This is a genomic window from Nonomuraea sp. NPDC003201 (assembly GCF_053590415.1).
In genome coordinates this window covers 1-54328 of the sequence record NZ_JBSFTC010000015.1, presented here as the reverse complement: position 1 = coordinate 54328, position 54328 = coordinate 1, and the positions used below count along the sequence as shown (strand labels likewise).

General features: G+C 71.2%; 58 protein-coding genes and 2 tRNA genes (1 of these 60 cut by a window edge). 24 read left to right on the top strand and 36 right to left on the bottom strand.

The genetic code is table 11. From position 1 onward, the window contains the following. Nucleotides 1–1152, top strand: the 3' portion of a protein-coding gene (locus ACWDX9_RS09240) for a glucarate dehydratase family protein (RefSeq protein WP_449950965.1). Its footprint begins 132 nt before the window's first position; 1152 of the gene's 1284 nt are visible here — the last part of the coding sequence; its start codon lies beyond the left edge, outside the window; it ends in the stop codon at nt 1150–1152. A 164-nt stretch (nt 1153–1316) separates the two neighbouring features. Here ACWDX9_RS09240 and ACWDX9_RS09235 read toward each other — a convergent pair whose 3' ends face one another. From ACWDX9_RS09235 to ACWDX9_RS09220, 4 genes are all read right to left on the bottom strand, one after another. After that, nucleotides 1317–2033 carry a FadR/GntR family transcriptional regulator gene (locus tag ACWDX9_RS09235; protein ID WP_192792423.1) on the bottom strand — a complete coding sequence of 239 codons (717 nt, stop codon included), beginning with the start codon at nt 2031–2033 and terminating at the stop codon, nt 1317–1319. Nucleotides 2034–2043: 10 nt separating this feature from the next. Beyond that, nucleotides 2044–3252, bottom strand: a complete 1209-nt coding sequence (locus ACWDX9_RS09230; protein WP_449950963.1) for an L-talarate/galactarate dehydratase — start codon at nt 3250–3252, stop codon at nt 2044–2046. Nucleotides 3253–3257: 5 nt separating this feature from the next. After that, nucleotides 3258–4385 carry an L-talarate/galactarate dehydratase gene (locus ACWDX9_RS09225; RefSeq protein WP_364247460.1) on the bottom strand — a complete coding sequence of 376 codons (1128 nt, stop codon included), beginning with the start codon at nt 4383–4385 and terminating at the stop codon, nt 3258–3260. 73 nt (nt 4386–4458) lie between these two features. After that, nucleotides 4459–5211, bottom strand: a complete 753-nt coding sequence (locus ACWDX9_RS09220; protein ID WP_449950960.1) for an endonuclease/exonuclease/phosphatase family protein — start codon at nt 5209–5211, stop codon at nt 4459–4461. A gap of 70 nt (nt 5212–5281) precedes the next feature. On the opposite strand from ACWDX9_RS09220, the gene ACWDX9_RS09215 reads away from it, so the two are divergent. The 4 genes from ACWDX9_RS09215 (at nt 5282) to ACWDX9_RS09200 (ending at nt 8238) form a co-directional block, all read left to right on the top strand. After that, nucleotides 5282–6133, top strand: coding sequence for a DUF72 domain-containing protein (locus ACWDX9_RS09215; RefSeq protein WP_449950958.1), 852 nt, complete (start codon nt 5282–5284; stop codon nt 6131–6133). 35 nt (nt 6134–6168) lie between these two features. Beyond that, nucleotides 6169–6732: a hypothetical protein gene (locus ACWDX9_RS09210; protein WP_449950956.1), complete on the top strand. Its 564-nt coding sequence runs from the start codon at nt 6169–6171 to the stop codon at nt 6730–6732. Between the two features lie 208 nt (nt 6733–6940). Continuing rightward, a complete protein-coding gene (locus ACWDX9_RS09205) occupies nt 6941–7330 on the top strand; it encodes a hypothetical protein (RefSeq protein ID WP_449950953.1) in 390 nt (129 codons plus the stop codon). Next, nucleotides 7327–8238 carry a hypothetical protein gene (locus tag ACWDX9_RS09200; protein WP_449950951.1) on the top strand — a complete coding sequence of 304 codons (912 nt, stop codon included), beginning with the start codon at nt 7327–7329 and terminating at the stop codon, nt 8236–8238. Before ACWDX9_RS09205 ends, ACWDX9_RS09200 begins: the two co-directional genes overlap by 4 nt. A 62-nt stretch (nt 8239–8300) precedes the next feature. Here the strand turns inward: ACWDX9_RS09200 and ACWDX9_RS09195 are convergent. The 3 genes from ACWDX9_RS09195 to ACWDX9_RS09185 all read right to left on the bottom strand — a co-directional run bounded on the left by ACWDX9_RS09195 (nt 8301) and on the right by ACWDX9_RS09185 (nt 10994). Further along, nucleotides 8301–8374: transfer RNA gene (locus ACWDX9_RS09195), tRNA-Pro, on the bottom strand. 536 nt (nt 8375–8910) lie between these two features. Further along, entirely contained in the window at nt 8911–9717 is an 807-nt protein-coding gene (locus ACWDX9_RS09190; protein WP_350726540.1) for a serine/threonine-protein kinase, read from the bottom strand. 56 nt (nt 9718–9773) lie between these two features. Then, nucleotides 9774–10994, bottom strand: coding sequence for an MFS transporter (locus ACWDX9_RS09185; protein WP_449950948.1), 1221 nt, complete (start codon nt 10992–10994; stop codon nt 9774–9776). 91 nt (nt 10995–11085) lie between these two features. Here ACWDX9_RS09185 and ACWDX9_RS09180 point away from each other — a divergent pair, with 91 nt between their 5' ends. Both ACWDX9_RS09180 and ACWDX9_RS09175 read left to right on the top strand, forming a co-directional pair. Continuing rightward, nucleotides 11086–11733, top strand: a complete 648-nt coding sequence (locus ACWDX9_RS09180; protein WP_449950945.1) for an ArsR/SmtB family transcription factor — start codon at nt 11086–11088, stop codon at nt 11731–11733. Nucleotides 11734–11756: 23 nt separating this feature from the next. Continuing rightward, nucleotides 11757–11990, top strand: coding sequence for a hypothetical protein (locus ACWDX9_RS09175; protein WP_449950942.1), 234 nt, complete (start codon nt 11757–11759; stop codon nt 11988–11990). A gap of 4 nt (nt 11991–11994) precedes the next feature. On the opposite strand, the gene ACWDX9_RS09170 is transcribed toward ACWDX9_RS09175, so the two are convergent. The 4 genes from ACWDX9_RS09170 to ACWDX9_RS09155 form a co-directional block, all read right to left on the bottom strand. Continuing rightward, nucleotides 11995–12618 carry a DJ-1/PfpI family protein gene (locus tag ACWDX9_RS09170; RefSeq protein ID WP_449950939.1) on the bottom strand — a complete coding sequence of 208 codons (624 nt, stop codon included), beginning with the start codon at nt 12616–12618 and terminating at the stop codon, nt 11995–11997. 3 nt (nt 12619–12621) lie between these two features. After that, complete coding sequence (locus tag ACWDX9_RS09165; protein ID WP_449950937.1) at nt 12622–13584, bottom strand: GlxA family transcriptional regulator; 963 nt, start codon at nt 13582–13584, stop codon at nt 12622–12624. A gap of 116 nt (nt 13585–13700) precedes the next feature. Further along, entirely contained in the window at nt 13701–15326 is a 1626-nt protein-coding gene (gene pruA, locus ACWDX9_RS09160) for an L-glutamate gamma-semialdehyde dehydrogenase (RefSeq protein WP_449950934.1), read from the bottom strand. Further along, nucleotides 15326–16243 (bottom strand): proline dehydrogenase family protein, encoded by a 918-nt coding sequence (locus ACWDX9_RS09155; RefSeq protein WP_449950931.1) that lies wholly within the window; start codon nt 16241–16243, stop codon nt 15326–15328. The genes pruA and ACWDX9_RS09155 overlap by 1 nt, the downstream gene beginning before the upstream one ends. Before the next feature lie 75 nt (nt 16244–16318). Between ACWDX9_RS09155 and ACWDX9_RS09150 the strand changes: the two genes are divergently transcribed. Further along, nucleotides 16319–17371: a PucR family transcriptional regulator gene (locus tag ACWDX9_RS09150; protein ID WP_449950928.1), complete on the top strand. Its 1053-nt coding sequence runs from the start codon at nt 16319–16321 to the stop codon at nt 17369–17371. Between the two features lie 66 nt (nt 17372–17437). Here ACWDX9_RS09150 and ACWDX9_RS09145 read toward each other — a convergent pair whose 3' ends face one another. Next, entirely contained in the window at nt 17438–18541 is a 1104-nt protein-coding gene (locus ACWDX9_RS09145; protein WP_449950925.1) for a glycosyltransferase, read from the bottom strand. A gap of 126 nt (nt 18542–18667) precedes the next feature. Further along, nucleotides 18668–20494 carry a SpoIIE family protein phosphatase gene (locus ACWDX9_RS09140; RefSeq protein WP_449951040.1) on the bottom strand — a complete coding sequence of 609 codons (1827 nt, stop codon included), beginning with the start codon at nt 20492–20494 and terminating at the stop codon, nt 18668–18670. A 79-nt stretch (nt 20495–20573) separates the two neighbouring features. Between ACWDX9_RS09140 and ACWDX9_RS09135 the strand changes: the two genes are divergently transcribed. Then, on the top strand, nt 20574–21275 hold the full coding sequence (locus tag ACWDX9_RS09135) for a GAF and ANTAR domain-containing protein (RefSeq protein ID WP_350726521.1): 702 nt from the start codon (nt 20574–20576) through the stop codon (nt 21273–21275). Nucleotides 21276–21342: 67 nt separating this feature from the next. Here the strand turns inward: ACWDX9_RS09135 and ACWDX9_RS09130 are convergent, their stop codons facing one another. Then, a complete protein-coding gene (locus ACWDX9_RS09130) occupies nt 21343–21699 on the bottom strand; it encodes an STAS domain-containing protein (RefSeq protein WP_449951037.1) in 357 nt (118 codons plus the stop codon). Between the two features lie 174 nt (nt 21700–21873). On the opposite strand from ACWDX9_RS09130, the gene ACWDX9_RS09125 reads away from it, so the two are divergent. Both ACWDX9_RS09125 and ACWDX9_RS09120 read left to right on the top strand, forming a co-directional pair. Continuing rightward, nucleotides 21874–22644, top strand: coding sequence for a SigB/SigF/SigG family RNA polymerase sigma factor (locus ACWDX9_RS09125; protein ID WP_350726519.1), 771 nt, complete (start codon nt 21874–21876; stop codon nt 22642–22644). A 15-nt stretch (nt 22645–22659) separates the two neighbouring features. Continuing rightward, a complete protein-coding gene (locus tag ACWDX9_RS09120; protein WP_449950921.1) occupies nt 22660–23073 on the top strand; it encodes an ATP-binding protein in 414 nt (137 codons plus the stop codon). A gap of 84 nt (nt 23074–23157) precedes the next feature. Here ACWDX9_RS09120 and ACWDX9_RS09115 read toward each other — a convergent pair whose 3' ends face one another. The 4 genes from ACWDX9_RS09115 to ACWDX9_RS09100 all read right to left on the bottom strand — a co-directional run bounded on the left by ACWDX9_RS09115 (nt 23158) and on the right by ACWDX9_RS09100 (nt 25181). After that, nucleotides 23158–23355, bottom strand: a complete 198-nt coding sequence (locus tag ACWDX9_RS09115; protein ID WP_185073178.1) for a hypothetical protein — start codon at nt 23353–23355, stop codon at nt 23158–23160. 4 nt (nt 23356–23359) lie between these two features. Then, nucleotides 23360–24130: a hypothetical protein gene (locus tag ACWDX9_RS09110; RefSeq protein WP_449950918.1), complete on the bottom strand. Its 771-nt coding sequence runs from the start codon at nt 24128–24130 to the stop codon at nt 23360–23362. A 9-nt stretch (nt 24131–24139) separates the two neighbouring features. After that, nucleotides 24140–24685, bottom strand: a complete 546-nt coding sequence (locus ACWDX9_RS09105) for a hypothetical protein (protein WP_449950915.1) — start codon at nt 24683–24685, stop codon at nt 24140–24142. Nucleotides 24686–24755: 70 nt separating this feature from the next. Beyond that, nucleotides 24756–25181, bottom strand: a complete 426-nt coding sequence (locus ACWDX9_RS09100; RefSeq protein WP_449891992.1) for a hypothetical protein — start codon at nt 25179–25181, stop codon at nt 24756–24758. Between the two features lie 95 nt (nt 25182–25276). On the opposite strand from ACWDX9_RS09100, the gene ACWDX9_RS09095 reads away from it, so the two are divergent. Then, nucleotides 25277–25353, top strand: a tRNA-Pro gene (locus ACWDX9_RS09095). 48 nt (nt 25354–25401) lie between these two features. On the opposite strand, the gene ACWDX9_RS09090 is transcribed toward ACWDX9_RS09095, so the two are convergent. Continuing rightward, nucleotides 25402–26169 carry a phosphatase PAP2 family protein gene (locus ACWDX9_RS09090; RefSeq protein WP_449950912.1) on the bottom strand — a complete coding sequence of 256 codons (768 nt, stop codon included), beginning with the start codon at nt 26167–26169 and terminating at the stop codon, nt 25402–25404. A 317-nt stretch (nt 26170–26486) separates the two neighbouring features. Between ACWDX9_RS09090 and ACWDX9_RS09085 the strand changes: the two genes are divergently transcribed. Further along, nucleotides 26487–27761: an ABC transporter substrate-binding protein gene (locus ACWDX9_RS09085; RefSeq protein ID WP_449950910.1), complete on the top strand. Its 1275-nt coding sequence runs from the start codon at nt 26487–26489 to the stop codon at nt 27759–27761. On the opposite strand, the gene ACWDX9_RS09080 is transcribed toward ACWDX9_RS09085, so the two are convergent. Beyond that, on the bottom strand, nt 27758–28786 hold the full coding sequence (locus ACWDX9_RS09080; RefSeq protein ID WP_449950907.1) for a DUF418 domain-containing protein: 1029 nt from the start codon (nt 28784–28786) through the stop codon (nt 27758–27760). The two genes, ACWDX9_RS09085 and ACWDX9_RS09080, sit on opposite strands and share 4 nt — an antisense overlap. A gap of 150 nt (nt 28787–28936) precedes the next feature. Next, a complete protein-coding gene (locus ACWDX9_RS09075) occupies nt 28937–29791 on the bottom strand; it encodes an NAD-dependent epimerase/dehydratase family protein (protein ID WP_449950904.1) in 855 nt (284 codons plus the stop codon). A 90-nt stretch (nt 29792–29881) separates the two neighbouring features. Here ACWDX9_RS09075 and ACWDX9_RS09070 point away from each other — a divergent pair, with 90 nt between their 5' ends. Beyond that, nucleotides 29882–30373, top strand: a complete 492-nt coding sequence (locus tag ACWDX9_RS09070; protein WP_363963971.1) for a MarR family winged helix-turn-helix transcriptional regulator — start codon at nt 29882–29884, stop codon at nt 30371–30373. Between the two features lie 209 nt (nt 30374–30582). Here ACWDX9_RS09070 and ACWDX9_RS09065 read toward each other — a convergent pair whose 3' ends face one another. The 5 genes from ACWDX9_RS09065 to ACWDX9_RS09045 all read right to left on the bottom strand — a co-directional run bounded on the left by ACWDX9_RS09065 (nt 30583) and on the right by ACWDX9_RS09045 (nt 35572). Next, the gene (locus ACWDX9_RS09065; RefSeq protein ID WP_449950901.1) at nt 30583–31446 is read right to left on the bottom strand and encodes an RDD family protein; all 864 of its coding nucleotides are present in this window, start codon (nt 31444–31446) and stop codon (nt 30583–30585) included. A gap of 230 nt (nt 31447–31676) precedes the next feature. Beyond that, the gene (locus ACWDX9_RS09060; protein ID WP_449950898.1) at nt 31677–32474 is read right to left on the bottom strand and encodes a hypothetical protein; all 798 of its coding nucleotides are present in this window, start codon (nt 32472–32474) and stop codon (nt 31677–31679) included. A 461-nt stretch (nt 32475–32935) separates the two neighbouring features. Continuing rightward, a complete protein-coding gene (locus ACWDX9_RS09055) occupies nt 32936–33286 on the bottom strand; it encodes a hypothetical protein (RefSeq protein WP_449950895.1) in 351 nt (116 codons plus the stop codon). A 354-nt stretch (nt 33287–33640) separates the two neighbouring features. Then, on the bottom strand, nt 33641–34387 hold the full coding sequence (locus ACWDX9_RS09050; protein ID WP_449950893.1) for a lysophospholipid acyltransferase family protein: 747 nt from the start codon (nt 34385–34387) through the stop codon (nt 33641–33643). An 18-nt stretch (nt 34388–34405) separates the two neighbouring features. Further along, nucleotides 34406–35572, bottom strand: a complete 1167-nt coding sequence (locus ACWDX9_RS09045; protein ID WP_449950891.1) for a cytochrome P450 — start codon at nt 35570–35572, stop codon at nt 34406–34408. Between the two features lie 54 nt (nt 35573–35626). Between ACWDX9_RS09045 and dhaK the strand changes: the two genes are divergently transcribed. From dhaK to ACWDX9_RS09030, 3 genes are all read left to right on the top strand, one after another. Next, nucleotides 35627–36607 (top strand): dihydroxyacetone kinase subunit DhaK, encoded by a 981-nt coding sequence (gene dhaK, locus ACWDX9_RS09040; protein WP_449950888.1) that lies wholly within the window; start codon nt 35627–35629, stop codon nt 36605–36607. Continuing rightward, nucleotides 36607–37224 carry a dihydroxyacetone kinase subunit DhaL gene (dhaL, locus tag ACWDX9_RS09035; protein ID WP_364246780.1) on the top strand — a complete coding sequence of 206 codons (618 nt, stop codon included), beginning with the start codon at nt 36607–36609 and terminating at the stop codon, nt 37222–37224. Before dhaK ends, dhaL begins: the two co-directional genes overlap by 1 nt. 133 nt (nt 37225–37357) lie before the next feature. Beyond that, nucleotides 37358–37732 carry a PTS-dependent dihydroxyacetone kinase phosphotransferase subunit DhaM gene (locus tag ACWDX9_RS09030; protein ID WP_449950885.1) on the top strand — a complete coding sequence of 125 codons (375 nt, stop codon included), beginning with the start codon at nt 37358–37360 and terminating at the stop codon, nt 37730–37732. Nucleotides 37733–37734: 2 nt separating this feature from the next. On the opposite strand, the gene ACWDX9_RS09025 is transcribed toward ACWDX9_RS09030, so the two are convergent. From ACWDX9_RS09025 to ACWDX9_RS08980, 10 genes are all read right to left on the bottom strand, one after another. Then, complete coding sequence (locus ACWDX9_RS09025; protein ID WP_449950884.1) at nt 37735–39417, bottom strand: thiamine pyrophosphate-binding protein; 1683 nt, start codon at nt 39415–39417, stop codon at nt 37735–37737. Continuing rightward, nucleotides 39414–40187 carry a cyclase family protein gene (locus ACWDX9_RS09020; RefSeq protein ID WP_449950881.1) on the bottom strand — a complete coding sequence of 258 codons (774 nt, stop codon included), beginning with the start codon at nt 40185–40187 and terminating at the stop codon, nt 39414–39416. Before ACWDX9_RS09020 ends, ACWDX9_RS09025 begins: the two co-directional genes overlap by 4 nt. A 72-nt stretch (nt 40188–40259) precedes the next feature. After that, complete coding sequence (locus tag ACWDX9_RS09015) at nt 40260–41072, bottom strand: carbohydrate ABC transporter permease (protein WP_449950878.1); 813 nt, start codon at nt 41070–41072, stop codon at nt 40260–40262. Continuing rightward, nucleotides 41069–41965 (bottom strand): carbohydrate ABC transporter permease, encoded by an 897-nt coding sequence (locus tag ACWDX9_RS09010; protein ID WP_449950876.1) that lies wholly within the window; start codon nt 41963–41965, stop codon nt 41069–41071. Before ACWDX9_RS09010 ends, ACWDX9_RS09015 begins: the two co-directional genes overlap by 4 nt. Nucleotides 41966–41976: 11 nt before the next feature. Then, entirely contained in the window at nt 41977–43257 is a 1281-nt protein-coding gene (locus ACWDX9_RS09005; RefSeq protein ID WP_449950874.1) for an ABC transporter substrate-binding protein, read from the bottom strand. Further along, nucleotides 43254–44543, bottom strand: coding sequence for an alpha-glucosidase/alpha-galactosidase (gene melA, locus ACWDX9_RS09000; RefSeq protein WP_364246760.1), 1290 nt, complete (start codon nt 44541–44543; stop codon nt 43254–43256). The genes ACWDX9_RS09005 and melA overlap by 4 nt, the downstream gene beginning before the upstream one ends. Further along, nucleotides 44540–45454 carry a carbohydrate kinase family protein gene (locus ACWDX9_RS08995; protein WP_449950871.1) on the bottom strand — a complete coding sequence of 305 codons (915 nt, stop codon included), beginning with the start codon at nt 45452–45454 and terminating at the stop codon, nt 44540–44542. Before ACWDX9_RS08995 ends, melA begins: the two co-directional genes overlap by 4 nt. Continuing rightward, nucleotides 45444–46295 carry an endo alpha-1,4 polygalactosaminidase gene (locus ACWDX9_RS08990; RefSeq protein ID WP_449950868.1) on the bottom strand — a complete coding sequence of 284 codons (852 nt, stop codon included), beginning with the start codon at nt 46293–46295 and terminating at the stop codon, nt 45444–45446. The genes ACWDX9_RS08995 and ACWDX9_RS08990 overlap by 11 nt, the downstream gene beginning before the upstream one ends. Before the next feature lie 252 nt (nt 46296–46547). Further along, nucleotides 46548–47114, bottom strand: a complete 567-nt coding sequence (locus ACWDX9_RS08985) for a hypothetical protein (protein ID WP_449950865.1) — start codon at nt 47112–47114, stop codon at nt 46548–46550. Nucleotides 47115–47207: 93 nt separating this feature from the next. Then, nucleotides 47208–47636 carry a CBS domain-containing protein gene (locus ACWDX9_RS08980; RefSeq protein WP_449950862.1) on the bottom strand — a complete coding sequence of 143 codons (429 nt, stop codon included), beginning with the start codon at nt 47634–47636 and terminating at the stop codon, nt 47208–47210. A gap of 256 nt (nt 47637–47892) precedes the next feature. On the opposite strand from ACWDX9_RS08980, the gene ACWDX9_RS08975 reads away from it, so the two are divergent. The 7 genes from ACWDX9_RS08975 to ACWDX9_RS08945 all read left to right on the top strand — a co-directional run. Then, nucleotides 47893–48684 (top strand): MlaE family ABC transporter permease, encoded by a 792-nt coding sequence (locus ACWDX9_RS08975; protein ID WP_350726465.1) that lies wholly within the window; start codon nt 47893–47895, stop codon nt 48682–48684. After that, a complete protein-coding gene (locus ACWDX9_RS08970) occupies nt 48684–49541 on the top strand; it encodes an ABC transporter permease (RefSeq protein ID WP_313045386.1) in 858 nt (285 codons plus the stop codon). Before ACWDX9_RS08975 ends, ACWDX9_RS08970 begins: the two co-directional genes overlap by 1 nt. A 4-nt stretch (nt 49542–49545) precedes the next feature. Then, nucleotides 49546–50565, top strand: coding sequence for an MlaD family protein (locus ACWDX9_RS08965; protein ID WP_363963938.1), 1020 nt, complete (start codon nt 49546–49548; stop codon nt 50563–50565). Nucleotide 50566: 1 nt separating this feature from the next. Continuing rightward, a complete protein-coding gene (locus ACWDX9_RS08960; protein WP_449950859.1) occupies nt 50567–51601 on the top strand; it encodes an MCE family protein in 1035 nt (344 codons plus the stop codon). Continuing rightward, the gene (locus ACWDX9_RS08955; RefSeq protein ID WP_449950856.1) at nt 51601–52626 is read left to right on the top strand and encodes an MlaD family protein; all 1026 of its coding nucleotides are present in this window, start codon (nt 51601–51603) and stop codon (nt 52624–52626) included. Before ACWDX9_RS08960 ends, ACWDX9_RS08955 begins: the two co-directional genes overlap by 1 nt. Nucleotides 52627–52634: 8 nt before the next feature. Then, a complete protein-coding gene (locus ACWDX9_RS08950) occupies nt 52635–53666 on the top strand; it encodes an MCE family protein (RefSeq protein WP_449950853.1) in 1032 nt (343 codons plus the stop codon). After that, nucleotides 53663–54328, top strand: a 666-nt coding sequence (locus ACWDX9_RS08945) for an MCE family protein (protein ID WP_449950851.1), incomplete at its 3' end; no start/stop codon positions are given. The genes ACWDX9_RS08950 and ACWDX9_RS08945, both read left to right, overlap by 4 nt.

Here is a 54328-nt window from a genome sequence, read left to right as displayed (position 1 = left end):
GTGCACACCGACTCGGGGCTGGTGGGGCTGGGCGAGACGTACGCCGACCAGGCCCATCTCGACCGGCTCGACGCCGTGGCCGCCGCGCTGCCCGGCCTGGACGTGTTCGACGCCCACGGGCTGCGCCGCGTCGTCGAGGAGACGCTCGGCCGCTCCACCGGCGGCGCGGGCGCGAGCTTCGGCGGGATGCTGGAGGTCTCCAGCGCCGTGGACACCGTGGCCGCGCCCTTCGAGGTGGCGCTGCTCGACCTGCAGGGCAGGACGCTCGGCCGCCCGGTCAGCGACCTGCTCGGCGGCGCCGTACGCGACCGGGTGCCGTTCTCCGCGTACCTGTTCTACAAGTGGGCCGGTCACCCGGGCCAGGACGAGGACTCGTGGGGCGAGGGCGTCACGCCCGAGCAGATGGTCGCCCAGGCCGGGCGGATGGTCGACGAGTACGGCTTCACCGCCATCAAGCTCAAGGGCGGCGTCTTCGAGCCCGGCCACGAGGTCGAGACCGTCGAGGCGCTGGCCGCCGCCTTCCCCTCTCATGCTCTGCGCATCGACCCCAACGGCGCCTGGACCGTGGACACCTCGATCAAGGTGGCGCACCGGCTGGCCGGGGTCCTGGAGTACCTCGAGGACCCGACGCCCGGCATCGACGGCATGGCGCGGGTCGCCGAGCACACCGACCTGCCCCTGGCCACGAACATGTGCGTCATCGCCTTCGAGCACCTCAAGCCCGCCGTCGCCGCGGACGCCGTGCAGGTCGTCCTCTCCGACCACCACCTGTGGGGCGGCCTGCGCCGCTCGGCCCTGCTGGGGGGCATCTGCGAGACGTTCGGGATGGGGCTGTCGATGCACTCCAACTCCCACCTCGGAGTGAGCCTCGCCGCGATGACCCACCTGGCCGCCGCGACCCCGAACCTCACCTACGCCTGCGACACCCACTACCCGTGGAAGACCGAGGAGGTCATCAGGCCGGGGGCGCTGGAGTTCCGCGACGGCAGCGTGGCCGTACCGGCCGGGCCGGGGCTCGGCGTGGAGCTGGACGAGGACGCGCTGGGCGCCCTGCACGAGCAGTACGTGCGGTGCGGGCAGCGCGGGCGCGAGGACACGGCGTACATGCGCACGGTCGAGCCCGGCTTCACCCCCAACACGGCCCGCTGGTAACCCGACGACCACTGGGCCTGGAGACGAGCACGCGGGGCAGGACGCACAGCCGCATCCCGCCCCACCGCCAACCGCCCGCCACGAAGCCCGAAGACGGACGCGCGGAACGGGACACACGCAGCCGCAGCACGCCTACCGACGGTCGCCCACCCGCCCCTGACCGGCTACGGGGCCTGGAGGCGGGCGCGCGAGTTGGACAGGTGCAGCCGCATCGCGGCCCGCGCCGCCGCAGCGTCCCGGTCGGCGATGGCGCGGTAGATGTTCTCGTGCTCCAGCGTCACCCGGGTGAGGTGGGTGGCGTTGGACACCGTGTACGCGTGCTCGAGCCGGGTGCGCGGGAGCATGATCACCATGGGCCCGAAGGAGGCCAGCAGGTCGGAGTAGAACCGGTTGCCCGAGGCCAGCGCGATCTTGAGATGGAACTGGAAGTCGGCCTCGACGGCGCTGCTGGGCTGCTCGCCGGAGCGCCCGAGGTCGACCAGGGCCCGCTCGATGGCCTTCAGCTGCAGGTCGGTGCGGCGCTCGGCGGCCAGCCCCGCCGACTCCGACTCGACCCCGATCCGGAAGTCGATCATGTCGAGGACGTCGCGATGGCTGCGGATCTGCGAGGGCTCCACCGAGAAGGCCGTGGAGGCGGGCAGCGCCAGCACGAACGAGCCCCGCCCCTGGAACGTCTCGACCAGCCCGGCCGCCTGAAGCCGCGAGATGGCCTCGCGGACCACCGTACGGCTCACGCCGAACTCCTCGACGAGCGAGGACTCGGTCGGCAGCTTCTGGCCGGGCTCGATCTCGCCGGCGAGGATGCGCTCCTTGAGCCGTTCGACGAGCTCATGCGCGAGCCCGCGCCCGCTGTCGCGGTCGAGCCTCTGATCTGGCGGCACGGCTGACAACCTACCCGGCGTCCGCACGGAACTCGACCCGCCCGGACCGCCCATCCGCAACCGCACCGAACTCGCCCCGATCGGACCGCCCAGCCGCGGCCACGCCGAACTCGACCTGATCGAGCCGCCAGGCCGCCGCCGCGTCGGCGAGGCTGAGGCCGAGCCCCGGACGGTCCGGGACGCGCATGCGTCCTCCCTCGATCTCCAGCCGCTCCTCGAACAGCGGCGACAGCCACTCGATGTGCTCCACCCAGGACTCGCGCGGGTAAGCCGCGGCCAGGTGGACGTGGATCTCCATCACGAAGTGCGGCGCGACCTGCAGGTGCGCGTGATCGGCCAGCGCGGCGACCTTGAGGTAGGGCGTGATGCCACCCACCCGCGGCACGTCGGGCTGCAGGAAGCCGACGGCCCGAAGGTCGATGAGCCGCACGAGGTCGGGCACGCTGGAGAGCATCTCGCCGGTGGCGATGGGCGTGTCGAGGGCGGCGGCCAGCTGCGCGTGCCCCTCGGCGTCATAGGCGTCCAGCGGCTCCTCGATCCAGACGAGCCCGAGCTCCTCCACCGCCCGCCCGAACCGCAGCGCCGTCGGCCGGTCCCACTGCTGGTTGGCGTCCACCATCAGCGGCACGTCGTCCCCGAGGTGCTCGCGCACCGCGGCCAGCCGCCGCAGGTCCTCCCGGGTGTCGGGCTGCCCCACCTTGATCTTGATCCCGCCGATGCCGTCGCTCAGCGACTGCCGGGCCCGCTCCTTGACCTCCTCGACCGGAGCCTGCAGATAGCCGCCCGAGGTGTTGTACGTCCGGACCGAGTCACGATAGGACCCCAGCAGCTTGGCCAGCGGCAACCCCGCCCGCTTCGCCTTCAGGTCCCACAGCGCGACGTCGACGGCCGCCAGCGCCTGCGTGGCCACCCCCGAACGCCCGACCGACGCCCCCGCCCACAGCAGCACGTCGTACAACCTGCCGATGTCGGACGGATCCCGGCCGAGGAGGTTCTCCCCGACCTCCTTCGCATGGGCGAACTGCGCGCGGCAGCCCGCCCGCGTCGTGTACGAGAACCCGAGCCCCCCGAGGCCGTCGTCCGTCGTGATCTCGCAGGTCAGCACGTCGATCTTGGACAGGGGCCGCTGGCGCCCCGTCGCGACCTTGGCGTCGCTCACCGGATGCGCCAGCGGCACGGCGTAATGCCCGAACCGCACCGACGCGACACGGCCACCCATCGGTCTCAGGCCTTCCCGAACTCGACGCTGTCCACCGTCCACTTGCGGCACTGCTCGCTGAGCGTGAACCCGAGCCCCGGCCGGTCGGGGACGATCATGCGGCCGTCGCGGGTCTCGAGCCGCTCGTTGAACAGCGGGTTGAGCCACTCGAAGTGCTCGACCCAGGGCTCGCGCGGATAGGCGGCGGCCAGGTGGAGGTGGATCTCCATGGCGAAATGCGGCGCCAGCTGCAGCCCCGCGTGGTCGGCGAGGGTGGCCAGGCGCAGGAAGGGCGTGATGCCGCCGACGCGCGGGGCGTCCGGCTGGATGATGTCGGCGGCGCGGGCCTCGATGAGGCGGACGTGCTCGGCGACGCTGGAGAGCATCTCGCCGGTGGCGATGGGCGTGTCGAGGGCGGCGGCGAGCTGCGCGTGCCCCTCGGCGTCGTACGCGTCCAGGGGCTCCTCGATCCAGACGAGCCCGAGCTCCTCCACCGCCCGCCCGAACCGCAGGGCCGTCGGCCGGTCCCACTGCTGGTTGGCGTCCACCATGAGCGGCACGTCGTCGCCGATGTGCTCGCGCACCGCGGCCAGCCGCCGCAGGTCCTCCTTGGTGTCGGGCTGGCCGACCTTGATCTTGATCCCGCCGATGCCGTCCTTGAGCGACTGGGTGGCGCGGGCCTTGACCTCCTCGATCGGCGCGTGCAGGAAGCCGCCCGAGGTGTTGTACGTCCGGACCGAGTCGCGATAGGACCCCAGCAGCTTGGCCAGCGGCAGCCCCGCCCGCTTCGCCTTCAGGTCCCACAGCGCGACGTCGATCGCGGCCAGCGCCTGCGTGGCGACCCCGGACCGGCCGACCGAGGCGCCCGCCCACAGCAGGGTGTCGTACACCTTGCCGATGTCGGAGGGGTCCTGGCCGATCAGGTTGGCCCCGACCTCCTTGGCGTGGGCGTACTGCGCGGGGCCGCCCGCCCTCTTGGAGTAGCTGAACCCGGTGCCCTCGTGACCGTCCTCGGTCGTGATCTCGGCGAACAGGAAGGCGATCTCGGTCATCGGCTTCTGCCGCCCGGTGAGCACCTTGGCGTCGCTGATGGGGACGTCGAGCGGAAGGGTGACGGAGGAGAGCGAGACGTGGCGGATGCGGTCGGCGGCCATGGGTGGTCCAAGAGGGTAGGCGGCGATGTTGTCAGTCATCATACGAAGCCGTCACTCGTATGACAACCTCGCCTCAGGGCCGCGTCAGCACGACGAGCAGGGCGGGGTGGTCGGTGTAGGTCATGCGGGTCACCTCCGTCCGCACGAAGCCCAGGTTGGCCGCGAAGACGTGCTGCACGCTGCCGTCCCCCTTCCTGAAGAAGGGCGCGGCGTTGCAGTCCTGGACATCGGGCCCGATCAGCGGGGCGTACTTGAGGTTGAAGTCACCCGCCAGGAACGTCTGCCGGCCCGCGACGGCCCGGTCGCGCAGCAGGGCGATCGCCGCCTTGCACTGGGCCATGGCGACGTTCCCGGTGGTCGACAGGTGGGTGCTGCACCCGACGAGGTCCGCGAACTCGGCGCACACGTAGACGCGCTTCTCGCTGCCGCTGTCCTGGGTGGCGTACTGGCCGGAGAAGACGGTCCCGGCAGCCGTGGAGCGGAAGATCAGGCCGTTGCCGTACTCGTCCCCGTTGGTGCAGCGCACGGGCGTGCCATCGGGACGGCGGGCCGGGGCGAACGTGGAGAAACCGCTGCCCATGGCGGGGGCCAGCTGGGGCAGGTCGTTCCTGCAGATCTCGTTGAGGGAGACGACGTGGGGCTGCTTGGCGGCGATGACCGCGTTCGCCTCCTGGAGGGTGGCGGCGCCGTTGAAGCAGGAGGTGTTGACGCCGCTGTGGCACAGGTTGAGCTGCAGCACGCGGAACTCCTGCGCGGCCGCCGCGGGCGCGGCCACGGCGCTCACCGCGACGAGGACGATCACGAGAAGCAGTCGGACACGAGGCATGGATTGCCCTTCCTTTCGCCTGTCGATGACCATGACAGCGTCTCAACGGATCTCCGATACCGTCGAGAGCATGCGGCTGAACGTGGGATGCGCGATGTGGACTCATGCGCGCTGGCAAGGCCGATTCCTCCCCGGCCACCTCCCGCCCAGGGAGCGCCTGCGCGCGTACGCGACCTGGTGCGACGCGGTGGAGGGCAACACGACCTTCTACGCGACCCCCACGCGCGCCACGGTGGAGTCGTGGGCCGGCCAGACCGCCCCCGACTTCCGCATGGTCGTCAAGCTCCCCAAGCCCATCACCCACGAGCACCGCCTGATCGGCGCCGACGAGCACCTCCACGCCTTCCTGGACGCCATCGAGCCGCTGGGCTCGCGAGCCCACGCGCTCTGGATCCAGCTGCCCGGCTCCTTCTCCCCCGCCGACCTCGGCACCCTCGCGGCCTTCCTGCACCGGCTCCCCCGCTCCCACAGGTACGCCGTCGAGGTCCGCCACCGCGCCTTCTTCGAGGACGAGCGGTCCGAACGGCTCCTGGAGCGCGTCCTGGCGGCCGCGGACGCCGAGTGGGTCCCGTTCGACACCACGACGCTCTTCCAGAGCCCGCCGACCAGCGACGCCGAGCGCGACGCGTGGACCAAGAAGCCCCGCGTGCCCCGCCGCACGCGTGCCCTCACCGGCCATCCGATCGTCCGCTACCTGGGCCGGGACGCAGAGGCCCGCACCGTCGAGGGCTGGCGGCCGTGGCTGGACGTCGTCACGGGCTGGCTGCGGGAGGGCCGCTCCCCCACGTTCTTCGTGCACACGCCGGACAACGCCGACGCGCCGAAGCTGGCCCGCGACTTCCACGAGGCGGTACGCGCCCGCCTTCCCGCCCTGACCCCGCTCCCCGACCCCGAGCCCGCAGACCCGCTGACCCTCTTCTAGCTGTCCAGGCATCCAGAATGGGACGATCTCTGCTCATGGCGAAGAAGATCCTCGAGGCCCTGACGAGAGCGAGAGATTCCGGCAAGCCGGTGCGAGTCAGCCGTGACATCGACGGCGCCGACCGGCTCGACGCGTATGTGGTGGGCGTCGGCCGCAAGTGGGTGCTTCTGCACACCATCTCCGACGCGTATCGGCTGGACGGCTACTCGGCCGTACGGTTGCGCGACATCGCCCATGCCACCCGTTCCGGCTGGAAGGGCGCGATGGTGGCCCATCGAGCCCTGGTGCTGCGCGGGGAACGTCCCCGGCTGCCGGCCGGCGCCGACCTGGACTACACCAAGGGCTTGATCCAAACGCTGACCACGGCGTTCCCCCTCATGGCCGTGCACGTGGAGAGAGTCGACCCGCACGTCTGCTACGTCGGCCGCGCCCGAGGGATCGACCGGGGGAAACGGCTGCGTCTCCAGGAGATCGGCCCGGCGGCGGACTGGGCGCGTACGCGCTCCACGACCAGGACGGCGGACATCACGCGGTTCGACGTCGGCGGCGGGTACATCGACGCGCTCCACGCCGTGGGCGGACGCCCGCCGGAACGCTGACCCCAGCCGCCCCCTTCTCCCCATGGTCGCCATTTACGAAATGGTCGCCATTTACGAAAATCGTCGCCGCGACGGCCTGTCGCCCGCCGCCGCCCCGCGCGCCGCGCGACGATGGATGCGCCCGACGTTCAGCAGGGGCCTTGCACGGCAGCAGGAGACCACCCGACCGGCCCGCTGCTGCATCGGACGCTGAGGGGAGGAGGGCTCCATGGGGGACGCCGCCACGATCGAACTCGCCGACCGCCTGCTCGCCGAACTGCCCGCACTGCTGGCCCCCCGCGAAGTCGCCGCCACGGCCGAGGAGCTGTCCGCCCTGATCGAACGCGGACGCGGCGGCGAGCCGGTCGAGGAGGAGTTCCTGGGCTTCCTGCGCCGCCACCCATCCCTTCGCGAGCGCGCCGCCGAGCTGGCCGGCAGCGGGCGCGGCCTCGGCGTGCAACCGCCCCCGGGCCTCGGCCGCGCGCCGATACCGCCCAGGTACGTCTGCCCGCAGGACGGCTACGAGTGGTTCCACCTCGACCTGGCCAAACCCGTTCCCACCTGCCCCAACGACGGCGCTCCCCTGGTCCGCGACCACGAGGGCGGCACGGGCCCGTGAACCCGATCGGCCAGAGCCTCGGCACCAGCCTCGTCGAACAGCTCGCCCCCCGCGTGCTCACCCCCGCCTTCGCCTTCTGGGCCGGCGGCCTGCTCGCCCTGTGGACCTCCGGCTACGGCGGCACCTGGGCCACGGGCCTGGCCGCCCTCCCGACGGTGCTGCAGCTGCTCCTGCTCGCGGCGGTGCTCATGCTCGTCGCGGCCTCGGCGGTCCTCGCCGAACACCTGACGCTGCCCGTACTCCGCCTGCTGGAAGGCTACTGGCCCGAGCTCCTCGCGGCCCCGCTGCGGGAGCAGACCGTACGCCGCCGCGAGCGCATCGAGAAGAACCTGCGGGAGCTGACCGCCAAGGCGTTCCACGGCGAGGCGGACCCCGAGGACGAGCGCCTGCGCGCGGTCGCCGAGCAGCAGCTCTTCGACCTCCCGGCGGATCCCTCGTCCACCATGCCCACCCGCCTGGGCAACATCCTGCGCGCCGCCGAGAACCGTCCCCGCGTCCGTTACGGCCTCGACCCCGTCCTGTGCTGGCCCCACCTGTGGCTCTCGCTGGACAAGGAGACCCAGACGGAGCTCACGCTGGCGCGCAAGGGCCTCGACGACGCCGTCCGGCTGTGGCTGTGGTGCCTGCTCTTCGCCGTCTGGACACCCTGGAACCGGTGGGCCCCGCTGGTCGCCCTCATCGGCTGCCCCGCCGTCTACTACGGCGCCGTGCTCGCCAAGGCCCGCGCGTACGGGCTGCTCATGCAGTCCGTCTTCGACCTGCACCGGCGCCGCGTCTACCGCGGACTCGGCTGGCCGCCTCCCGCGGACGCGGCCGGCGAACCCGCCGCGGGCCAGGAGGTCACGACGTACCTGTGGCGCGGCATCGCCCCACCGGGCATGCGCTTCGCCACGGAGAACGAGGACTGACCCGGGCGGGCGGGAGCATGCCAAAGGCCCGCCACCTTCGGATGACGGGCCTTGCCCAACCGTCGGGACGACAGGATTTGAACCTGCGACCCCTTGACCCCCAGTCAAGTGCGCTACCAAGCTGCGCTACGTCCCGGCCGCCCCGCGGGGCGGAACATCACAACCTTAGCGCACACTCCGAGGTGCGGGATCATGGACGGCAACGCGGTAACGCCCCGCTCGCGCGCAGTGATGAACGCCGTGACGGCGTCGCGCGCGAGGAGGACCCGGCAGAATGTCCTGGCGGAGTTCGGTGGCCGGTCACCGCGTTCCTGCTGGGATCGGTCTGCGCGTGCGGCGACGCGGAGGTGGACCCGTCGGCTTCGACGACGCCGATCGCGCCGGACGTCAGGGTCGTGGGAGGGGTTCTCGCGCTCGCCGGGCTCGTCTGCGCCGTCGCCGTGCTCAACCGGGGGTGGCAGACGGGCACGTACCAGCTGCTCGCGTTGTCGGCCCTCGGCCTGCTGTCGCTGACCTGGCCGTCGCCGGGCCGGAGGCCCAGCGGGATCGCCTTCAGCGTGGCACGTGGCCATATTCTCGCTGCTCTGGGCCGCGTCCCTGTACGCCAACGGCCGGGGTACGAGGACGGCCGTGGAGATCCTGCCGGGCAGGCGACCCGGCAGGGGAATCTGATCAGATGGCGGCCTGAAACGAGCTGGCGCGCATGCCGGCCAGCAGGCCCGCCGTCTGGTCCGGCGTGTAGCGCCGTACCGGGTCGTGGTGGAGCAGGCCCTCGATGAGCGGCCGCATCACCCCGGCCCGCCGGGGCGGTGGGTACGGGCCGCTGCGGGCCATGCCGAGCACCGTGGCCGCGTCCTGGCCCGGGTAGGGTGGCTGGCCCTCGACGGCGCTGTAGAGGGTGGCGCCGAAGGACCACATGTCGGCCTCCTTGCTGGCCGGCCCCCCGTGCAGCCGCTCGGGCGCCATGAACGCCGGAGTGCCCCGCAACCGCCGTGACCTGGTCATCCGGATGTCGCCCTCGGCGGTCGCTATGCCGAAGTCGGTCAGCACCACCCGGTCGCCGGTCAGCATCACATTGGCGGGCTTCACGTCGCGATGCAGCACTCCGGCCTGGTGGGCGGTCCGTAGCGCGGCGAGCAGATGCTGCCCGATCGCGGCGACCGACTGGGCCGGTAAGGTGCCCACCTGGGAGAGCAGCTGGTGCAACGAGAGCCCGTCCAGGTATTCCATCACGATCCAGAGCTTGCCGCCCTCTTCGATCAGGTCGTGGACCGTAACGATGTTAGGGTGCGTCAGCCCGGCAGCCATCCTGGCCTCACGCAGCACCCGGCGGCGCACCATCTCGGCCTCACCGGCCAAGGTCAGCTCCTTCAGCGCCACCGTACGGTGGAGGAGCTGATCGAACGCGCGCCAGACGACACCCATACCCCCACGACCGGCCTCCTCGTTCAGGAGGTACCGTCCGCCGATCTCCCGCATACCATCCCCTCTTGCTCGGGGATAATCATGTCACTTCAGCACAGGCCGTAGGGTGCCTAACGTGATCCTGATATGTCGGAAAGTGCGGGTGCGCTGGTCAACGGCCTAGAAATTCGATCAGACAACGCGCGCCACACCAGTCCGACGCCCCCCAAACATACTCCAGTGGCGCCCACGAGGACGGTACCAAGCCCCGCAAACTCGGCCACGACGCCTCCCAGAGCCGCCCCGAGCGGCATCCCACCCATGCCGACGAGGCGGTATGCCGAATTGACCCTTCCGAGCAATTCGGCCGGGATCAGCCGCTGCCGGGCCGAGATCACCAGGACGTTGCCCGCCGCGCCCACCACGCCCCACAGCACCGCCGTCGGGTAGAGCGTCCACGGGGAGGGCACGACCACCGGCACGATGAGCAGGAGGCTGGTCGTCAGCCAGCACCCCACGAGCGCGCGGAACTCCCCGAAGCGCCCCGCGACCCACCCCGACAGCAGGGACCCCGGGAGCGCCCCGACGGCGAACGCGGTAGTCATCAGCCCGTACTCGCCCGGCTCCAGCCCGATCCGCGATCCGTCGCCGACGGCCCACAGCACGAAGACGGCGAAGTAGGCGGCGTTGGCGAGGTTGAGCAGCCCGGCCGTGATGGCCAGGCTGCGCAGGACCCGGTGGGACCACAGGTACCGCAGCGCCTCGCCGATGTCCCGCCGCAGCGGCCGCCGCCCCTGCGCGCGAGGGGCGTCCATCCGGTACGTGCCGCGCATGCCCAGCAACAGCAGGCCCGCGGCGCCGTAAAGGAGGGCCGGGGCGCCGAAGACGACGGCGGGGAGGGTCACGACGAGCAGGCCCGCCAGCGGGGCCCCGACGAAGTCGTTGCCGATCATCTGGGCGGTGGAGACACGGCCGTTCGCCCTGGTCAGGTGGCCCTGAGGCACGGTCATGGGCAGGATCGACTGCGCCGAGACGTCGGCGAAGACCTCGGCCACCCCGGCCAGGAGCACGGCCGCCAGCAGCACCCACAGGTCGAGCAGGCCGAGCAGGGCCGCGAGCCCGGCGAGGGAGAGGATCGCGGCCCGGGCGACGTTGGCCACGACCATGATGCGGCGGCGGTCGAGCCGGTCGGCGAGGGCCCCGGCGTGCAGCGCGAGGAGCAGCCACGGCACCGTCGCGGCCGCCCCCGCCAGCGACACCAGCGTGGGCGAACGGGTCATCGACACGGCCAGCAGCGGCGCCCCGACCTTCAGCACGCCGTCGGCCAGGTTCGACAGCGCGGTGGAGGACAAGAGAAATCCGAACGAACGCCCCACGGCTCACTCCGATAGTGTGTAAGGAAAAGTGTGCATAGTTTTCTTTGCAAAGATAGGCTTGCATAGCATGCAGAGCAAGAGCTTCTCCGCCCGCACGCTCGACGCGAACGCCCTGAAGTCGTTCGCCCACCCGCTGCGGCTGCGGATCTACGAGCTGCTGGACGAGCACGGCCCCTCCACGGCCACCAAGCTCGCCGCCCTGCTCGGGCAGAACACCGGCGCCACGAGCTACCACCTGAGGGAGCTGGCCGGGCACGGCATGATCGAGGTCGTGCCGGGGATGGGGCGCGGCAAGGAGAAGTACTGGCGCATCACGCCCGGCGGGTTCTCCTTCGGGGAGCCGGGCTCCGACCCCGAGACGGCCAGTGCGATGGAGTTCCTGCTGGACGACCTGGTGCGCCAGCGCGGCGCGGAGCTGGCCCGGTGGCGCGAGGAGGAGGCGCGGGCGCCCGAGGAGTGGGTGCGCGCGAGCGGCTACGGGCGGCGGTCGCTGCGGCTCACGCCGGAGGAGAGCGCGGCGCTGCGGGACGAGGTGTTCGAGGTGCTGGAGCGGTATCGCGCGCTGTCGGACCGCAGGGAGATCGCGTCGCCGGACTCCCGCGATCCGTCGACGGGACGCGTGGTCATCCACTTCGACGTGCTGCCGGTGGGAGCCGGTCAGGGGCCGGTCGAGGAGGGCACGCCTCAGGGCCGCCCACAGCCCGGGCGGCCCTGAGGGGCAGCAGTACACTGGCCGCCGTGGCGCTCTACGCTCTCATCGAGAAGGTCGGCGAGGACGCCGGCCAGGCCCGGTACCAGTACTCCGAGGGCACGGGATTCGTCCTCGGCCACGTGATCCTCGACAAGGCCGGCGACCGGCTGTGGATCGAGGACGGCGAGGAGACCTACCTCTCCCGGGCCGTGGTGCGGAAGATCGCGGTCCACTGGGCGACCCACGGCGTGGCGCCCGTGAAGCTGGCCGTGCAGTCGTAGCGGGTCAGGCGATGAGCTTGAGCGCCAGCTCGGTCAGGCCCTCCGGCGCCGTCCTGGGCGACCCGGCGTCGAACGGCGGGTGCGGGTCGTACTCGATCACGAGCTGCACCGACTGCGCGGTCGTCTCGTCGGTGGCCTGGGCCAGCAGCGTCAGCGCCATGTCGATCCCCGCCGACACCCCCGCCGCGGTCACGATCCGGCCCTGGGTGACGACGCGCTCGCTCACCGGCTCGGCCCCGTACTGCGGCAGCATGTCCAGCAGGGCCCAGTGACTGGTCGCCCTCAGCCCCTCCAGCAGCCCCGCGGCCGCCAGGACGAACGAGCCGCTGCACACCGAGGTCGTCCACCGGCTGTGCTCGTGGGCCTCCCGCAGCCAGCCCAGCAGCGCCTCGTCGGACAGGACGTCGAACGTCCCCGGGCCGCCCGGCACCACGATCACGTCGGGGTGGGGCAGGTCCTCGTAGGAGGCCGTGGCGGTGAGGGTGAGCGTGCCCTGGTCGTCGGTGACCGGCCCGGGCTCGGCCGCGACGAACGTGACCGTCCAGCCGGGCGCGAAGGACAGCACCGTGTACGGCCCGACCGCGTCGAGCGCGGTGAAACGGGGATAGAGCGGGATCGCCACATGCATCGCTTACTTCTCCTTCGATCGGAACCTGCGACGGTGGTCGCCGGGTGAGATCCGCCAGTGGCGGCGGAAGACGCGGTAGAGGGTCTCCGGCGTGCCGAGCCCCGACTCCCTGGCCACCCGGTCCAGCGGGTGGGCGGTGACCTCCAGGAGCCGCCTGGCGGCCTCGGCGCGGCTGCGTTCGACGTACCGGCCGGGTGACAGGCCGGTCTGCTCGGTGAAGACGCGGGAGAAGTGGCGCTCGCTCATCCCCACCCGGCCGGCGAGCGCGGGGACGCTCAGGTCGGCGGCGGGGTTCGCGTCGATGTAGGCCTGCAGCTCCCTGAGCGGCTCGCTGCGCGGCGTCATGGCCCGCATCGGCGTGCTGAACTGGCTCTGCCCGCCCGGCCGGTGCAGGTACACCACGAGGCCGCGGGCGACGTCGCGGGCGAGCGCGTGGCCGTGGTCCCTGGCCACCAGCGCGAGCGCGAGGTCCACGCCGGACAGCACGCCCGCCGAGGTCCAGACGTTGCCGTCCTCGATGTAGAGGGGGTCGGCGTCCACCTCGACGCACGCGTAGCGGGCGTCCAGCTCGCCGGCGGCCAGCCAGTGCGTGGTGGCCCGCCGGTGGTCCAGCAGCCCGGCCTCGGCCAGCAGGAACGCCCCGTTGCACACGGACGCGACCCGCCGCGCGCCCGCGGCCAGCCGGGCGACGGCCTCGACGAGCTCCCGGTCGCCCAGCTGCTCGGGGACCGACATCCCGCCCACGACCATCAGCGTGTCGACGGGCCCGGTGACCTCGCCGAGGGCGCGGGCCGTGACGGCGATCCCGTTCCCGGAGGGCACGGGACCGGCCCGCACGGCCGCCACCTCGACCCGGTAGCCGTCCTGGGGCGCCAGCAGCGCCGCCGTCGCGAACACGTCGGACGGCCCGGCCAGGTCGAGCAGCTGGAAGCCGGGGAAGACCACCATGAGAACCCGTCGCTGCATGTCTTCATGCTGGTGGCGGGCCTGTCAAGGCGTCAACGACACAAATATTGCACATTACGCCATGAGCCCCCCGGGGCAGGACCGGAGGGCTCATGGGTGCGGAAAGGGCGGAAAAATCAGCCCATATGTGGATAACGGTGGTCGGTGGGCGGGACGAACGTCTCCTTGATCGTGCGGGCGTTCACCCAGCGGATCAGGTTGAAGATCGAGCCTGCCTTGTCGTTGGTGCCCGAGGCGCGGGCGCCGCCGAACGGCTGCTGGCCCACGACCGCGCCCGTCGGCTTGTCGTTGACGTAGAAGTTGCCCGCCGCGAAGCGCAGCCGGTCGGACGCCGACGCGATGGCGTAGCGGTCCTGGGCGATGATCGAGCCGGTCAGCGCGTACGGGGCGATGCCCTCCATCTGGTCGAGCACCGTGTCGAAGTCGCGGTCCTCGTAGACGTGCACGCCCAGGATGGGCCCGAAGTACTCCTTGACGAAGATCTCGTCGGTGGGGTCGGCCGACTCCAGGATGGTCGGCTTGACGAAGTAGCCGACGCTGTCGTCGTACGAACCGGTGAGGACGTCGATGTTCGCGGCCGCCCGCGCCCGGTCGATGGCCTCCTTGTGCTTGGCGAAGGCCCGGGCGTCGATGACCCCGCCCATGAACGTCGACAGGTCGCCCGACACGTCGCCCACGGTCAGCGACTCGGCGGTGGCCACGAAGTCGTCGCGCATCCGGTTCCAGACCGAGCGCGGCACGTACGCCCGCGAGGCCGCCGAGCACTTCTGCCCCTGGTACTCGAAGGCGCCCCTGACCAGCGCCGTCGAGAGGACGGCCGGGTCGGCGGACGGGTGGGCCAGCACGAAGTCCTTGCCGCCGGTCTCGCCGACGAGGCGCGGGTAGCCGTGGTAGGAGGCGATGTTCTGGCCGATGGTGCTCCACAGGTGCTGGAACGTCGCCGTGGAGCCGGTGAAGTGGATCCCGGCCAGGGCCGGGTGCGCGAGCGCCACCTCGGAGACGGCCTGGCCGTTGCCGGTGACCATGTTGATCACGCCGGGAGGCAGCCCGGCCGCCTCCAGCAGCCGCATCGTGAAGTGCGCGGCGAACTGCTGGGTGGGCGACGGCTTCCAGACGACGACATTCCCCATCAAAGCCGCAGAAGTCGGCAGATTTCCGGCGATGGCGGTGAAGTTGAACGGCGTGATCGCCAGCACGAAGCCTTCGAGCGGCCGGTACTCCATCCGGTTCCACACGCCGGGCGACGAGATCGGCTGGTCGGCGTAGAGCTGGCGGGCGTAGGCCACGTTGAAGCGCAGGAAGTCGATCAGCTCGCAGGCCGAGTCGATCTCCGCCTGCTGCACCGACTTCGACTGGCCCAGCACGGTCGCCGCGTTGAGCGTGGCCCGCCACGGCCCGGCCAGCAGGTCGGCGGCCTTCAGGAAGATCGCCGCCCGCTCGTCGAACGACAGGGCCCGCCACGCCGGCGCCGCCCGCAGCGCCGCGTCCACGGCGTCCCGCACGTCCCGGGCCGTAGCGTCGTTGGTACGGCCCAGGACGGCAGCGTGGTTGTGCGGTTGCACCACGTCGATGGGAGCGCCCGCGCCGAGGCGCTGCTCGCCGTCGATCGTCATGGTCAGGTCGATCGACGACCCGGCCAGCTCCTTGATGCGGTCCTCCAGCGCCGACCGCTCGGCGCTGCCCGGCGCGTACCCGTAGATGCGCTCGTTGGCAGGAACGGGGACGTTGCTGATGGCATCCATTACTTACCCCCAAGGGCGCGAAGGAAGAAGGCGACGTTGGCGGGGCGCTCCGCGAGGCGGCGCATGAAGTAGCCGTACCAGTCGTCGCCGTAGGGGACGTAGACGCGGACCGTGTGCCCGGCCCCGGCCAGGGACTCCTGCAGGTCGGTCCGGATTCCGTAGAGCATCTGGAACTCGTGGTCGCCGATCGTCCGCCCGAACCGGTCGGCGAGCACCTCCGTGATCGCGATCATGCGATCGTCGTGCGTCGCCACCATGGGGTAACCCTTCCCCGCCATGAGGATCCGCAGGCATCGCACGTACGCCTTGTCCACGGCGCCGCGGCCCTGGTGCGCGACGGAGGCGGGCTCGCGGTAGGCGCCCTTGACCAGGCGCACCCGGGAGCCCTCGGCGGACAGGTCGCGGCAGTCGGCCTCGCTGCGGAACAGGTACGCCTGGATCGCCACACCGGTCGACGGGTAGTCCTCGCGCAGCTTGCGCAGGATGGCCAGCGTCGAGTCGACGGTGGTGTGATCCTCCATGTCGAGTGTGACGGTCGAGCCGTTGCGCGCCGCCGCGGCGCAGATCTCGCGGGCGTGTTCCAGCGCCATCGCGTCGTCGAGCCGCTGCCCCACGGCCGACAGCTTCACCGACACCTCGCCCCGGACGCCGAGGTCGAGCGGCCTGACGGCGTCGAGCAGCGTGAGGTAGGCGTCCGCGGTGGCCTCGGCGGCCCGCGCGTCGCGCGTCTCCTCGCCGAGGTGGTCGACGGTGACGGCGAGTTTCATGTCGCGAAGGCGCTCGATGGCGTCGCGGGCCTCCTGGACGCTCTCGCCCGCGACGAACCGATCGACCACCTTCCTGGTGAGCGGGAAGGCCGACACGGCACGACGTACGACGCCGCTCCCGGACGCGGCGAGGAGCACTTGACCCAGCATGCCTCAAGTCTAAAAACGCAGCTCAGCGGGGGCCATCGACGTGCGTAACGGCCGATGTGGCAGGCTGTCATACAAATGCACAACACGGCAGACCTGCAAGAGATCGTCGACGAGATCGCCGCCCGGCTGGGGGCGTCCGCGACGCTGGAGGACCGCTCGTTCCGGCTGCTGGCGTACGGGGCGCAGCACGGCGACATCGACACGGTCCGCCAGGAGTCGATCCTGCGCCGGCGCGCCACCGGAGAGGTGCGCGACTACTTCGAGCGCTACGGCATCGCCAAGGCCCCCGGCCCGATCCGGATCCCCGCCGACGCCGAGCTCGGGGTCCTGGCCAGGGTGTGCTGGCCGCTGCGCCACGGCGAGGTCACCTACGGCTATCTCTGGCTGCTCGACTCGGGCTCGCTCACCGCGCTCGAACCCGTCGCGCCGCTGGTGGCCAGGGCTGCCGCCGCCCTCGCCCAGGAGGCCAGGAGCCGGCAGGACCTCGGCCGCGGCCTGCTCTCCCTCTTCTCTGCCGACCCGTCCGAGCGGGCGGGCGCGGCCATCGAGGTGCCGGGCCCCGTCGCGGCGATCGCCGTACGCGAGTCGGCCGAGCGCCTCGCCGCCCTCTGGACGCTGCCGCGCGGCGTCCTGGCCCGCCCCGGCTCACCCGTCGCCCTGCTCGCCCCCGCCCACCTCGCGGGCGAGGTGGCGCAGACCCTGCAGAGCGCGTACGGCACCGCCGCCGGCATCGGCGCGCCCCGGGCGGACCCGGCCGACGCCTGGCTGAGCTGGCGCGAGGCCCGCCACGCCCTGCGCGTCGCCGAGCACTTCCCCCGGTACGCGCCCGTCGCCCGCTGGGAGGACCTGGGCGTGCACCGCCTGCTGGCCAGGCTCGGCCAGGCGGACCTGCGCGAGCTGGCGGCCGAGACCGCGGTCCTGGACGGCGAGCTGGCCGAGACCGTGGAGGCCTACCTCGACCACGGCGGCCACGCCCAGAAGACGGCCGCCGAGCTCGGCATCCACCGCCAGACGCTCTACTACCGGCTGGGCAAGGCCGAGCGCCTCACCCACCGGGATCTTTCGGACGGCGACGACCGCCTGGCCGTGCACCTGGGGCTCAAGGCCGCCCGGCTCTGCGGATCCTGACCATGTCAAGGTGCCGGGTCATGGTGCCGGCAGGCGGCTGCTGCCGCCTGCCGGGGTTTCGGTGCTTCAGGCGCAGGCCGCCTCGTACACCCGTACCAGCTCCTGACTCACCCGCTCCCAGGAGTAGCGCGAGCGCGCCCGGTCGGCGCCGGCGTAGCCCAGCGCGGTCCGCAGGGTAGGGTCCCACAGCAGCTCGCGGGCCAGCCGCGCGGTGCGCGCGGGCCGGTCCGGAGGCACCAGCAGCCCGGTGACGCCGTCGATGACGGAGTCCAGGTGGGCGCCCACGGCCGAGGCGATCACCGGTACGCCGCAGGCCATCGCCTCCAGCGCGACGATGCCCGTCACGGCCTCGCGCGGCACCGACACCACGGCGTCCGCGCTGCGCATGAGCTTCGGCACGGTGGACCGCTTGACCTGGCCCAGCAACGTCACCTGGTCGGCGACCTCGAGCTGCTCGGCCAGCGCGCGCAGCCGACGGGCGTCCTGGTCGGTGTCGAGGTCCTCGGGCTCGGGGCCGCCCGCGATGACCAGCTCGACGTCGCCGAGCCCCGGCAGCGCCCGCACGATGGTGTCCGCGCCGCGATCCACCGTCAGCGGCCCGACGTGCAGGAGCCGCCTGCGCGTGCCCTTCGTGGCCACCGCGCCGCGGCGCTGGAAGCGCTCGGTGTCGACGCCGTACGGGACGACGGCGATGTGGTTGCGCGGCACGCCCAGCCGGATCAGCGCCGACTCCTCGTCCCCGGAGCCCGCGATGACCGCGCTGGCCCGGCGGCCGAGGGCCAGCTCCAGCTCCTTGTGCATGGCGTCGACCGTGTGGAACGTCTGCGTGACCGGCACCCCCAGCCCGTTGGCGCCCGCCACCGCGACCAGCCCACCGGTCCACGAATGCGCGTGGATCACGTCGGGCCGGTCCTGGCTCCAGCGCCGCATCAGGTGCTCGCCGACGTCGTTCAGGTACGGTACGACGCCGTCGGCCGACAGCTCCTCGGCCGGGCCCACGTCGATCTGCTCCAACGTGACCCCCGGGGCCACCCGCGTCTTGGGCTTGCCCTCAATGCTGTCACGACGGGAGTAGACGGTGACGTGGTGTTCGCGGCCGAGCTCGCGGGCGACAGAAAGGATGCGGTCACGCCGGTTGCTCTCAGCGGAAGCTACGATCGCGATATTCATGGCACACCTCAGCGAAGAAAGACTGAAAGGTGCGCCTGCGTCTTAGGCACATGTCTACGCTTCCGACCATACCCAGGTTTGACTCAATCGCAAACCCCCAAAAATCAGACATCCTGACTTCGCAGGTCAGACACCCCGGAGCGCGAGAATCACGATCTCGTCCCACACCTGGCCGCCCGAGAACGCGTGCCTGTCGGCCTCCAGCGCCTTGACCACGGTGGACGGCGACTGCCCCGCGCACCGGCCGAGCACGTCGGCCAGCCGCTCCTCGCCGTACGGCTCCCCCAGGTCGTTCCTGGAGGAGATCAGCCCCTCCGAATACAGCACCAGCGTCTCGCCCGCGGCCACCGTCAGCCGCTCCACGGCGGTCTCCGCCTCGGGCGCGAGGCCCAGCGGCACGCCGCCGCCCGCGGCGAAGCGCACGCCGCCGTCGGCCTGCAGCAGCGCGGCGGGATGGTGCCCGGCCGACGACAGCCTGATCTCGCGCCCCTTCACGAAGCCCGCCACGGCCATCACGAACATGCCGGCGCCCTGCGCGACCAGGGCCTCGTTGACCTTGCGCATCACCAGGTCGGGGTCGGACTCCCAGGTGCCCAGCACCCGCAGGCCACCGCGTACCATCGCGCTGACCGACGCGGCCTCCTCGCCCTTGCCGACGGCGCCGCCCAGCGCGAACCCCCACCCGCAGGACACCGGGAACACGTCGTAGAACTCGGCGCCCACGGACGCCCCGGGATGGTAGACGGCCGCCGCCTCGTAGCCGGGCACGTCGGGCAGCTTGCGGGGCGCGACGCTCGCCGACAGCGCGTCCGCCGCCCGCGAACGGTCCTGGAAGCTGGTCTGGGCCCGTACCGCCAGCCCGAGCTGCAGCCCCACCTCCTGCATGACGGCCAGGTCGGCCAGCGCGAACGGGCGCCGGTCGTGCGCGCGCACCAGCGTGAGCACGCCGTCGCCCGAGCCGATCGGCACGCACAGCATCGAGCCCGCGCCCATCGCCGTCAGCAGCGGCCCGTCCGCGCAGAACCCGAGCAGGCCGTCGTCGTCCAGCATCTCCTGCACCACGCCGGAGCCGCGCTCCAGCACCTGCATCACGACCTGGCTGCCCGCCGGATCCGCGGATTCCACCTGCCGGACCAGATCGCCCAGCGGATGGTTCTTCGGCGCCACCACGACCGAGCGGCGCGGCACCCCGCCGCGCACCATGTCCGCGATCACCCAGTCGGCCCACTCGGCCGCCAGCAGCCGCGTCGCCCTCGGCAGCGCGACCGGGCGCAGCAGCGTCTCCTCCTCGAGCAGCAGATTGGCCATCTTGACCAGCAGGTCCTGCCGCTTGGCCGCCGCCAGCAGCAGCGCCCCGTCGGACTGCTCGGGCCGCCCCGCGCCCGGCTCGGGCAGCTGCACCTCGGTCGGCAGCGCCACCGCCGCCACCATCTGCTGCGGCTCGCCCGGCATGGTCATCCTGGTCAGCGCCAGCTGGACGGTGTGCGTGCGCCCCTGATGCGCCAGCCGCGTCTCGAACGCCGACGGCTGGCCCGTCTGCAGCACCGCCGTCAGATGCGACCGGAACGCCGCCCGCCGCGACACGTCCACCAGCAGCGGGAACGACCGGCCCACCAGGTAGCCGTCGGGGCTGCCGAGCATCTGCGAGGTCTCGGGGTTGATCCGCCTGACCACGCCACCGCTGTCCAGCACGATGACCGGCACCGGAAAGGCCCGGAACACCTGTCGCAGCAGCTTCAGCTCCCGCTGCGCGCCGTCCTTCTTGCCGCCCGCCCGCTTGGGCGCCTTCTGCAGCGCCTCGCGGGCCTCGGCCAGCAGCTCGGCGGCGGTGTCGAGTTCGGCGAGGGCGGCGTCGAGGGTGGGCGCGAGGTCGGCGGGATAGGCGGTCCGCGCCTCGCGAAGCGAGGACACGCGTCCGGCCAACGCGTCCAGCGCTTGTTCGAGGTCCGGCATGGTCACCCTCTGACGCTACGTCACAAGGGATATGGGAGGCTATATCGGGTAGGGGCTTCCTGCTATGAAATCAACTGCGATGATCACCCCCGGTCTCGCCCGCGACCTCGCCGCACTGGGCCGGCTGGGCGAGGACACCTCCACGGAACGCGTGCTGCGCGACCTCACCACGGCGCTGGCCGCCGGCGTACCGGGCTGCTCGGGAGCCTCGGCCGAGCACTGGCGCGACCACCGGGTGCTGGTGTCCGGCTCCCACAGCGAGCTGATCATGCTCGTCGAGGGCGAACGCGCGCTCGGCGAGGGCCCGTCCGTCGAGGCCCGGCAGAGCGGCGGCCGCGCCGGCGTGACCGACGTGCTCAACGAGCCCCGCTGGCCCCGCTACGACGCGCTGGCCAGCCGCTGGGGCGTGCGCTCCGTGCTGGTCGTCCCCATCGACGTGGCGCCCGCCCTGCTGCTGGTCGGCCTCTATTCGGTACGCCCCGGGGCGTTCTCCCCCCAGAGCGCCCACTCGCTGGCCGACATGCTGACCGAGCAGGTCGGGGTGGCGATGGCCAACATGTGGGAGTTCGAGGAGGTGCGTACGGACGCCGCGCAGCTCCAGGAGGCCCTCGCCGGACGGGCGGTGATCGACCAGGCCAAGGGCATCATCATGCAGACCAGCGGATGCACCGCCGAGGCCGCGTTCGAGGAGCTGCGCAAGATCTCCCAGCACCACCAGGTCAAGGTGGCCGACCTCGCCAGGCTCCTGGTCGACGAGCACCAGCGCAAGTCGAGGCGCTGACCTCCGCGGCCCTGCCTCCGCCCTGCCTCCGCCCTGCCTCCGCCCTGCCGCCGCCCTGCCGCCGCCTTCAGCCGATGGCCGCCAGCGCGTCGTCGAGCGTGTCGTAGAGGGGCAGCCGCTGCGCCAGCCCGGTGATCCACATCACCTTGGACTTGGAGTATTCGACCCCGATGAGCGCGAACCTGGCGCCCGACGCCAGGCTCGTCTGCCAGTGGTGGACGATGAGCCCGAGCGCGCGAGAGTCCATGAACGTGACCCCGGCCAGGTCAAGAATCAGGTCCGACCCCGCCAGGGACAGGTAGTCGGCGAACTGCTCGCGGGTCGTGGCATCGAGGACGCCGTCAACCTTGATCACGGTGATCTCGTCCACCGTCGACGACGTCAGGGTCAGGGCCGCCATGGGCCCCTCACCGTTATCCGGCATTGTCACGGAGCAACCCTACTGTCACCACAGGAGGGAGGAATACTTCCCGCGATACGGGGGACACTTGATGCGGAGTCCAGCAGCGGGCTTTCGTCTCGAGAGTTGAGCGAGGCGTGCCTCTGCCTGGGCTTTTTTGCTGGGGGAGGGCGCCTGCGACCCATAAGAGGAGCAGCGATGGCTGTGCAGGAATACGTCCTCGAGGAGATGACAGCGGAAGAGCTCCTGGCCGAAATGGTCAGGGAAGAGACCCCCGACAGTCACAGAGAGCGACTGCGGGAGCGCATCGTCGAGATGCACCGGCCGCTCGCCATGGAGATCGCCCGGCGCTACCGCTACCGCGGCGAGCCTTTGGAGGATCTTCTCCAGGCCGCGTACGTCGGCCTGATGAAAGCCGTCAACGGCTTCGACCCGACCCTCGGCCACGCGTTCCGGGGCTACGCGGTCGTCACGATGACCGGCGAGGTCAAGCGCCACTTCCGCGACCGCACCTGGGCCATCCGGGTGCCGCGGCTCTACCAGGAGCGCCGCTCGGAGCTCAACCGCCTGGTCGCCGACCTCAGCCAGGACCTCGGCAGGTCGCCCACGGTGGCCGAGCTGGCCGCCAAGATGAACATCACCGAGGAGGACGTCCTGCTGACCCTCGACGCCTCCGCCGCCTACAGCACCCTGTCGCTCGACGCGCCGCTCGGCACCGACGACGACGCCGCCTCCCTCGGCGACGTCATCCCCGAGGACGACGACACGCTGAGCACCATGGTCGACCGGGAGGCCGTCAAGCCGCTCATCGACGCGCTGCCCTCCCGCGAGAAGCACATCCTGCTGCTGCGGTTCTTCGGCAACATGACGCAGGCCGAGATCGCCGCCGAGTTCGGGATCTCCCAGATGCACGTCTCACGCATCCTCCGCAAGGTTCTCGACCAGCTGCGCTCCGAGCTGGTCGGCTGAGAAGAAGGTCGCCGGGTGAACGAGGACGGAGAGCCTCAGTCGGGCTACACGAGCCCGCCGCCCGGCGCGCCCGTGAAAGAGCTCAGCTTCCGGCTGCCGGACCTGCCGCAGGTCCGGCAGTTCGCTGAGGACGAGGCCCGCGACGCCGGCATGCACGAGGACGTCATCGAGGACTTCGTCATCGCGGTCAACGAGGTCGCCACCAACGCCGTCACCCACGGGGCCGACCGGGCCTCCATGCGTACCTGGACGGTGAACGGCGACCTCATCGTGGAGGTGCACGACGGGGGTGCCTGGAAACCCGGGCCCAGACCGGGCGCGGTGGGTGGGATGGGGCTGTGGGTGGCCCGCCTGGTGTCGGCGGACCTGACCCTGCGGGTCGGGAACGGCGGCAGCACCGTCATCATGCGCTTCCCCGGAAAGGAGTGACGGGAGGCCGCCGTCCTCGGCGACCTCCCGCTTTTCGGGGCCTCACCGGCTGGGGCCTTTTACCGGTGGGCCCTTGGCCGGCTCCTACCTGCGTGCCCGGCCACGCCAGTTGCTGTAACCGGTACGGATTCCGGCCGTGCCGACGCCCGCCTGATGCAGGGCCAGCAGCGTCAGGCCGAGCAGGACGAACGTCATGCCGGAGAACCCGCCGGGGATCCGGGCGCCGACCAGGTCGAGCAGGAACCCCAGTCCGAAGATGATCGCTGCGACTACCGCGAGCATGTCGTCACCTCTTTCCCCAGGTCTGGAGCTGGGTCTGGGTCTGTGTTTGTCGGCCGGAGAGGGCGAGCAGGCGTTCCAGGACGCTCCTGTAGTCGCGCAGCGCCAGGCGCATCTGCTCGGTGTCGGCGGCCTCGGTGTCCTTCCAGCGGTCGCGCAGGCCGTTCGTACGCGTGGTGAGGCTGCTGGTGAGGGCGTCGACGACCTCGCCTACCAGCCCGTCGGCGCGCCGCACGGCCTCGCCGGGGTCGTCGACGAACGACGCCTGCAGGTCGCGCCAGCGGGCCTGCACCTGGTCCGGGTCCTGGTCGAACAGGACGACGTCCTCGGGGGCGGCGTGCGCGGGGATCTCGCCCGGCTCGGTGTCCGGTCCGGCCGTTGTGTCCCCGCCGGTCCTGGCGTAGGGATCGCGGTACGTGCCGTCGTCGAACTCGGCGTCGTACTCGGCGTCGTACCCGGCCGTGGGCGGCGTCACGGCGCCGGGCACGGCTGCGGCGTACTCGTCGCCGGCACGCGGACTGTGCGTCTCCGGCTCGCCGTCGCCCGCGACACGGACGTCGCCCGGAACACGGTCATCGCCCGCGACACGGACGTCGTCCGAGCCGTCGTCGGCCAGCTTGCGATCCTCCGCGTACTCATCGGCGCGGGCGTCCTCATCGGCGCGGGCGCCGAAGCGCTCGCCGGGCCGCTCATCGCGGAGCTCGTCGGCTTGGAGGCGCTCATCGCGCTGAGCGCGCTCCTCCCCGCTGCCGCTCCTGGGGGTGCTGGGGGTGCTCATGATCCTCGTTCACCGTCCTCGTGTGGTCTCCTGCAGCAGTTCCTCGAACAGCGCGCGGTAGTGCACCATGGCCTGCCGCAGGTCCTCCGTGGAGGCCTCCTTCCTGGCCGCGCGCCCGCTGATCTCGTGGGCCGTCCGGTAGTGGTCGAGAGTCTTCGCGTGCCCCACCGACAGGGTGGACAGCCGCTCCTCGTAGTCCTCCGTCGGGTAACCCCGTTCCGCCATGACCGCGGTGACCAGCTGATCGGCCTCGGTCACCGCGAACCCGGGCGCGTCGACGAAGCGCTCCTGCACCTCGGTCCACTGGTTCGCGTAGGTGTCGCGCGACTCTTCCGTCAGGGGATGGATGCCGAGCTCCGCATGCCGGCGCTCCCGGTCGAGCAGCTCCTGCTCGGCCTCGTGGCGGGTGTCGTGCTCGGAGACTATGCGTTCGTACTCCGGGCCGAAACGTTCGCGGAGATGGTCGCGGCGCCTCTGCTGCAGCACGGCGTAGCCCACTGCGACGAGCGCCACCACCACGACCGCGACGACGGCCACCCAGATTAAGGTGGTCATGTTGTTCGCCTCCGGTCTCTGTCTTGAGACCAGCGACTGCCCTCGAACGGGTGGGTCGAAACTCACCGCCTCAGCGGGCTTCCAGCGCCTCCCTGGCCGCGGCCAGCACGGCTGCGACATGTGAGCCTGTTGGTGCGGCGGGAATCTCGCTGAACCCTTCGGCCGCGTCGTACCGCACGTCGAGCCCCGCGTCGACGAGCCGCTGAGCCCATCGCAGAGCCGTGTTCAGCCGCTCGGCCGCGGGCGGCTTCCCCTGCGCGGCCGCCGACAGATTGCGCAGATTGGTGGCGGGCCCGGACTGGGAGTGCTCGCGGGCCAGCTTCCACGGCACGGCCCGGCTGTGGTCGAGCATCGGCTTGGCCAGCCCGGCGGCCCGCTTGGCCTGCAGCACCCCGGACTCGCTGACCCCGAAGTGCGCGGCCAGCTCCTGCACGTTCATCCCCTCGGCCGCCAACCTGGCCAGCTCCCGCCGATCGATGGTCGGTTTCCGCCCCACTCGACCCCCTCCGCCCCAGCTCTCCGTGTACGCGTGCACCTCCGATGTGCGCTAAGGTTATGACGTCCCGCTCCGCAGGGAGCGGCCGACACGACCGGGACGTAGCGCAGCTTGGTAGCGCACTTGACTGGGGGTCAAGGGGTCGCAGGTTCAAATCCTGTCGTCCCGACCAGATTTCGCTGGTCGATGAGGGTGTCACTCGTCTGGGTGACACCCTTTCTCATGGTTGAGCGGCGTCCGTCGCGGCTGTCCGCCGGCGCTCGGCCAGGCGGTTCCATACCGATACGACGGCGATGGAGACGATCAGCAGCACGACGCTCCCGGCGATGTCGAGCACGTAGTGGTTGCCCGTGGTGAGCACGACCGCCACCATACCCAGCGGAAAGATCCACGCCGGCAACGCCGGTCGTGGGTGGGAGACCCGCAGCGCGGACCACACGGCGTACGCGCACCACAACGACCATCCCACGTGCATGCTCGGCATCGCCGTCAGGTTCTGGCCGTTCCCGATCTCGCGTGAGGCGTGGCCGCCCAGGAGGTCGTGCTCGGCGATGATGTCGACGACGCCCGGCAGGGCGAACCGTGGGGGCGACATGGGCACCGCCCAGTAAACGGGCAGCACGAGGACGAGCATCGCGACGAGGGTCCAGCGGACCTTGGCGTAGACGGCGGCGTGCCGGACGAAGACCCACACCAGCACACCGATGACCATGAGGTAGTACAGGCGGTAGTAGTACACCGCCGGCTGGATGAGGGCCGGATGCTCGGTCAGCCACTGGTTCGCCCTCAGCGCGATGTCCAGGTGGAGGGCCCGTTCCATGGACTGCAGGGCCAGAGCGTTGGCGGTGGCGGCCGCGGTGTCGTTCCCGGCGGCGGCGTGAAGCCGTGCGAAGAGCAGGATCACGAGCAGCAGACCGGCCACTTCGACCAGCGGGGCCGGGCGCCCGCTCACTCTCCCGGCGAGTGCGACCGAGCGGGCGCGCGCCACCAGGCGCGATAATCGGCCGGCGGCCACCTCACGCGGGCGCACGCGAGTCACCCTAACTCACCGCTCCGGCATGGAACGTGTTACAGAACGACCACCTCGGCCACTTCCTCCTCCTCAACAACTTCCGGCGGCTTCACCGCGCCGGTAATCTTGCGTGATTCTCTGACTCCGGTGGAGGGTCGTCGTGGGCTCCGGTGCTCGCCATGCCGATCAGCGCGCTCGGGCTGGGCTTCGACTTCTTCCTGGCCGGACCCGTGGAGTGACCGCCCCAGGGCCACTGCAGGTCCTGCACCCCTCAACCCCCAGGAGGTAGAGCCGTGGGCTCTGGCAAGAAGACGTGGACGGCAGCGTTCCTGGCCACTGCTGTGCTGGCGATCACTGCGGCCTGCGGCAGCGAAGGCGCCGACGGCGCGATCACGTTACGTTTCTCCTACTGGGGCAGTGACGCGCGGCAGAAGATGACGCAAGAGGCGATCAAGAGGTTCGAGGCGAAGAACCCGGACATCGACATCGAGGAAGAGTTCTCCGGCTTCGGCACCTACTACGACACGCTGGCCACGAGGGTCGCGAGCGACGAGACACCTGACGTCATCACCCTCGAGATCCGCGGGCTGCGGGAGTACGCCGAACGCGGCACGCTCGCCGACCTGTCCAGCGTGGTCGACACCGCCGACATCGACGCCAAGGTGCTGGCCACCGGCGCCATCGACGACAAGCAGTTCGCCATCCCCACCGGCGTCAACGCCTGGTCCCTGGTCGTGGACCCGAAGGCGATCAAGGACGCGGGGCAGAACCTGCCCGACGACACCACGTGGACCTGGGACGAATACGTCGACCTGGCGGCGAAGATCACCGCGAGCACCGGTGGCAAGGTTTACGGCACGCAGCAGGCCTTCAACCCGGCGTTCCTGCAGATCTTCGCCGCCCAGCGGGGCGAGTCCCTCTACAAGGGCAACAAGATCGGCGTCTCGCCCGGGACGCTCAAGGCGTGGTGGGCGGTCCACCAGAAGCTGATCAGGAGCAAGGGCTCTCCTGCCGCCGCCAAGAGCATCGAGCTCGCGACCCAGAGCGAGGACCGGTCGCTGTTCGCCACCCGCAACGGCGCGATGGGGATGTGGTGGAGCAACCAGCTCGGCTCGATCAACAAGGCGTCCGGCGGCAAGGAGGTGGACCTGCTGCGGATGCCGAAGGCGCAGGGCGCCACCGCGGGCGGCATGTTCCTGCAGCCCGCGATGTTCTACACCGCCTCGGCGAAGTCCGAGCATCAGGCCGCGGCGGCCAAGTTCATCGACTTCATGATCAACGACCCGGAGGCGGGCGCGATCATCCTCAGCGACCGCGGCCTGCCGGCCAGCTCCAAAGTGCTGGCGGCGGTCAGGGACAAGCTTCCGGAGACCGACAAGAAGACGCTGGCCTTCCTCGACAAGGTCAAGGGGGAGCTGACGGACTCGCCCGCCGCCCCGCCGAAGCGCGCCAGCGCCATCGAGGCCATCCTCACGCGGTACACGAATGAGGTCCTGTTCGGCCGGATGACGTCTGACGAGGCCGCTCAGAAACTCATCACGGAGGCCAACGCCCTCATCGCGGGCTAGTGGGCCCGGTGCGCGGGGATGCGCAGGGCTGAGCGGTGGGCCCAGGTGACCCAGCGCCAGAGCCACTCGACGGGACCCTGGCGGTGGCGGCGCAGCCAGAGGGTGGCGAACAGCCACTGGGCGGCGAGGATGACTCCCGCGGTCGCGTACGCCGCCGTCAGGGATCGGCCGATCGGCAGGCCGAGGAGGTGAGCGGCCGCCAGCACGAGGATCGTGGCGGTCAGGTAATTGGTCAGCGCCATCCGGCCCAGTGGTGCGAAGAGGGCCGCCAGCGCCGGTCGCAGCGGCGTTCTGAGCAGGACCAGCAGGGTGCACACGTACACGCCGGCGAGCAGCAGATCGGCCAGGCCGGACGTGAAGGACGGCGTGCCCGTCCCGGTCCGCGCCCACAGGGCTGAGGCCGCCCCCGCCGCGAAGGCCAGCCCCAGCAGGAGCGGCCCCCGGGTGGACCGCTCGATCTTCTCGATCATCCCGTACCGGACCAGCGCCGAGCCCAGCAGGAACAGCCCGGCGATCATCAGGGGCCCGCCACCCCCGCCGATCAGCGCCGCCGCCACGAGCGCCGGGGCGAGGCCGGCCACGGCCCACCGCGGCAGCCAGGTGGAGGGCAGCAGCACCAGCAGGCCGACGATGGCGTACGAGGTCAGGATTTCACCCCGCCACAGCAGCGAATGCGCGAGGCCGATCGCGAGCAGCGCCAGAAGCCGGCGCAGCAGGACGAGCCGCGGGCGGGGGACGCGGTTCGCGGCGGAGTCCAGCAGCAGCGAGAACCCGATGCCGAACAGCAGGGAGAAGATCGGGAGCCCGAGCCACGGGTCCCAGTCGCCCATGGGCTGCGTCGTGACGGCGCGGTCGCCGTTGGCTATCAGCTGGATGTTGGCGAGCAGGATCTCGCACAGCGTGAACCCGCGCAGGACGTCGAGCGCGGCGATACGCGGCCGGCCGGGGGAGGCCGGCGTCCCGGCGCGGGTGGAAGGGGCTCCGGGACCTCGGACCGGTCCCGGAGCGTGATCTCGATAGGGCATGCACCTCATCCTGGGGACGGAGCCCGGTGCGTACATCGACCACCGGTAGGGGCTCGCGGTCGCGCGACGGCACTTTCGGCCGATCCTCGTTCTCGACGGCACCCCACCGGGCCATCGGTTCGTCCGGCCGGTCCAGGATGAGAGGACGCGTCAGGCGTAGGAACCCTCGACGAGATCGGCGACGATGCCGGGGCGGGAGGGCTGCCAGCCGAGCAATTCGCGGGTACGGGTCGCGCTGACGCGCTGGCTGATCGCCAGAGCCCGGGCGAAGCCCTCCCCGAGCTCCCGCGCGGCCTCCTCGAACGGCCAGGGCTCGGCCGTCTCCTTGACGCCCGCCGACCTGGCCGCCGCCTCGGCCACGGCGGTGACGGGCACCGCCTCCTCGCTGATGGCGTGGTAGACGGCCGCCTCCCCCTTCTCCAGGGCGGCCAGGATCAGCTCGGCCACATCGTCCACGTGCACGAAGGTCCACGTCGGCGCCGTGCCGCCCGCGGTGACGTACACACCGGTCCCGCGCCGCGCGGCCTGCGCCTTCAGCAGCGCCGCGATGCCCGTGCCGCGCCCGTGGACGACGCCGGGACGCACCACGGAGCCGCCGCCGTCGATCACCAGCCGCTCCACCTTGTCCCGGTACGCCACCAGGGGGATCGGGTCGGCCGGGCTGTCCTCGTCGGCCCCATCGGTCTCGCCGAGCACCCACACGCCGCTGACATAGACGACCTTCTGCGACGATCCGGCGAGCACGCCGATCGTGGCCAGGTCGGCCTCCTGGTCGCCGGTCAACTGCCCGGCGTGCACGATCGCGTCGAGGTCCGCGGTGATCGCCTTCTCCAGCGCGGCGGCGTCCGCCAGATCCCCGTACCGGACGTCGGCCGCACCCGGCACCCGCCGCTCTCCCTCCGCCGCGGGCCGCACGTAGGCCGCCACCTCATGCCCCTGCGCCACCAGCCGCTCCACCAGGACACCGCCGATGTACCCCGTCGCGCCAAGCACCAGCACCTTCATTGTCCCACCTCAAAAATTTCGACATTGAACATTTCCACGTAGGACGATAGCCCACGACATCGAACATTTCAATGTCGTACGATTGCCGCCATGGGAGATGCAGTCGACGCGATCCTCGGGCAGTGGGCCCGCACCCGGCCCGACGTGGACGTGTCCCCGATGGGCGTGATCGGCCGGGTGTCGCGGGCCTCGCGGCTTCTGGAGCGGGGGGTCAAGGAGTTCCTGGGCGAGCACGGGCTGGAGGCGTGGGAGTTCGACATGCTGGCCACGCTGCTCAGGAACGAAGCCGACTCCATGTGCATGAAGGACCTGTCGGCGGCGGCCATGGTCAGTCCCGGCGCACTCACCAACCGCATGGACCACCTGGTGGAGCGCGGGCTGGTCGACCGCTGGCCGGCGCCGGACAACCGGCGGATGACGCTCGTGGCGCTGACGGACGAAGGACGGCGGGTGGCCAACGACGTCCTGGAACGTCACGCGGCCAACGAGGCCCGCCTCCTGTCCGGCCTCTCCCCCACCGACCGCGACGCCCTGGCCGACCTCCTCCGCAAACTCCTCGTCTCCCTGGGCGACACCGTGTAGAGGGCTGCTCCCGGGGCTCGGCACCTGCCTTGGGGCGGTCCGAGCTTTTCTGCGAGGGGCCGGGGGGCTGGCCAGGTCACGATAGGCAGGAACTCCCGGAAGTCGTACCGTCCGCCAGTCCGGCCCGGTCGGCTCGCCCGTGTCGGCGCGACCCGGGGACGGGCTGGGCCGTCATGCCAGGGAAGATCGCCGCCGCCTCGCCGCGTGTCTCACAGCAGGTCGCGAACGACCCGGGTGTCGGCGAGACGGTCGTGCAGAGTGCGGGCCGCCGGGTCTGACATCGCCCACAGCCCGTCCACCAAGAGCACGACCAGCCCGAACTGCGGCACGCAGACGAGGACGGGGAAGACGAGGGCGCGGATCGCGGCCCTGCGCCGGTCTGGCCGATGACCGGTCTCGGCGGAGACGACGCGGATGCGCATGAGCCGCTTGCCGACCGTCAGCCCCGTCAGGACGTAGAGGAACGCGGCCACGGCGCCGATCAGCGACAGTGGTTCGTTGACCCTGAACCAGTTCAGGAAGCCGAAGTCCAAGCCACTCCCCGCGAAGAAGCCCAGAAAGACGACGGCGAGCACGTAGTCGATGGCGAACGCCGCCGCCCGGCGGCCGATGAACCCGCTCGGCCAGGTGTCCCGCCCCGTCCGGGTGGCCAGCAGCACCAGCAGGGCCGAGCCCAGGAGGGCGGACTGCGCAAGCCCGAAGGCGCTCAGTACGGTTCTGAACCACTCGCCACTGAGCACGGGCATCATCGAGCACCCGTCCTCACGCATGTACGCAGGGCTGGCCGGTCCGGCGATCGCGAGCAGGACGAGCAGGCCGGCCACGCGGCGGCCGACGACGGCCCCGTTCCCGGTGGCAGCCGACATCAGCATTCCCGCGAGGACCAGACTCGAGGGCACGCCCCAGAGGACGGCCAGGTCCGCGACCTCCTCGGCATCCCCCAGCAGGGCCGACGCCACTGGGGTGAGCCCGAAGCCGGCCCCGTCAGGGAACCCCATGCAGCCGTAGAAAGGCCCGTACTCGATCTGCCAGGCGTCCCAGGTCGGATATGCGGCGACCGCCAGGGCGGCCACCCAAGCGCCGGCTGCTCCGAGATAGGCCCGACGGCCAAGCTCGCCCACTGGGTCGTGTCCTCCTCGTACTCGCGCAGCTCCTGGCCGCCACTTCATCCGCTCAGCATCGCCGCGAGCTGCTCTTCAACGGGCATGGGAAGCCGCGGCCATCTCCCGGCTTCGCTGAGCTGTGAGCTCGGGCGTGTGCAGCCGATTCAGCCACGCCCCGTATCTGGTGGCCCGCCTTGGGGCTACTCCGGAAGGTCGAGCTCGTCGTAGGTCGCCACCTCATCGGCCGGAGGCGCTTGGATGTCGATCGGGCGGCCCCACCGGGACAGGCGGACGTCGTCGATGTAATGGACGGGTTCGTCGCTCAGCTTGGGGATGCCGGGTTGCCTGGAGTCGCTGTGGCATCGGCGGACGAGCTGGTCCCGTCCGATCCAGAGCTTCCAGTCGACCCGGACACGGGCGTACTTTCCCGCGGGCCTGTGAAGTCCGGCGATACGGAAGTCGGGGTCCGCCTTGGCGAGCTGGCCCAGCGTGATGGACCCCTCGTAGAGGGTGGTGCGGGTGCCGTCGTACACGCCGGACGGGCGCTTGACCTTGGTGGCGGCGAGCAGGGCCTTGAGCGTGCCGGGATCGCTCAGCCGCATCTGGCCGCAGTGCAGGGCGAGGGACTGCTTCCCCTTGGCGACCACCCAGCTCTTGCCTTCCGGAAGATGCTTGCGCAGGCCGGCCGACTGCTCGTAGGACCGGTCCGGGAAGAGGATGAGGCGCTGGCGGTACTTGCCGAACATGAAATCCTTGGGGCGCAGGATCTCGCTCGCGACCACCCTCCCCCGGTCCAGCTCGTGGACTCCGGACTCCCGGATGGTGTGCGGCTTTCCTTCGGACCTGGCGACCAGGACGTCCGAGAAGGTCACACCGTTGCCGCTCGCCAACTGGCGGCGCAGCGCGGCGACGGGGTCGGGGCCGGCCGCGGCGGCGGCCGGCGACGTGACTATGGAGGTCACGGAGGTGATCGTCAGGGCGAGCGCCCAGAGCCTCATGCGGGTCGTCTCCTCGGGAGGTGAGCCATGCCGGGTGATCTTCGCAGGCCCAGATCTCGTTCCGGCCTCACCCACTCCACCAGCAGGGCAACCGCCCGGATCGCGCGCCTCGCGCCATGGCCCGCAATCGCGGTCGCAGGTCAACCCCGCGCGGTGAACGGGCGCGCCCTCGACCGGCTCGGGTCGCGCCCGCGCGCAGTCTCCGTTGCCGGGGCGATGCGTTGCGCCGCGACCGGGTGGATTCGATTCGCGCTGCGCTTGTTGATCTTGTCCGGGCCTGTCCGTCGCATCAGAATGGCGGCCATGAGTCGCGAGGCCCTGGAGCAGTGGATGGCCGCCGTGACGCGCGGCGACCTGGCGGACCCACCGGCCGCGCCGACGGTCGAGGACTGTACGGCCGCGGGCGTGGCGCCGTACGGGAGGTCCTACCGGCGCTCTCGCGGAGGTGTGACGTTCCGCGCTTACTTCACCCCCGACCGGCGGCACCACGCTATGCTGCTGGCCGGGCCCGAGCTCCTGCTGTGGATGGACGGCCGGAGCGCGCCCGTCCCGACCGGCATCCGGGGCGAGCCGCAGGGCGCTGCGTTGGTGCGCTGGCTGGAGCATCGGTTCTCGATGGGCGGGATGGACGATCCGGTGCGGGCCCTGGCGATGTGGGCCTGGACGGGCGCGGCCGGACGGGTCGCCGCGCGGGACGGTGACAGGTGCGGGCGGACGTACCCGGCTCCGCCCACCGGGGTGACGCCTGCCGAGTACGGGGAGATCGGCTGGGAGTTCACGGACGAGCGATGCGCGTACAACTTCCTCGACACCGCGGGCAAGCGTGTGGTCCGCGTCGCCTTCGCCCCCGGCTTACGGCGCCAGGCACTGACGATCCGCGCTCCCGACTGGATCGGCGCGCAGTTGTGGGTCGACGGCGAGCCGGTGCCCGTGCCGTGCGAGCGGGACTCGGGTCCGTTGTGCGACGAGCACGTCACGTGGCTGGACGACCGCTTCGTCCACGCCGAGGTGGGCGGTCTGTGGAGCCATCCTCTGTACGACCCCGCCACGATGGATCTCCTCGGCGACATTCGCGGGCTGCTGATCTGGGACGCGGCGGAACGCGTCCGGCACCTCCACCTCCCAGCGCCGGCCGAGGCGTGGACGCGTCCTGACAAAAGCCCGGGTCAATCCTTCTTGGCGCGGGCCTCGGCCTCGGCGGCGTCCATGGCCTCCGCCTCCTCCGGCGTCGGGGCCGTGCCGCCCAGGTGCGCGGGCTGCCACCACACCCCCTGCGGCACCTCCGGGTACGTGCGCTGCGCCTGGTCCACCAGGCCCGACAGCCGCTTGTGCAGGTCGGCGGTGTGGTCGTTGACGTTCTCGCCGCGCTTGGGGTGCATCGGCTCCCCCACCACGATGGTCAGCGGGATGTGCCGTTGCGTGAGCTTGCGGGGCCGGCCCTTGGTCCAGAAGCGCTGGCTGCCCCACAGCGCGACGGGGATGATGGGCGTGTTGGTGGCCTGGGCCATGCGGATGGCGCCGTTCTTGATCTCCTTGACGGTGAACGACCGGCTGATCGTCGCCTCCGCGAAGACCCCGACGACCTCGCCGGCCTTCAACATGCGCAGGGCCGTGGCGTACGAGCCCGCGCCCGCCCCCCGGTCCACCGGGATGTGTTTCATACCGCGCATCAGCGGCCCGGAGATCCGGTGGTCGAAGACGTCCTGCTTGGCCATGAAGCGCACCAGCCGCCGCGAGGGCAGCGCGGCGAATCCCGCGAAGATGAAGTCGAGGTAGCTGATGTGGTTGCTCACCAGCACCGCTCCCCCGGTCTGCGGCACGTGCTCCGTACCCTCCATGTGGAACCGGACGTCGAGCACGCGAAACAGGGTCCGCGCGGCGGCGATCACCGGCGGGTACACGATCTCAGCCATGAGCAGAAGGTAGCCTACTCAGGCGGGTGCCACGGTAGTCGGGAGCCGGACCATCCCGCGCACGTTCCCGTGCGAGATGCGCCGGATGCCGTCCGGGTCGATCTCGTACGAAGGCGAGACGGCCTTGGTGAGCTCCTCCAGCGCCACCCGGGCCTCCAGCCGGGCGAGCGGACCGCCGAGGCAGTAGTGGCGGCCGACGCCGAAGCTGATGGACCTGGAGGTGTCGCGGCCCAGGTCGTAGACGTCGGGGTCGGGGAAGACCGACTCGTCCCTGTTGGCGGAGCCGATCAGGATCCACACCTTCGCGTCGGCGGGGACCCGGACGCCGTGCCACTCGGCGGGCTCGGTGAGGCGGCGGGCGATGCCGTGCGCGGGGGTGTCGTACCGCAGCGACTCCTCCACCCACCCCGTGATCGCCCCGCCGAAGGCGGCGGCGCGCTGGCCGGGGTGGCGCCACGCCCAGTACCAGGCGGCGCCCAGCAGGTGGGTGGTGGTCTCCGAGCCCGCCCCGATCAGCAGGAACAGGAACGCCACGATCTCCTCGGGGCTCAGCCCGCCGTCGGCGACGAGCGCCGAGACGAGGTCGTCACGGGGAGCGGCCCGGCGGTCGGCGACGATCGAGGCGTAGTAGTCGCCGAGGGACAGGATGCTCCTGAGCCCCGTGTCCGCCATCTTGCCCTGAGGGTCATATTTCACGAGGATGTCGGACTTGCGGCGGACGTCCGCCCGATCGGACGGCGGCACCCCCACCAGCTCGGAGATCACGTCGAGCGGCAGTTTGGCCGCGAAGTCGCGGACGAAGTCGAACGTCCCCCGCTCGATGCCCTCCTCGATGTAGCCCCGCGCGATCTGCCTGATCATGGGTTCGAGCGCGGCCACCCGGCGCGGGGTGAAGGCCCGCGAGACGACGGCCCGCATGCGGGTGTGGTCCGGCGGGTCCATGGCCACGAACGACAGGTACGTACGCGCCTGCGGCCCCCACGCGGCCGGGTCGAGCACGGGGCCGTGGTCGCTGGACAGCAGTGCGCTGTCGCCGAGCGCGGCGGACACGTCGGCGTGCCGCGACAGTGCCCAGAAGCCGTGTTCGGCGTTGTGATAGACCGGCGCTTCCCGGCGTAACCACGCGTAGACGGGGTACGGGTCGTTGTTGACCGCCGGGTCGTAGGGGTTGTAGACGACCTCCATCCCGCCTACGCTACGACGCTTGCGCCCTCGTGAAAATGGGCAGATCTTCTCACCATGAAGAAGCTCATCAACACGGCCGACTCCGTCGTCGATGACGCGCTGAACGGCATGGCCGCGGCCCACCCCTCGCTGCGGGTGCGCGACCGCGTGGTCTACCGGGCCGAGGGGCCGCGGCCCGGCAAGGTCGGCCTGGTCTCGGGCGGCGGCTCGGGACATGAGCCGCTGCACGCCGGTTTCGTCGGGTACGGCATGCTCGACGCGGCCTGCCCCGGCGAGGTCTTCACCTCACCGGTCCCCGACCAGATCATCGACGCGACCAGGGCGGTCGACGGCGGCGCCGGGGTCCTGCACATCGTCAAGAACTACACCGGCGACGTGCTGAACTTCGAGATGGCCGCCGAGCTGATCGAGGACGTCGAGGTGGCCAGCGTGCTGGTCGACGACGACGTGGCCGTACAGGACTCCCTCTACACGGCGGGCCGGCGCGGCACCGGGGCCACGCTGTTCGTGGAGAAGCTCGCGGGCGCGCTGGCCGAGCAGGGCGCGCCGCTGGCCCAGCTCGCCGCGGTGGCGGGCGAGGTGGACGAGCGCAGCAGGTCGTTCGGCATCGCCCTGACGTCCTGTACGACGCCGCACGCGGGCAAGCCGACGTTCGACCTGCCGGAGACGGACGTGGAGCTGGGCATCGGCATCCACGGCGAGCCGGGGCGGGCCCGGGTGCCGATGGTGTCGGCGCGCGAGCTGGCCGCGATCGCCATGGAGGCCATCCACGGCGACCTGCCGCTCCGCGGCGACCTGCTGGTCATGGTCAACGGCATGGGCGGCACCCCGCTCATGGAGCTGTACGTGGTGTTCGCGGAGGTCGCGGCCTTCGTCAGGGGCAAGGGCGCGCGGGTGTCGCGCTCGCTCGTCGGCAACTACGTGACCAGCCTCGACATGCAGGGCTTCTCCGTGTCGATCTGCCTGCTCGACGACGTGCTCACCCGCCTGTGGGACGCTCCGGTCGAGACGCCGGGGCTGCGCTGGGGGCGCTGATGGACACCGACGTGTTCGTGGCCTGGTTCGAGGAGGCGGCCAGGCTGGTGCACAGGGACCGCGACCGGCTGACCCGGCTGGACGCGGCGATCGGCGACGCCGACCACGGCACGAACCTCGACCGCGGCCTCACCGAGGTCCGCAAGACGCTGGCCGAGTCGCCGCCGGGGACTCCCGGCGAGGTGCTGGCCGCGGCGGGCGCGACGCTGATCCGCCGCGTCGGGGGCGCCTCCGGGCCGCTGTACGGGTCCGTGTTCCGGCAGATGGGCAAGTCGCTGGAGTCGCCGGTGACGCTGGCCGGGTTCTCGGGGGCGTTCGAGGCCGGGGTGGTGGCGCTCGAACGGCTGGGCAAGGCCGCGCTGGGCGACAAGACCATGGTGGACGCGCTGGTCCCGGCCTCCCGGGCGCTCGCTCTGGCCGTACGTGACGGGATCGGGGTGAAGGAGGCGCTCGAACGGGCGGCCGAAGCGGCCGAGGAGGGGGCGAAGGCCACGATCCCGATGCAGGCGCGCAAGGGCCGGGCCAGCTACCTGGGCGAACGCAGCATCGGGCACGAGGACCCGGGGGCGGCGTCGGCGGCCCTGTTCATGGCCGCGCTGGCGTCGGTGGTGGCGTGATGAGCGGTTCTGGCGTCGGTGGTGGCGTGACGGGCGGTCCTGGCGTCGGTGGTGGCGTGACGGGCGGTCCTGATCTCGGTGGTGGCGTGACGGGCGGGCCCGCTGATCGCGTGATCCCAGGCGGAGCCGGGTGATGGTGGGGCTGGTGCTCGTCGCGCACAGCGCGGGGCTGGCGGCGGAGGCGGCGTCGCTGGCCCGCGGGATCGCCGGTCCCGACGTACCCGTGGCGGCCGCCGGGGGCACCGAGGACGGCGGGCTGGGCACGAGCCTGGACCTCATCGAGGCGGCGCTGCGCAGCGTCGACCAGGGTGACGGGGTGGTGCTCATCCCCGACCTGGGCAGCTCGGTGCTGACCGCCCGCCTGCTGGAGGAGGACGGGCGCGTGGTGGTGGCGGACGTGCCGTTCGTGGAGGGCGCGATCGCCGCGGCGGTGGCGGCGGGCGCGGGCGTGCCGCTGGCCGACGTCCTGGAGGCGGCCGAGGAAGCCCGCACCTACCGCAAGCTCTGAGCTCAGTGGCCCTTGAAGGCCTCCTCCAGCCACCAGGACCCGTGCTCCGCCGTGACCTTGGCGTGCACCAGGAGCGGCCGGTCGCGGGGCCCGTCCACCCATTCGGCCACGCCCGCCAGGTCGCCGGGCCCGCCGACCGTCACGGCGGCGCAGCCGTGACCCCGGGCGATGGCGGCGAGGTCGGCCGGTGGGAACGTGACCGTCCCGAGCGGGTGACCGTGCGGCCCGAAGTGGTGGACCTCGGCCCCGTACGCCTCGTCGTCGTACACCACGATCACCATGGGCAGGCCGAGCCGGACGACGGTCTCCAGCTCCGCGATGCCCATGAGGGCGCCGCCGTCGCCGAGCGCGGCCACCGGCAGCCGGTCCGGCCTGGCGATCGCCGCGCCGATCGCCGTCGCCAGGCCCAGCCCGATCGACTGGAACGCCTGCGTGAAGCAGAACCCACCCTCATCCGGGACATCCACGAACATCGACGGATATCCCATGAAATTTCCGGAATCGATGGCGACGATCCGTTCCCGCGGCAGGAGGTCGTCCAGCCCGATGCTGAGCGTCCGGGGGTCGATCCGGCCGCCGCCGCTCTCGTCCTCGTACGGCACATCCCGCCAGCGCCCCTCGGCCCGCACGCGGGCGGCGAGCTCCGGCGACCGGTAGCCCGATCGGGGCGCGACCCGGTGGGCCAGCGCCTCCGCGACCCTCGGCACGTCACCCACCACGCCCAGGTCGGCGGGCACATGGGTCTTGAACGCCGCCGGGTCGAGATCGACCTTCACGACCTTCGCGCCCGGCGAGACGAGCGTGCCGTGGCGGGTGGTCCACATGTTCAGCGCGCATCCCCACGCGACGACCAGGTCGGCGCCGCGGATCAGCTCGGCGGCCAGCGGCGTCGCGAAGCCGCCGCTCACGTCGAGGTCCCACGGGCTGCCGCGGAAGAGCCCCTTCGCGACGGCCGAGGTGGCCAGCAGGGCGCCCGCGAGGTCGGCCAGCTCCTCCAGCTCCCGCCGCGCGTGCCGGGCACCGCGCCCCGCGATGAACACCGGCCGCTCGGCCACGCCGAGCAACCGCGCCAGCTCCCCCACCTCCGCCGCCGAAGGACGCACTGAAGGGCCTGCCGAGGGACCTTCCGGAGGGGTCGCCGAAGAGCCCACCGCGGGAACCGCCGAAGCGATCGCGGGCGGCATCACATCGACGGGACCCTCGAAGGGGGCGGCCTGGACGTCGAGCGGCAGGTTCAGCAGGACCGTGCGCCGCTCCTCCACCGCCACCCGATACGCCTCGGCCACCCGCGACACCGCCTCCTCCGCCGAGGTGACACGCATCGCCACCGCCCCCACCGCTGTAGCGAGCGCGGCCTGGTCGATGTGGAAGTTGGACTGGACCTCCGTGGCCTCCCCCGCCAGCACGATGAGCGGCGTACGGCTCTTGGCCGCCTCGGTCAGGCCGGTCAGGGCGTTGGTGAGCCCGGGCCCCTGGTGCACCGACACGACGCCGACCCGCCCGCTCATCCGCGCGTACGCGTCGGCCATGGTGGCGGCCCCGCCCTCGTGGCGGGCGGCGACGAAGCGCACGCCGCCCGCCACCAGGGCGTTGGTCACGTGGAAGTTGCCACTGCCGACCACCCCGAAGGCGGTCCCGACGCCGCAGGCGGCCAGGGCCCGCCCCACGGCCTCCGCGACGATCAACGTTCCACCAGGGCCAGCACGCGCACGGGGCTGCCGGAGCCGCCCACGATGGGCAGCGGCGGCGCGACCACGACGGCGCCGGTCACGGGCAGCCGGTCGAGGTTGCGCAGCTGGGTCAGGCCGTACTTGCCCGCCCCCAGCAGGAAGGAGTGGCACGGGAAGGCCGGGTCGAAGGAGTGGGCGGCGCCCGCGTCGGTGCCGACGGTCTCGACGCCGATCCCGGCGATCGGGGTCTCGGAGGCCAGCCACTTGGCGCACTCCACCGAGATGCCGGGCGTGTGGGGGCCGGAGGCGTCGGCGTTCAGGAAGGCCGCCTGGTCGGCGGAGCGGGTGTCCCAGCCGGTGCGGTAGAGCAGCCAGCCGCCGTCGGGCAGCGGGCCGTTGGCGCGTTCCCACTCCTTGACGTGGTCGATCTGGAGGAGGAAGTCGGCGTCCTTGGACGCCTCGGCGGCGAAGTCGAGCACGACGGCGGGCGCGATGAGGCTGCGTACGGGCACCTGGGAGACGTCCTGGCCGTCGCGGGCGGTGACCCAGTGGACGGGGGCGTCGAAGTGGGTGCCGGTGTGCTCGCCGGTGTGGATGTCGTTCCAGTACCAGGCGGGGCCGCGGTCGTCGTAGCGGCTGATCTCCTCCAGGCGGAACGGGATCGTGTTGCCGAACGGCTCGGGCAGCTGGAGGATCGGCGTCTCGGACGAGAGGGGCGCCGTGAGGTCGATCACCTCGATCGCCCCGCTGCGCACGCTGTCAACGAAGCTCCGCAAGACCGACATGTCATCCTCCCGGTGGGCTGTGGGGTGGGCTGTGCGCATCCTCCTACGCACACCCCACCACTGCCAACAACCTCAGCCCTTGAGTCCGCTGAAGCTCATCGTGGCCACGAAGTGCCGCTGCGCCAGGATGAACGCGAGCACGAGCGGCAGCACCGCGACCACGTTGCCGGCCATCAGCGCCGACCACTCGGTGTGCCGGGCGCCGGCGAAGGTGGCCAGCCCGAGCTGCAGCGTGTAGCCCGACTCCGACGAGATCGCGATGAGCGGCCAGATCAGGTCGTTCCAGGCGCCGAGCAGCGTGAACACCACCAGCGTGGCCAGCGCGGGCCGGGCCAGCGGAAGCACCACGCGGAAGAACACGCCCAGGGGGGAGCAGCCGTCGATGATGGCGGCCTCCTCCAGCTCCCTGGGCAGCGACAGGAAGAACTGCCGCATGAGGAACACCCCGAACGCCGACGCCAGCCACGGCACGATGGCCGCCCCCAGCGTGTCGATCAGGCCCATGTTCTTGAACAGCAGGAACGTCGGGATCATCAGCACCTGGGTCGGCACCATGATGGTGGCCATGACCGCCGCGAAGGCGACCCCGCGGCCGCGGAACTTGATCCGGGCGAAGCCGTACCCGGCCAGGGAGCAGAGCACCACGTGCCCGAGCACCGCCGACCCGGCCACGATCACCGTGTTGGCCAGCCAGAGCGGGTACTCGTCCTCGGTGAAGATGCGCCTGAACCCGTCCAGCGTGAAGTGCTCGGGCCAGAGCTTGGGCGGGTAGGTGTTGATGTCGGCGTCCGGCATGAACGCGGTCAGCGCCATCCACACCAGCGGCGCCACGAACAGCAGCGCGAGCGGCATCAGGAAGAGATGGGCGAGGCTGCGGCGCGTCACTTCGCACCCCTCCACAGGACCGCGCCCGACACGGCGAGCGTCACGATGAACAGGACGTAGGCGATGGCTGTGCCGTAGCCGGAGTGGAAGAGCTGGAACGCCTGCCGGTAGAGGTAGAACACGATGGTCGTCGTGGAGTCGAGCGGCTGGCCCTTGGTGGTGGTGTAGACGAGGTCGAACAGCTGCAGCGCGGTGATCGTCTGCCAGATCAGCAGGAAGACCGTGGCCGGCCGCAGCTGCGGCAGCACGACGTGGCGCAGGACGTGCCGACCGGCGCCGCCGTCCGCCCGGGCCGCCTCGATCAGCTCGCGCGGGATGTCCTGCAGGGCGGCCAGGTAGACCACGGCGGGCATGCCCACGCCGCCCCAGAGCGAGATCGCGACCAGGGTGAGCATCGCCTGGTCGGGGTCCTGCAGGAACCCCATCGCGGGCAGGCCGAGCGCCTTCAGCCCGGCGTTGACGATGCCGAAGTCGGGGTCGAAGACGAAGTTCGACAGGATGCCCGTGGCGGCGGCGGAGACGACGTACGGGACGAAGAAGCACGTACGGTAGAACCCGATGAGCCGGATCTTGAGGTTGAGCGCGAGCGCCAGCGCCAGCCCGAGCACCACCGAGCCGGGCACGAAGAGCACGGTGTAGAGCAGCGTGTGCCCGGCCGACGCGGCCAGCTCGGCGTCGCCGAGCATGTCGCCGTAGTTCGCCAGCCCGACGAAGTCGCCGCCGGTGAGCAGGTCGCCGTCCCGCAGCGAGAGCAGCAGCGCCCACACCGCGGGGAACAGGCTGAGCCCGACGACCACGAGCGTCGCGGGGAACACGAAGCCCCACCCGGTCAGCTGGGGGACCAACCGGCTCCGCCGCGCGGACGGCGCGCTCACCCGCGCCGTCCTGCTCATCGTCGGGGCTGTCATCGCGAGCGCCCCAGCACCGCGTCGGCCTCGGTCGCGGCCTTGGTGAGGGCCTGCTGTGCCGGCGTGCCGCCGACCAGCGACTGGGCGATCGCGTTGCCGACCTTCTCGGAGAACTCCGGGTACGCCGGCAGGGGCGGCCTGGCCTGCTTGGCGTTCTCGAGGTTCGCGGTGAAGACGTCGATGCCGGGGAAGTCCTTGACGAACTTCTGGTACGCCGGCAGCGCGGTCGTGGCCTTGCGCAGCGGCAGGTTGCCCAGGCCGAGCGACCACCGGGCGTCCTGCTCCGGCCGGGTGAGCCAGGTGAGGAACTCGGCGGCGGCCTTGGCCCGGCGCGCGCCGTTGTCGAACACGACCCAGTTGTCCGGCCCGGCGACCGTCTCGTGGTTGCCGTTGTAGCCGGGCAGCACCTGCACGCCGTAGGAGATCTTGTGGTCGATGATGTCGAGCAGCGCGTACGGCGCCGCCGCGATCATCCCGATCTTGCCGCTCTGGAACAGCGGCACGAACTTCTCACCATTTTGATCGAGATATACGGACTTATCCTGCTGGGCCATGGCACTCCACAGGTCGAGCGCCTGCGTCGCCTGCGGCGAATTGAACGCCGACTTCTTGCCGTCCGGCGTCAGGATCGAGCCGCCCTGCTGCCAGATCATCGGCCAGAACCGCCACACGGTGTCCTCGAGACCGGTCACGGGGTACGCGGTGCCGTACACGCCGCCGCCGGTCAGCTTCTTCGCCGTGGCCCGGAAGTCGTCCCAGCTCCAGTCCTTGGACGGGTACGGCAGCCCCGCCGCGTCGAACAGCTTCTTGTTGTAGATGACGGCCAGGTTGTCGACCAGGGCGGGGACGCCGACGACCTTGCCGTTCACCTCCGACACGGCCCGCTCCGCCGGCCAGAAGTCGTCCCATCCGAACCCGGGGGCCTTCACGGTGGCGGCCAGGTCGTACACCTTGGGGTTGCGCGCCAGGTTCGGCATCCACGTGCCGTACATGTACGCGATGTCGGGCGCCTTGCCGCCGGCCAGCACCGCCTGGACCTTCTGCAGCATGTCGTCCACGTTCGTGGACCCGACGGCGGGCGTGATCTTCACGTCCGGGTGGGCCTTGGAGTACTCGGCGGCCAGCTCCTCGATGACCTTGGCCTGCAGCTCCGTCTGGCCGTGCCACCAGGTGATCTCGACCGGGCCCGAGGCGTCGTCGGAGGAGGAGCCGCAGGCCGTCACCAGCGCGGCGACCAAGACAAGCACCGCCATGCTCTTCAGGGCCGTACTCTTCATGACCGGCTCCTGAGGGACTCGGGCATCAGCTCGCCGTGGGCCTCGATCAGCGCGCCGCACAGCTCGTCGATCTGCTCGACGGTCAGGGTGGCGGCGGTGTTCGGGTCGGCCATCATGGCGTGCCTCACGTGCTCGGGCCGCCCCTCGGTGACGGCGCGCACGGTCAGCTCGTTGACGTTGACATAGGCGCGGTTGAGCGCCACGCACTGCGCGGGCAGGTCGCCGACGGCCATCGGGCGGACGCCGAGCGCGTCGGCCACGCACGGCACCTCCACCACGCAGCCGTCCGGCAGGTTTCCGACCAGGCCCCTGTTCTGGACGTTCCCGTAGACGACCCGGCTGGTGCCGGTGGTGACGCTGTGGATGATCTGCGGGGCGTATTCCATGGTCCCCTCCACGGTGATCGGCCGGCCCGCGCGGAGCGCGTCGCGGGTGGCCTCGTACTGGCGTACGTTCTCCTCGCTGATGCCGATGTACGCGCCCACCGGGATCCGCAGGCGCTCGATCTCGCTCTCGTCGTGCAGGTACCAGGGCACGTACTCGGCCGAGTGCTCGCTCGTCTCGGTCGGGTAGTAGCCGAGCCTGCGGTACATGTCCACGCGCACCCGGCGCAGCAGGCCGGGGTCGCGCTCGATGGCCTCGTCCAGGCGCGGGTAGAGGTCCTGGCCGCCGGACTCGAAGCGCAGCATCCACGACTGGTGGTTGACGCCCGCCGCGAGGTACGACACCTCCTCCAGCGGCACCCCGACCAGCTCGGCCAGGTCGTGGGCGGTCCAGTAGATGGAGTGGCAGAGCCCGACCACGTTGCGCACGGGGGTGGCGGCGGCCAGGTACCAGACGTTCATGGCCATCGGGTTGGTGTAGTTGAGCAGCCACGCGTCCGGGCACACCTCGGCCATGGCCCGCCCGATCCGGTCGAGCGCCGGGAAGGTGCGCAGGGCGCGGAAGATGCCGCCCACGCCGATGGTGTCGGCGATCGTCTGGCGCAGCCCGTACCGGGCGGGCACCTCGAAGTCGACGCGGGTCGCGTCGATCATGCCGACCTGGATCATGTTGATCGCGAAGTCGGCGCCTTCGAGGGCCTGGCGCAGGTCGAGGTGCGCGGAGATCTTGACGGGCCGCCCGGCCGCGATGACGCGGGCGGCGGCCTCGGCGGTGTCCAGCCGCTCGGGGTGGATGTCGTGCAGCGCCACCTCGAACTCCCCCAGATCGGGGAAGGCGACCAGGTCCGCCAGCAGCCCTTGAGTGAACTCGACGCTCCCGGCGCCGAGAAAGACGATTTTCATAGCTCCTTCCAGGTGGGCTGGGCGGCGGTGCCGCCGGCGGCCTGGGTCGAAAGGGATCCGCAGGTCACGGCCACGCGCAGGCATTCGCGCAGGCTCATCCCGCGCAGCCGCGCGGCGAGGAGGCCGGCGTTGAAGCTGTCGCCGGCGCCGACGGTGTCCACCGGCTCGACGGGGACGGCGGGGGCCCGGGTCAGCTCGCCCGCCTGCCACGCCAGCGCGCCCTCGCCGCCGTCCTTGACGACCACGGTGGGGCCGAGCCCGCCGATCCGGGCCGCCGCGGCCTCGAGGCATTCGGGACCGGTGCCGAAGAGCCGGGCGGCGACGGCCCGGGCCTCGGCGGCGTTCGGGAGGAACACGTCCACCTCGGCCAGCACCTCCCCGAGCCCTTCCCACTGCCCGGCGGGGTCGTCGTTGGTGTCCAGCGAGGTGGTCGCGCCCGCGCGCCGCTCCTCCGCCAGGAAGCCCGGCAGGCCGGGCGCGAGCCCCGGTTGCAGGAAATATGACGACACGTGGACGTGACGGGCCACGCCGCGCGGCAGGTCCTCCACGGTCAGGTACGGCAGGCAGCCGGGCGAGGTGAGGATGGCCCGGTCCGAACCGTCGGCCAGCACCACGGTCATGGCCGTGGGCCGGGAGTCGATCACGCAGCGGGAGACGTCCACGCCCCGGTCGGCCAGGGCGTCCAGCACGAAGCGCCCGGCCGCGTCGTCGCCCACGCGCCCCGCGAAAGCGGTCCGCAGGCCCAGCCGGGCCGCCCCGCACGCGGTGATCGCGCCGGACCCGCCGAGCACCAGGTCACCGCCGGAGACGAGCTGTTCACGCTGGCCGTACGCCAACCCGCGCGGCGCTCCGGAGAGCACCACGTCGGGGTTGGCGTCACCGACGACCAGCAGGTCGAAGTCACGCGCCACGGCAGGGCACGCGGTAGGCGTCGAGCTCGTACTTCTTCTTCAGCGAGTTGAAGTTCTGAGCGTTGGACTTGGCGCAGAAGGCCGAGGTGGCCAGGTTGTACTCGACGTTGAACACGGCCTTGCCCGCCTTGACGAACTGGTCGTATCCGTAGTCGTCGTTCTGCGCGGTGGTGCACTCGGTGTGCTCCCAGCACTCCTCGTTCACCGCGAAGTCGAAGTACGGCAGCAGCGCCGGGATCTGCTCGATGTCGTTCTTGAGCGCGACCGACAGACCCCTCCTGTGGGCCTCGTTGGCGAACCAGGTGTTGTAGGCGAGCTGGTCTGCGGCCTTGAGCGGGAAGCCGCTGGCGTTGCTGTAGCCGTCGACGTTGTCGGGCTCCACGGCGTCGAACCCGGCGGCCTTGCACATGTCGAGCCGGGCCTTCATGATCTGGCCGAGCTTGCCGGTGTACGTGCGGATGTCGAGCCAGCGCTCACCCGGCCAGTCCTCCAGCGGCTTGCCGAGCACCTCGCGGGGGAACTGGCCCGCGTCCGGACGCCAGTCCTCGAACGTGCCCGCGCTGATGTAGCAGACGACGCCGCGGCCCGGCTTGTCCGCCTTGAGCGACTTGACGATCGCGCCGTCCTTGGCGGCGAAGCCGTCGATGTCGAACATCTGCACATTCGGGTACGGCTTGGCCGGCAGGGACGAGAGCTGCCACTGCCAGGACGTGTTCAGCGCGGGCTTCCAGCAGCCGTTGCAGGCGACGGGGGCGGGCAGCGCCCTGGCCTCGGTGGTCGCGGCGGCTTCGGCGGCGGGGACGATGACCAGGGCAGCCAGGGCGGCCCCAGAGATAAGCACAGAGACAAGCGCAGAGATGAGAGCAGGGAGACGGCGCAACTGGCACTCCTCGCGAACGGAACGGGTGCGGATCAATGGCGCTGCGCGCTGTTCCGCACTCTCCGAGTCGCGTCCTGGCCAGGGACACCGGAGTGGCGTGGCCCATAACCGTAGGACGTCACGCCAGCACGCTCCAGGCGTGCCTCCCTTCTTGCTTGCCGCACAGAATTGCGCATTCTTGCACCTTTGTCCAGAGTTTGACGCACAAAAGCATCATGCTCTGATCCACTCCGCGCATCCGGCGGTCCTGAACGCCTTGTCCGTGGCCAGGATGGTGACGCTGACCGAAGCTGTCGGCATGCCGCTCGCGATCTCGTCCCCCGTGGCGGTCCGCAGCCTGGCCCAGTAGCACATGGGGACCCCCGCGGTCGGGCCCGCCGTGCGGTAGGTGCCCGGCTGGATGTCCGTGCCCACGACGAGCGTCCGCAGGGACACGTTGTTGAACGCGGGAGTGCCGGTCCCCCCGCTCGGCGGGCCGGTCTGACCGGGAGCCGTCTGACCCGGCGCCGTCTGACCGGGCCCGGGCGGGGTGGCGCCCGGCGGAGTGACCGGTGGCTGCGTCCCCTGCGGCGGCGTGGGCTGCGTGGGCTGCGTGGGCTGCGTGGGCTGCGTGGGCTGGACCGGCGACGACGGGCCGGTGCCGGTGGCCTCGGGCTCCGGCGGCTGCGTGCCCTCGACCGTGACCGTGACCCGGGGAGCGGGCTCCTCGGACGACTCGGACGCGCCGAACCCCACGAAGACCCCCAGCAGGAACCCGAGCAGAGCGGCGAGTCCGGCCACGAGCACGATGATCGTCGGACTGCTTGTCGCCCGCGGATACTCAGGCGGATATTCAGGAGGTCCGTACATCACGGACCAAGGGTGCCATCCCTATCAACGGTGGAGATAGTCGACGAGCGACGCCTTCTCCGTCTCCAGCTCCTCGATCGCGCTCTTGACCACGTCGCCGATGCTCACGATGCCCACGAGCCGGCCGTTCTCGACCACCGGCATGTGCCGGAACCGCTGCGTGGTCATGATCTGCCGCAGCGAGTCGACGTTCTCGCCGGGCCCCACCGTGCGCACCTGAGTGGTCATGATCGCGGATACCGGGCCGTCGAGGATCGCCGGGCCGCGGTCGTGCAGGCGGCGCACGACGTCGCGTTCGGACGCGATGCCCTCGATGGTGAGGCCGTCGGTGGAGACCACCGCGGCACCGATGTTGCGCTCGGCGAGCGTGGCCAGCAGCTCGCGCACTGTCGCCCTGGGCGACACGGTCGCCACATCACTTCCCTTGGCGCGAAGAATCGTCCCGATGAGCATGTTGCACCACCTCTTGCACCTCAGTCTTCCAGGCCTTGCGTACAGGCAAACAACCCCAGGGGATGCCGTCAAGGGGAGCCGGGTTGTAACGGGGCGGTCACTTTTCGTGCCTGGCTGACAACATGTGACCTGCGTCTCATACCTTTCGCGCAAATTCCCACGAAAGCATCGACTACTAGATAACCCGTCAGTAGGGTTGCCACTCATCTCATCCGTAGGCGGCGGAGGTGGTCATGGCGGTAACCCGAGGTCGCCGATGACCCTGTCCGGGTACATCGGACGCCGGGCCGGCTCGACGCTCGGCCAGATCGGTGAGCTGTTCGTCATCGTCCTGGAAGGGCTGCGCAGAACCTGGGACATCAGGCGCTGGTGGTGGGAGTTCGTCGAGCAGTGCTGGTTCCTGGCCCGGGTCACCAGCGTCCCGGTCCTGCTGGTCGCCCTGCCGCTGGGCGCCACCGTGGCGCTCCAGGTGGGCGAGCTGGCCAGGCAGCTCGGCGCCAGCTCCGCGACCGGCAGCGCGGTCTTCGTCGGGCTCATCCGCGAGGTGGCGCCGCTGGCCAGCGCGCTGCTGATCGCCGGGGCCGGCGGCAGCGCGATGACCTCCGACATCGGCGCGCGCCACATCCGCGACGAGCTGAGCGCGATGGAGGTCATGTCGGTCAACCCGATCCACCGCCTGGTCACGCCGCGCATGTGGGCGGCCAGCACGGTCGCGGTCTGCCTGTGCCCGCTGGTCATCCTGGCCGGCGCGAGCGGCGGCTACTTCTTCAACGTCGTCGTGCAGGGCGTCACCCCCGGCGCGTACTTCGACGGCGCGTTCTCCCTGGTCGTCGCCTCCGACCTGTACGTGACGCTGTTCAAGGCGTGGATCTTCGGGTTCATCGCGGCGGCGGTCGCCTGCTACAAGGGCATGACGTGCGCCTCCAGCCCCGTCGGCGTGGGGCGGGCGGTCAACCAGGCGACCGTGGTGACGTTCATGCTGGTGTTCGCGTTCAACTACGTGATCTCGGCCGTCTACTTCCTGGCCTACCCGCCGAGGTCGCTGTGATGATGGTGACGCGCACGGCCGGCCTGCGGCTCGCGCTGCGGGGACGGGACGTCGCCGAGCGGTTCGCGACGCTGGCCGACTGGCCGCTGTTCGTGTGGAAGGTGCTGTTCTACTCCGTACGCGACGTCGTCCTGCGGCTCAAGTTCTTCAAGGTCGTCATCAGGCAGGTCAGCGACGTCGTGGTGGGCGTCGGGGCGACCGTCATCGGCGGCGGCATGATCTTCGTGGTGTTCACGATGGCGTTCGTCGTGGGCGCGACCGTGGGCCTGCAGGGCTACCAGGGGCTGCAGGCGATCGGCGCGGAGTCGTTCATGGGCCTGGTGGGCAGCTTCGCGAACGTCCGCGAGATCACCCCGATCATCGCCGCGACGGCGCTGGCGGCGCAGGTGGGCTCGTCGTTCACGGCGGAGCTGGGCGCGATGCGGATCTCGGAGGAGATCGACGCGCTGGAGGTCATGGGCATCAACGCCTTCACGTACCTGATCTGCACCAGGGTCGTGGCGGCGCTGCTGGCGCTGGTGCCGATCTACCTGATCGCGCTCTTCGCCAGCTTCTTCGCCACCCGGCTGATGTGCACGGTGCTGTTCGGCCTGGCACCGGGGGTCTACGACTACTACTTCTATCTGTATCTGCCGGTCCGGGACATCGCGTTCAGCGTGACCAAGGTCGGCGTGTTCGCCTTCGCGGTCATCGTGATCCACTGCTACCACGGCTTCCACGCCACCGGCGGCCCGGTGGGCGTGGGCGTGGCGGCGGGCCGCGCCATCCGCCAGTCGATCGTCACGATCGTGCTGCTCAACCTGCTGCTGTCGTACCTGTTCTGGGGCAGCGGCGGCAACATACCGCTGACGGGGTGAGCCGGTGGGCCGATTCCAACTCTCCCTCGCCGCCCGGGTGGGCATCGCGTTCGCCGTGCTCGTCGTGCTCGCCGCGGCCACCCTGTACGTCGTCCGCACCGCCACCGAGCTGAGCGGGACCAGGATCGACGCCGTGTTCGCCAGGGCCGGGCAGGGCATGGACGCCGGCTCCCCCGTCAAGATCCGCGGCATCACGGTCGGCAAGGTGACGAGCGTGTCGCTGGACGCCAAGGGCCGGGCCGTGGTGACCATGCACCTCGACCCCGGCGTCAAGGTGCCGGGCTCCACGGTCGCCTCCGTCGAGCCGGCCTCGGTGTTCGGCCCCAAGTTCCTCGACCTCAAGCCCGGCTCCGGCGAGACCACCGGCCCCTACCTGGCCAGCGGCGCCGTCATCACCGACACCGAGGGCCCCCTCGACCTGTCCGACACGCTCGGCGCCGCCTACCGCGGCCTGGACGCCGTCGATCCCCGCGAGGTCACCGTCATCGTGCACACCCTGGCCCAGGGCCTGGACGGCGAGGGCGAGAACCTGCGCGAGCTGATCGGCGACGCCGGCACGCTCGTCGGCGTCGCGCACCGGCAGCGCGGCCGGGCCCGCCAGTTCCTGCACGACGCCGCCCTGCTGGGCACGGCCCTGCAGGACAAGGGCGACGACCTGGTCTCGATCTCCTCCGACGTCAACGTCATCACCCCAGACCTGCTCGCGCGGGCCGACAAGGTGCGCGCCCTGCTGGACGAGGTCACCTCCGTCTCCGGACTGGCGGCGCACGGGCTGGCCAAGCACCGCCAGGACCTGCGGGCCGGCGTGCACTCCACCGAGCGGGTGGCCGCGCTCATCTACGCCCAGCTCGGCCTGGCCGGCGACGGCGTACGCGGCCTGAACAGGCTGGTCGACCTGCTCAACGAGCTGATCGAGGCGCCCGGGCCGGGCAACACCCGCCAGCTCCAGGTCGAGGCGTTCGTGGCGACCGACGTCTGCGAGCTGATCGTCGGCATCTGCGGCCCGACCGACGGGAGGCGCTGACATGCGCCGGGCCTGGACCTTCGCGCGGTTCGCGGTCTTCGTCGGCGTGTGCGTGGCGCTGATCGCGGTGATCGGCGTGCAGATCGCCCGGGTGAGCACGGGCGCCGGCTACCCGCTGGTCGCCGTGTTCGACGACGTGTCAGGACTGAACGAGGGCGACCAGGTGAAGATCGCCGGAGCGCCCGTGGGCCAGGTGGACACGATCAAGGTGGTGGACGGGCGGGCCGAGGTGACCATGGAGGTGCAGCAGGGGATCACCGTGCCCGCCGACACCGAGGCCGCCATCCGCTGGCGCAACGCCGTCGGCCAGCGCGTGGTCTACCTGATGCCCGGCACCGCGCCCGGAAAGCTGACCCCCGGAGCGCGCATCACCCGTACCTCCTCCGTCGTGGACATCGGCCAGCTGGTCAGCGACCTCGGCCCGCTCACCCGCAGCCTGGACCCCGACCAGATCAACCAGCTCCTCACCGCCGCCGCCAGGTCGCTCAAGGGCAACGAGCGGAACATCCCGAGGCTGCTCGACAACGTCAACGCCATCACCACGACGGTCACCGAGCGCAAGAAGACCATCGAGCAGTTACTGAAGGACTACGCCACCGTCACCGGCGTGGTCGCCCGGCGCGACAAGCAGATCGAGCAGCTCGTCGACAACCTCGTCACGCTGTCGGAGGCGTTCGCCGACAACCGCGAGCTGATCGACGAGTCGCTGGTGGAGCTGTCGACGACCGTGCACACCTCCAACGAGGTGCTCGGCAAGAACGCCGACGAGCTCGGCCGGCTGGTCGACAACCTGTCCGGGCTGACCGGCGGCATCAGGCGGCACGTGAACGAGATCGACAGGACGGTCAGCACGTTCCAGCCGCTGTTCGCCCGCGCGTACCAGACCGTGGACCGCGGCCGTTACTTCGTCACCGCGGTCCCGTGCGTGGCGCTGAGCGCCGCGCCCTGCCCGTACGGGATGCAGGCGCCGCCGCCGCTGCGCAACACCCGGGTCCAGAGCACGAAGGACCTGCAGAAGCTCCTGGTGGGCGAGTGATGGCGCTCAAGTCCTTCCGCGACCGCAACCGGATCGTCGTCGGCCTCGTGTCGCTGGCCACGCTCGCCGCGATCCTCGTCGGCACGTTCCTGGTCGGCAACCTGGGGCTGCTGGAGGGCGGCTACTCCATGTCGGGGGTGTTCGTGGACTCCGGCGGGCTGCGCACCGGCAACGACGTCAGGGTCGCCGGAGTGCGCGTCGGCAAGGTCACCGAGGTCCGCGCCGACTACGCGCAGGGCGACGTGGTGGTCACCTGGAAGGTGGACGACGGCGTGCGGCTCGGCCGCGGCACCCGGGCCGACATCGCCCTGTCGAACCTGCTCGGCGGCCGGTACGTCAAGCTCACCGGCCCCGTCACGGCCCCGTTCATGGACCAGCTCCCCGAGGGGCAGCGGCGCATCCCCGTGACGCGGACCGGCGTGCCCACCCTGATCAACGACGCCATCAAGGACGCCACCCGGCTGGTCCAGCGCCTGGACACCGACGCCGTGGACGACCTGCTCACCGAGCTGGACAAGGTCGACCTCGGCAAGCGCGGCCGCATCACCCGGCTGCTGCGCAACATCGGCGACCTGTCGGACACGATCAGCAAGAGCGAGCCGCAGCTCCAGCGGCTCATCGACAACGGCACCCGGATCATGAACGTCCTGGAGAAGAAGGACAGGCAGCTCGCGCGGCTCATCGACGCGATCGGCGTCATGCTGGCCGAGCTGCGCCGGCGGCGCGCGGAGCTGCGCACGCTGCTGGGCGACGGCAGCGACCTGGTGCGCAGCACGACCAAGCTGATCAACGAGCACGAGAAGACCCTCGTCCAGGTGCTGGACGACAACGCGGCCATCACGACACGGCTCAGCGGCAGCAACAAGCAGTTCAATTCGCTCCTGGCATGGGCGGGCCCGACGTTCTCCGGCCTGTCCACGATGGGCGGCCAAGGCCCGTGGCTCGAGGCCATAGCCACGGGCCTCGGCCCCATCAACCCGGAGGTGCTCGCCGCCATCTCCAAGGACAGGAAGAGCGCCAAATGAGACGGCCCGTGAGACGACTCGTGGCGGTCCTGCTGGCCGTGGCCGGGCTGTTCCTGACGTCGGGGTGCACCGTGCTGGGGCCGGAGCCGTACCGGCTGGTGGCGATCTTCCGCAAGGCGCCCTCCCTGTACGAGCAGGCGCGGGTCAAGGTGATGGGGCTGGACGCCGGATATGTCGAGAAGATCCGGATCGATGGGGACAAGGTGAGAGTCGACCTGCTGGTGGACCGGCAGGTGCCGCTCCCGGCCAAGGTGAAGGCCGTGGTCGCGCCGCAGAACACGCTCGGCGAGCGGAACGTCGTCCTCTACCCCCCGTGGAAGCCCGGCGACCAGAAGGTCGCGCCGGGGACGGTCATCCCCCTGGAGCGCACCGACCTGCCGGTGGAGATCGACGACGCGCTCGACGCGTTCACCAAGCTCACCGACGCGCTCGACGACAAGAAGCTGGGCTCCGTGGCGAGCGACCTGGCCGACGGGGTCAGGGGGCGCGGCAAGACCATCAACAACGCCATCGACGACACCTCCCGGCTCACCGGCACCCTGGCCAAGCAGGACCAGCAGCTCGTCGACCTGGCCAAGGGGCTGAACCGGCTGGCCACCGGCCTCAACCGGCGCGAGAGCCAGGTGACGGGCGCGATCGACGCGTTCGCCGAGGCCAGTTCGATCCTGGCGGAGGAGCGGCGGCGGCTGCGCGACTTCATCACCGGCATCTCGGACTTCGTACGGCGCGGCGACGTGATCATCGAGCAGTACTCCGAGCGGCTCCCCCAGGCCGCCGGGACGCTGGCCGAGCTGGTGCTGACCATGCGGGCCAACAGCGCGTCCGTGGCGCAGGCGATCAAGGGCGCGGCCGACTTCGCCGACGTGGTGATCGACTCGTGGGACAGGAAGCAGCACGTGCTGAAGATCCGCGTCGTGCTCAACGCGATGACCAAGGCGTGGCTGACGCCGCTGTTCCAATCGCTGAACCTGGGGCGGGTGCCGTGCCTGCCCGCCGGGCTGAGCAACTGCCCCTACGAGCAGCAGGGGAGGCGGCGATGAGAGCCCGCCTGCTGGCCGCGATCCTCGCGCTCGCCGTGACGGCGTCGTGCTCGCTCCAGACGCTCGGCGCGACCACCGGCGACCTGACCCTGCACGCGGTCTTCGACGACGTGCAGAGCCTGGTGGCCGGGCACAGCGTGCAGATCTCCGACGTACGGGTGGGCACGGTCACCGACATCCGGCTGGAGGGCTACCGGGCCAAGGTGACGATGTCGATCGTGTCCAGGTACCGGGTGCCCGAGGGCAGCACGGCCACCGTGGCCAAGACGTCGGTGCTGGGCGAGAACTACGTCCTGCTCACGCCGCCCGCGGGCAAGGACCTGGCCACGGGGCCGTACCTGAGCAACGGCGCCACCATCGCCGACACGTCGGTCGAACCGGACATCGAGCAGGTCACCGCGAAGGCCGGGCCGCTCATCGAGGCGCTCGGCGCGCAGGACGTGAACGCCATCCTCGACGCGGCCTCCACCGCCTTCGCCGGGAAGGGTGACGACGTCAACAAGCTGATCAAGCAGACGGCCGAGGTCACCGACGCCTACGCCGCGGCCCGCCGGGACCTGGGCACCAGCATCGACGCCCTGGCCAAGCTGGGCGACGACCTCGCCAAGGGCAGCGGCGAGCTGGACCGGCTGCCGGGCACGCTGGCCGCGGCCACCGCGCGG

What these genes read in the sequence shown, in the direction of transcription:
- ACWDX9_RS09230 (WP_449950963.1), bottom strand. Translation starts at nt 3,252, where the DNA reads ATGGGTGGCCGTGTCGCGTCGGTGCGGTTCGGGCATTACGCCGTGCCG.
- ACWDX9_RS09225 (WP_364247460.1), bottom strand. Translation starts at nt 4,385, where the DNA reads ATGGCCGCCGACCGCATCCGCCACGTCTCGCTCTCCTCCGTCACCCTT.
- ACWDX9_RS09220 (WP_449950960.1), bottom strand. Translation starts at nt 5,211, where the DNA reads ATGCCTCGTGTCCGACTGCTTCTCGTGATCGTCCTCGTCGCGGTGAGC.
- ACWDX9_RS09215 (WP_449950958.1), top strand. Translation starts at nt 5,282, where the DNA reads ATGCGGCTGAACGTGGGATGCGCGATGTGGACTCATGCGCGCTGGCAA.
- ACWDX9_RS09210 (WP_449950956.1), top strand. Translation starts at nt 6,169, where the DNA reads ATGGCGAAGAAGATCCTCGAGGCCCTGACGAGAGCGAGAGATTCCGGC.
- ACWDX9_RS09205 (WP_449950953.1), top strand. Translation starts at nt 6,941, where the DNA reads ATGGGGGACGCCGCCACGATCGAACTCGCCGACCGCCTGCTCGCCGAA.
- ACWDX9_RS09190 (WP_350726540.1), bottom strand. Translation starts at nt 9,717, where the DNA reads ATGCGGGAGATCGGCGGACGGTACCTCCTGAACGAGGAGGCCGGTCGT.
- ACWDX9_RS09180 (WP_449950945.1), top strand. Translation starts at nt 11,086, where the DNA reads ATGCAGAGCAAGAGCTTCTCCGCCCGCACGCTCGACGCGAACGCCCTG.
- ACWDX9_RS09170 (WP_449950939.1), bottom strand. Translation starts at nt 12,618, where the DNA reads ATGCATGTGGCGATCCCGCTCTATCCCCGTTTCACCGCGCTCGACGCG.
- ACWDX9_RS09165 (WP_449950937.1), bottom strand. Translation starts at nt 13,584, where the DNA reads ATGCAGCGACGGGTTCTCATGGTGGTCTTCCCCGGCTTCCAGCTGCTC.
- pruA (WP_449950934.1), bottom strand. Translation starts at nt 15,326, where the DNA reads ATGGATGCCATCAGCAACGTCCCCGTTCCTGCCAACGAGCGCATCTAC.
- ACWDX9_RS09155 (WP_449950931.1), bottom strand. Translation starts at nt 16,243, where the DNA reads ATGCTGGGTCAAGTGCTCCTCGCCGCGTCCGGGAGCGGCGTCGTACGT.
- ACWDX9_RS09150 (WP_449950928.1), top strand. Translation starts at nt 16,319, where the DNA reads ATGCACAACACGGCAGACCTGCAAGAGATCGTCGACGAGATCGCCGCC.
- ACWDX9_RS09145 (WP_449950925.1), bottom strand. Translation starts at nt 18,541, where the DNA reads ATGAATATCGCGATCGTAGCTTCCGCTGAGAGCAACCGGCGTGACCGC.
- ACWDX9_RS09140 (WP_449951040.1), bottom strand. Translation starts at nt 20,494, where the DNA reads ATGCCGGACCTCGAACAAGCGCTGGACGCGTTGGCCGGACGCGTGTCC.
- ACWDX9_RS09135 (WP_350726521.1), top strand. Translation starts at nt 20,574, where the DNA reads ATGATCACCCCCGGTCTCGCCCGCGACCTCGCCGCACTGGGCCGGCTG.
- ACWDX9_RS09130 (WP_449951037.1), bottom strand. Translation starts at nt 21,699, where the DNA reads ATGCCGGATAACGGTGAGGGGCCCATGGCGGCCCTGACCCTGACGTCG.
- ACWDX9_RS09125 (WP_350726519.1), top strand. Translation starts at nt 21,874, where the DNA reads ATGGCTGTGCAGGAATACGTCCTCGAGGAGATGACAGCGGAAGAGCTC.
- ACWDX9_RS09115 (WP_185073178.1), bottom strand. Translation starts at nt 23,355, where the DNA reads ATGCTCGCGGTAGTCGCAGCGATCATCTTCGGACTGGGGTTCCTGCTC.
- ACWDX9_RS09110 (WP_449950918.1), bottom strand. Translation starts at nt 24,130, where the DNA reads ATGAGCACCCCCAGCACCCCCAGGAGCGGCAGCGGGGAGGAGCGCGCT.
- ACWDX9_RS09105 (WP_449950915.1), bottom strand. Translation starts at nt 24,685, where the DNA reads ATGACCACCTTAATCTGGGTGGCCGTCGTCGCGGTCGTGGTGGTGGCG.
- ACWDX9_RS09080 (WP_449950907.1), bottom strand. Translation starts at nt 28,786, where the DNA reads ATGCCCTATCGAGATCACGCTCCGGGACCGGTCCGAGGTCCCGGAGCC.
- ACWDX9_RS09075 (WP_449950904.1), bottom strand. Translation starts at nt 29,791, where the DNA reads ATGAAGGTGCTGGTGCTTGGCGCGACGGGGTACATCGGCGGTGTCCTG.
- ACWDX9_RS09070 (WP_363963971.1), top strand. Translation starts at nt 29,882, where the DNA reads ATGGGAGATGCAGTCGACGCGATCCTCGGGCAGTGGGCCCGCACCCGG.
- ACWDX9_RS09060 (WP_449950898.1), bottom strand. Translation starts at nt 32,474, where the DNA reads ATGAGGCTCTGGGCGCTCGCCCTGACGATCACCTCCGTGACCTCCATA.
- ACWDX9_RS09050 (WP_449950893.1), bottom strand. Translation starts at nt 34,387, where the DNA reads ATGGCTGAGATCGTGTACCCGCCGGTGATCGCCGCCGCGCGGACCCTG.
- ACWDX9_RS09045 (WP_449950891.1), bottom strand. Translation starts at nt 35,572, where the DNA reads ATGGAGGTCGTCTACAACCCCTACGACCCGGCGGTCAACAACGACCCG.
- dhaK (WP_449950888.1), top strand. Translation starts at nt 35,627, where the DNA reads ATGAAGAAGCTCATCAACACGGCCGACTCCGTCGTCGATGACGCGCTG.
- dhaL (WP_364246780.1), top strand. Translation starts at nt 36,607, where the DNA reads ATGGACACCGACGTGTTCGTGGCCTGGTTCGAGGAGGCGGCCAGGCTG.
- ACWDX9_RS09030 (WP_449950885.1), top strand. Translation starts at nt 37,358, where the DNA reads ATGGTGGGGCTGGTGCTCGTCGCGCACAGCGCGGGGCTGGCGGCGGAG.
- ACWDX9_RS09020 (WP_449950881.1), bottom strand. Translation starts at nt 40,187, where the DNA reads ATGTCGGTCTTGCGGAGCTTCGTTGACAGCGTGCGCAGCGGGGCGATC.
- ACWDX9_RS09010 (WP_449950876.1), bottom strand. Translation starts at nt 41,965, where the DNA reads ATGAGCAGGACGGCGCGGGTGAGCGCGCCGTCCGCGCGGCGGAGCCGG.
- ACWDX9_RS09005 (WP_449950874.1), bottom strand. Translation starts at nt 43,257, where the DNA reads ATGAAGAGTACGGCCCTGAAGAGCATGGCGGTGCTTGTCTTGGTCGCC.
- melA (WP_364246760.1), bottom strand. Translation starts at nt 44,543, where the DNA reads ATGAAAATCGTCTTTCTCGGCGCCGGGAGCGTCGAGTTCACTCAAGGG.
- ACWDX9_RS08980 (WP_449950862.1), bottom strand. Translation starts at nt 47,636, where the DNA reads ATGCTCATCGGGACGATTCTTCGCGCCAAGGGAAGTGATGTGGCGACC.
- ACWDX9_RS08975 (WP_350726465.1), top strand. Translation starts at nt 47,893, where the DNA reads ATGACCCTGTCCGGGTACATCGGACGCCGGGCCGGCTCGACGCTCGGC.
- ACWDX9_RS08970 (WP_313045386.1), top strand. Translation starts at nt 48,684, where the DNA reads ATGATGGTGACGCGCACGGCCGGCCTGCGGCTCGCGCTGCGGGGACGG.
- ACWDX9_RS08960 (WP_449950859.1), top strand. Translation starts at nt 50,567, where the DNA reads ATGCGCCGGGCCTGGACCTTCGCGCGGTTCGCGGTCTTCGTCGGCGTG.
- ACWDX9_RS08955 (WP_449950856.1), top strand. Translation starts at nt 51,601, where the DNA reads ATGGCGCTCAAGTCCTTCCGCGACCGCAACCGGATCGTCGTCGGCCTC.